Here is a 42,349-nt window from a genome sequence, read left to right on the forward strand (position 1 = left end):
ATCGGGATATTTTAGTTGCAAATATTGCAGCAAATGTGCGGCAAATGTTCCCCGCCCAGCGCCCATTTCTACGATCGCAAAAGTATCAGGTTTACCGAGAATTTGCCACATTTCCACAAATTGCTCGCCCAAAACTTCGGCAAAATCAGCACTCCAATGAGGTGAGGTGATAAAATCGCCTTGTTTGCCGATGTTTGGTCGATCGCCATTATAGTAACCATACTGCGGGTGATATAATGCTAAATCCATGTATTCCGCAAAGGTTATGCGCTGCTGCGGAGTGGCTGCAATTCTTTCGCTGATTAAAGCGCAGAGTTCTGGGTTACTGTCATTGATATTTGATTGCTGGACTGTCATAATTAAATTAAGGTTGATGTTATTTTATTTATGAAATAAAGATTTTTTTAACCGCAGAGGGCGCAGAGGACACAGAGGATGAGGGAAGAGAGAAATATTGATGTTCTGCAATTTTTTTTATCCTAGAGTAAGCTAGTTTGGACAACGTTATCGCTCTCACTTTTAAATATTGAACTATCAGACTTAACCCCTATTTTTAGCTGAAGTCCCAAAGCATCCAGCAACGCCACCAACAGATAAACTTCATCTCCTCCTGTTTTTGAGAGCAAATTTGTTAACTTTTCATAGTCCAACTTAGCTACATCTGAAAGATGAATTACACCCCCGCGAGCCTCAACCATATTGCTAAGTGCTAGTGACAAGAGTTCAGCTTCTACATTTTTTTCTTCCAAAATCGCCTCCATATAAGCCGCCGCCGCTTCAGGTTTTTTGAGGAATTCAATCAAGTCGTCTTGGTAACTTACACTTTTAAGCATTGTCTCGACTCCTGTAATCTATCCAATATTCAATAGCTTTACGAATATCTCGATCTTGAGTGCTTTTATCTCCACCGCAGAGTATGAGAACAATCGTTTGCTCTATTTCTCCAAAGTAGATGCGGTAGCCGGGGCCCCAGTCAATTTTTAATTCAAAAATACCCGTTCCAACTGAGCGACAGTCTCCCAAATTGCCGAGCTTAATTCTGTCTAGTCTCCCGCGAATCTTGGCTTCAGCTTTGAGATCTCGAATAGATTTTAACCATTCTGTAAAAGGAATTTTGCCGTCGGGTGTGACGTAACGCTGAATTTCTTTTGGTTGAGCTTCCATAATTTATAATAGCCGATCGCCATCTGCAACAAAGTAGCGATCGCACTCATCAGCAAATAGCCAAAAAATACGATCGCCCTTTTTGTTCTATCGATCGACCGAACCCATGATAATATCGATACTACCCAGGATAGCCACCAAGTCCGCAATCTTTACACCGCGCACGATGTGGGGCAAAATCTGCAAATTATTGAAATCAGCAGCCCGAATCTTCCAGCGCCAAGGAAACACGCTGTCATCGCCGATAATATAGATTCCCAACTCACCCTTACCGCTTTCAACCCGCACGTAATGTTCGCCCTTGGGAATTTTGAAAGTTGGCGCTACTTTTTTGCCAATAAACTGATAGTCGAAACTATTCCACTCAGATTTTGGCCCGCTTTCTAAGCGCTTGGCTTCCAAGTTTTCGTAAGGGCCGCCGGGGAGTCCTTTCAAGGCTTGATAGAGGATTTTAACTGACTCGCGCATCTCCCGAATTCGGACTAAGTACCGGGCCAAACAATCGCCAGCAGCTTCGGTGCAAACATCCCACTCGAAGTCGTCATAACATTCGTAATGGTCAACTTTCCGCAAATCCCAATTGACGCCGGAACCGCGCAACATCGGGCCCGATAGTCCCCAGTTAATCGCTTCGGCGCGGGAAATTGTACCCAAACCTTCAATCCGGCGGCGGAAGATAGGGTTGTTGGTGATTAAACGTTCGTATTCGTCAATTTTTGGCAGGAAGTAATCGCAGAAATCTTCGCATTTGTCTACCCAGCCGTAGGGTAAATCTGCTGCTACTCCGCCGATGCGGAAGTAGTTGTTGTTTACCATGCGGTAGCCGGTGGCTGCTTCCCACAAATCGAGAATTGGTTCGCGATCGCGCATAGTATAGAAAAATGGAGTTTGCGCGCCCACGTCCGCCAAAAACGGCCCTACCCACATCAAGTGGTTCGCAATTCGGTTCAACTCCAGCATGATTACCCGAATGTAACTCGCCCGTTTGGGGACAGCAATATTGGCTAACTTTTCCGGTGCATTGACTGTCACCGCTTCGTTAAACATCCCCGCAGCGTAGTCCCAGCGGCTGACGTAGGGCACGTACATCACGTTGGTGCGGTTTTCGGCAATTTTTTCCATGCCGCGGTGCAGATAGCCTAAAACAGGCTCGCAGTCTACTACATCTTCGCCGTCCAGGGTGACAATTAACCGCAGTACCCCGTGCATGGATGGGTGGTGCGGGCCCATGTTGAGCACCATTGGTTCGGTTCTTGTCTCAATTCTTGACATAATTGATAATTAATGATTGGTAATTAGTCAGTCTATTGTTGATTTTTGTTTCGCTTGTATAGATTATGAAGGATATCGAGCCGTCTGAGAAGGAGACTCCTGAATCAGATGTGAGTATTGAGGCTTATCACGTTTCTGTTTTGGCCACCGAGTTAATTGCGGGTTTAGCGGTGCGTCCGGGTGGGCGCTATTTGGATGCGACGCTTGGGGGCGGCGGACACACGAGTTTGATTTTAGCGGCGGCGGCTGATGTGAGTGTGGTGGCGATCGATCGCGATGAACAAGCTATCCGTTTTTGCAAAGCCCGATTTGCTAACGATCCCGTTGAGTTTTGGCACGGCAATTTTGCTGAATATCAGTCTCCTGATGCCGAATTTGATGGTATTATAGCAGACTTGGGCGTTAGCTCGGCTCAGTTCGATACACCGGAACGAGGCTTTAGTTTTCGCCACCCTGCTCAACTAGATATGCGTATGAACCAGCAGCAATCTTTGACCGCAGAAGAGATTATCAATCACTGGGAAGAAGTTAAACTGGCAGATATTATTTACAAGTACGGCGAGGAACGACTGTCGCGGCGCATCGCGAGGCGGATTGTCGCACAACGTCCTTTTGAAACTACTACAGAACTCGCAGGGGCGATCGCTAGCAGCTTCCCACCCAAGCAGCGTAACGGTAGAATCCATCCCGCCACCCGCACTTTCCAAGCTTTGAGGATAGCCGTCAACTCCGAACTCGCTTCTTTAGACACTTTTCTCAAGGAAGCGCCAAATTGGTTGAAACCCGGTGGGAGAATCGGAATTATTACTTTTCACAGCCTCGAAGACAGACCGGTTAAGCACCAATTGAGAGCAACAGACTGTTTGCAGGTACTGACAAAAAAGCCGATCGTGCCACAATCGGAAGAAGTAGCTAGAAATCCCCGCTCTCGTTCTGCTAAGCTCAGACTGGCAGAAAAATTAACTTGATTCGGCAGCAAGGAAAGTCAAGCACGAGCTCCAAACCAAGGCGAAGTCTGGTAAGACCGAGCCCGGATGCAAGTTCCGAACTTCCTTGTGGTATCACTAAACATGGCACTGACCTATAAAACCCGAAGCCCTCACGCAGATTCGGCTCCGCTGAATCAGAAGAGGGTATTTGACAAGCTAGTTTTAGACCTGATTAATTCGCCTAGGAGTAGGGAATAACATGAGTCGGGGAGATGGAAGCAAACTGAAACTAATGGTAGTCGATGACGAACCCGACAACTTGGATTTGCTGTACCGGACGTTTCGACGCGATTTTCAGGTTTACAAAGCAGATAGCGCTCTCAGCGCCCTGGAAGTTCTAGACGCACAGGGCGAGATGGCGGTGATTATATCTGACCAGCGGATGCCTGAAATGAATGGCACCGAGTTTTTGGGGAAAACAGTCGATCGCTTTCCTGATACGATTCGGATTCTGCTGACTGGATACACAGATGTTGAAGATTTGGTTGAGGCTATTAACGCTGGTCAAGTTTTCAAGTACATCACCAAACCGTGGAATCCTGAAGAACTGAAATCAGTTATCAATCAAGCGTCAGAAACTTACAAATACTACAAGCAGCGCAGCGTTTCACTGCGCCGCGCTTTACGCAAAGAATCTCTGTTTAATGAGGTGATGAGCGTGATTCGCGGGTCGCTAGATTACTCTAGTATGGTACAAACTATTGTTCAAACCGTAGGTCAAACTTTTGAGGCCAACTATTGTATGCTGCGGCCAGTAGATGGCGATCGACTATTACCGAGTACCTTTCCCTACCAAGCCCAAACCACCGAACCCAGCAGCTTTTCTTTTGATGAAAATTTGCTGGTTCAGGCCGTAGCTAGCCGCCAAACTCAAGTCAACGCCAACAGTGGGGGTGACGGTAACTCGGTTGAGATTGCTGTACCTCTGACTTATCAGCAAGATTTGCTGGGGATACTGGCTCTGTGTCAGCAAGGCGGGACTAATCCTTGGTCGGCAGAAGATATAGAGTTAATAGAAGGTGTGGCGGCTCAAGCGGCTCTCGCCCTCTCCCAAGCTAAGCTCTACCAGCGCACTCTGGATTTAGCCCAGCAGATGCAAAATGAGTTGGAAGTGGCTCGCCAAATCCAAACAAACTTGTTGCGCCAAAGTTGGCCGGATTTTGAAACTGTCAGGGTGCAAGCTTGTTGTTATCCTGCACGCGCAGTGGGTGGCGACTTTTTTGAAGTCTATGTCCACTCGCAAGGGGATATTTGGATAGCGGTGGGTGATGTTTCGGGTAAGGGCGTTCCGGCTGCTCTATTTATGGCTAGCGCGATTTCGGTGATGCGGCGAGAACTTTCTCAAGAAGTTTCTCCTGAACCCGATCGAGTTATGCAGAATATGAATAGCACTATGTCTGACGACCTGATCGGCAACAACCATTTTATTACAATGGTTGTAGCTCGTTACACTCCGTCAACGGGACACTTGGCTTTTGCTAATGCCGGTCACATTTACCCGATTGTTTGGTCGAATTCTGACGTGAAAGCTCAGACTGCTAGCGGTTTAACGCCAGCAGAGCCGAATTTCCTGAAAGCTCGCGGCATTCCCTTGGGGATACTGCCAGTTTGGAAAGGTAAAGCCGGTGCTATCGACTTAAAGTCAGGAGATGTTTTTCTGCTGACGAGTGACGGGATTACTGAAGCTAGCGTGACCACTGCGGCGATCGCAGGGGGCGAACCAACCCGTTCTATGCTACAACAAGAAGGGCTTTGGCAACTCTTGATTGAGGAGCCTGGTTCCATCAACTTGGACAATTTGTTGGCCTACATCCGAGCTGACAATCCCGTTCAGGAAGATGACCAAACCATACTCTCTCTGGAGGTTCTCTGAATCTGTCAGCAACTCCCGACTTTTAGTCGGGGCTTCGGGTCTCAAAAACCCAAAGCCTCAGTTGACAGCTTACAGATTACCAGATGGGACTGGGCGATCCTCTTCGTTGGCGTAGCTCCCGTAGGGCGGGCTTCGCTAACGGCAAAAGTTACAGAACTAGCGCCTCAAAGCCTAACTCTTAACTGATGCTTTTTGATCGATGCTTTCAAAAAAAGTCTATTGGATCGATCGCCCAGTATGTGAGTATCCTTCACGTAGCGGCAAATATTAACGCCAAATAAATTCGGCGCGTCGTATTTCATCCCTGGTCTGAAGACACAGGATTTCTAAACTTACAGGATTTTTTTATGAATACTGAGCTTCACGTACCAAGCGACTTGCGGTTTTTGACAATTGTTGAAAACTGGCTGCTGAGCAGTTTGGAAGTTGAGCTAGGAGAGCACGTTGATTGGCCGCGTCAATCGAATCGTTTGCGCTTGGTGTTAGCAGAAGCCTATTCCAACGTGATCCGCCATGCTCACAAAGATCAACCCAATCTCCCGGTATTAATTCGCTTGAATTTAAAAAATCGAGATATTGGTTTAGAAATTTGGGATTACGGTAAAGGTTACGAAATGGATACTTACAGTCCTCCGAGACCGGAAGCTAAACAGGAAAGTGGCTATGGCTGGCTGATTATGAGCAGACTTATGGATCGCGTGGACTACAGTTTGCAACTAGACGGTCGCAACTGTCTGAAGTTGGAAGCTAGTTTGCCAGAAAAATCTTCTTAATTAGTCATTAGTCATTAGTCATTAGTGATTAATGATTAGTGATTAGTGATTAGTGATTAGTGATTGACAATGTTTTTTGATTCTACTGGTTGTCTGTCGCACCGTGCGGTGACAGCAACTTTTTAGTGCAATCTCGTCCCTCTCTAAGAGACTGTAAAATTGTTAGGGTACAGTCCCAGGTGCAGAAATACCGAAGAAACCGGGTTTTTATACCGTTGGCGACGCTTCAGCACAGATTTGGGTGCAAAAACCCGGTTTATGCCTGAATTGGCCACAAATACCAAAGAAACCGGGTTTTTATAATTTGATTGCGGTAGCATTCTTACCAATTACCAATTACCAATTACCAATCACCAATTGCCAATCTGTCCCTCACTCCTTTGAACATTCCTATATTAAGGATCAAATTTCTTAGGCCGCAGACTGAGCAATTCTTGGGGAGACGCTAATAGTTTGACGGTGACAGCAAGGATTTCTTGCTGATGATTAAGTAGGAACACCCATCCGACATTAATCCCAAATGCGGCAGTTTGCACTCGGCCGCTGACCTGAATTTCAACTGTGTCATCTTCTAAAATTTTGCTTACACTTTGCTGGGGTTCGAGCTGCATTCCTCGCGCTTCTGTTTTTAGATAAGTGGCGATCGAGCTTTTACCGATAATTGGCTCTTCAAACGGCGCGTGCAGAACTCCGTCCTCAGCAAACAAATTAGTGGTCGCTGCAAAATCGCCCGCGTTGAAAGTTTCAAAATATCGCTGTACCGCAGGCTTTGTGAGGCCGGCCATATTTATAGAGCGAGTTAAAATAGGTCGAGTTGTGGCGGTCATAAAAGAAGTGATTGCAAATGAATGAATATACTCTAATCATTCTCTTTTGCCCAGCAAATCCCTCAAAAGATATAAGTAGGGTGAGGATTAATTATATTACAAAAGGAATAAGCCGCGATACCGATCGCAGCTAAAAGAGCGATCGACCGAAATTAATATTATTTTAAAAAAAGTATACAATTGTAGACCCGCGCTCCAAACCCTTATACAGTCAGTAATTGCCAATTATAAAATCTTCAACGCGAAAATCAAAAATAGTAAAAACCCAGACACCAGAAGGCATCTGGGTTTCTGCACCAGTCTGTTTTACTGAAGCCAACCAGAATATTCTATTTGCGCATCAGGTTGAGCAATTCTTTAGGAGATGCCAACAAGTCGATCGCCACAAAGAAAATTTGACCTTGAGGATCAAGCATAAACCGCCATGCGATGTTCATACCCACATTCGCGCCGAACCAAGGAGTTTCGACTTTGCCGGTAACTTTGACTTGGCGGTAGCCATCTTCTGCGGGCTCCGATACACCTTCTTGCGGCATCATTTTCAGTCCGATACACTCTTCCCGCATATAGTTGAGGATGGCTTCGCGACCGACGATCGGCTTTTGGAAAGGCGGTTGTAGGGCACCTTCTTCAGCAAATAAACCGACGGCTGGGGTGAAGTCGAAGGCGTTCATGTAGTCGATGTAGCTGAGCACTGTCAGCTCGCTGATACCCTCAATCTTGGTTTTCACCCGCTCTGCGGCCGCGGTGGGAGTGCTGCGAGGAGCCGATCGTTTGCCGTACTCTTGGCTGAAAGCAGGGTCATAGCCCATGTTAACTACGGTGTTGCGAAGTACGGTAATTTGCTGACCCGGGTCGAGTTTCTTGATGGTTTCAAGAACTTTGGTGGCTTCGGGAGACATTTGATAGCCTGCGGGGATCGGAGCGACAAGGCCCTGTTTCATCAACTGTCCCAACTCGTACCAGAAACCGAGTTTGGTGTTGACGCGCAAGGATGTGTAAATCCGGCCGATGGTGGTGTCGGCGTTGCTGGCGAGGTCAAACATGGTTTTGCTTTGAGCATCCGGCGACATCTGCTTGATTTCGCTGAGCACGCCTTCGACAAGCGCCATGCTGGCTACTCCCGGAGCTGCTGCGGTGATGGAAATGCCCATTTCGGTGTAGGCATACCAGAGTAGTGCGAGTTGGTCTTCAACGCTGAGTTTGTAGAACGAGTCCGTGGTAGCCGGAACAGCGCTAGCAATCTCGGTGTTGGAGAAAATAGATTGAGCGGATTGAATACTAACTGCCATGTGTCTGCTGTGGGATTCGCTGTGGGTTTTACTTGCGTATTTGAGATGTGCGAATCTAACTCTCCCTTAATTAAAATTATGTAACGTTTTTGACAAATTAGAGTTCAAATTTATAAATATAAAGATTTTGAAAGTATTATCAATGTTTGGACAAAATCAGTCTAAATATTAATAGACTTATTACGCATTTTGTGATATGGTTCCTTACTTATGAAAATATCAATTAATAGCGATCTCATTAAGCAAAAAGCCCTAGAGTTGGGATTTCACAAAGTCGGGATCGCCTCAGCACAGGAAGAAACGCAGGTAGATGCACAAAGATTGCAGGCTTGGTTGGACAAGGGTTATCAGGCAGACATGGCATGGATGGCAAACCCGAAACGGTTGGATATTCGATCGCTCATGCCAGATGTAGAGTCAGTGATATGTGTAGCCATCAACTACTACACGCCTCACCAACGCCCCGATAATCCCCCGTTTGAGGTGGGGGACGATGCAGCGATCGAGTATGCTAAGATCTCTCGCTACGGTTGGGGGCGGGATTACCACAAAATTCTGCACAAAAAATTGAAGGTTTTGGCAAATTGGGTGCGATCGCAAGCTGAGGGAATTGAAGCGCGGTATTATGCTGACACCGGGCCGATTCAGGATAAAATGTGGGCGCAGCGTGCAGGGATTGGCTGGATTGCTAAAAATGGTAATGTAATTTCGCGGGAATACGGTTCTTGGGTGTTTTTGGGCGAAATCTTGACTAATCTGGAGTTAGCGCCCGATGCGCCACACACTGAACATTGCGGTACTTGTACTCGCTGCATCGAGGCGTGTCCGACGGGAGCTATTACTGAGCCTTTTGTCGTGAATGCCGATCGGTGCATAGCTTATCATACGATCGAGAATCGAGCCAAAAAATTGCCCGACGAAATTGCATCTAATTTACAAGGTTGGGTAGCAGGTTGCGACATTTGTCAGGATGTTTGTCCCTGGAATCAGCGATTTGCTAAACCAACAGATGTTGCAGAATTTGAGCCTTATCCTGAAAACATAGCACCGACACTTGCAGAATTAGCAAAAATTTCCGATGAGGAGTGGAACCGCAGATTTACAGCTTCGGCGCTGCGGCGAATTAAACCCGAAATGCTGCGGCGGAATGCCAAAGCCAGTCAAATTAATAGTCATTAGTCAGCAGTCAGTAGTCATTAGTCAGTAGTCATTAGTCATTAGTAAGTAGTTCCACTCTTTTTTCCTTCTTCCTGACATCCGTTACATCCGCGGAGCGAATCCGTTGCCGAACTTCCTTCTTCTAAAATCCATGTCTGCAAACGAACCCACAGAATACGATGCAATTTTGGGCGGTAAAAATCCACCTCCAATTAATGCTGCTTTATTGGGCGGCATAGCAGGAATCAAGCAGCGCTTAGCAAGCCCGCTAGCTGAAGCAAGGCTAGCAGCACTTTCAGAGGCTCTCAACTACGGAGAAGCAGGTTTAGAAGCAGCAATTACAGTTTTTGACGATGCTGACGAGCGGGTGCGAGCTACCGCAGCTGCGATATTTGGTCAGGAATCACAAATCATTTTGCTCAAAAAAGGTGCAGCAATCTGGAATAAATGGAGAGTGCAAAATCTACTTTGGTTGGGCGGTTTCGTAGACTTGAGTTGGGCAAATTTAAGCGGAGCAAATTTGAGCCGCGCTAACCTGAGAGAGTCAAATTTAGCAGGAGCAAATTTTGAAGGCAGCAATTTGCAAACAGCCAAAATTTTTCAGAGTAACTTGGAAGTAACTAATCTGAGAAATGCCGATTTGAGCGGCGCTAACCTGAGCCGCTCGAATCTCAGCGGGGCTGATTTGCAGGGAGCTAATCTCAGTCAAGCAAACCTTCGTTCAGTTAATTTTCGGGAAGTTAATTTATCTCAAAGCATCCTGAAAAAAGCTAAACTCGGTAGAGCTGATTTGACTGGTGCTAATTTGAGTGGTGCTGACTTGAGCGGGGCTGATTTGAGTCTGGCTGAGCTGGGCGGGGCAAATTTGACAGGAGCAAATCTGGCGGGGATTAAATTAATTCGCTCTAACTTGAATGGCTGGAATTTTAAAGGATTTGTTTTTGCAGGAGCTAATTTGCGGTGGAGTAAATTTGCAGGGGCTTGTTTTATGAGAGCTAATTTGCGCGGTGCTAATCTAGAGAGAACTGATTTGACAAATGCTGATTTTTATCAAGCTGATTTTACTGGAGCTAACCTGTGCGATGCGGATTTTAATAAAGCTACTTTGGCTGGTGCTAATCTCAGCGGTGCTGTTGTGAAAAGAGCAACTTTCCTGAAAGCAAATCTCAGCGGGGCTAATTTCAGCAATGCTAATCTGAGCGGTGCTAATTTGAAAAAAGCTAATATTGATGGGGCAAATTTTACTGATGCTAATCTTTCGCGATGTGCCTGGACATGATATAGCCTTTCTCAGAAAGATCAGGTACGCGAACGGCATAGGGCATAGGGCATAGGGCATAGGGCATGAGGCTCTCCTCACTTTTTTGAGAACCGCTATAGTTAGTCTTGTTTGATTTCAATTATGGATTGAATATGGATAAACTGCAACGCTGTTTTGTATGCAAGAATATTTTTCAACAGTCGCATTCTTTTTATCGCGGTTTGTGTTTGGATTGTGGCGAAGTTAATTATGCAAAACGGAACGAAACGGCTAATTTGCACGGGCTGTTTGCTTTGGTGACGGGAGCGAGGGTAAAAATTGGGTATGCTGTAACTTTGAGGTTGCTGAGGGCTGGTGCTTCGGTAATTGTTACTACTCGTTTTGCTCGCGATGCTGCTAAAAGGTATGCTGCTGAAACTGATTTTGGCGATTGGGGCGATCGCCTGCACGTTTACGAGTTAGATTTGCGATATATTGCCAAGGTTGAGCGTTTTGCAGAACACCTCACTTGTTGCTATCCCCGACTCGATATTATCGTCAACAATGCTGCTCAAACTGTTCGCCGCCCTCCGGCATTTTACCAGCATTTGAGGGATTTGGAAGCTCTGCCTTTCGAGGTTTTGCCTGCGGAAATTCAGCCGCTGTTAGCGCGATCGCACTTTTTGGCTCATAATCTTGGTGGGGATATGTCAAAAAAGTCGATCGCACCGGGAGATTCCGACAACCAAACTGCAAGTGCTTTAGCCTTGACTTTAGAGCAAGAGAACTTGATATCAGAGGAAGATAACTCTAGTTGGTTTCCGCTGGGGATGTACGATAGCGACGGACAGCAAGTGGATTTGCGTCCTTTCAACAGTTGGCTGATGAAGGACGATGAGGTGAGCATTTTGGAATTATTAGAAGTTCATGTAATTAATGCGATTGCTCCTTTTGCTATCAACAGCAGACTCAAAAGGCTCATGAATATTTTTCCTGAAAACAGCAAGTATATTGTCAATGTTTCCTCAAAAGAAGGGCTGTTTAACGGCGACAAATCTTGGCGTCACCCGCATACTAACATGGCCAAAGCATCACTTAACATGATGACTCGCACCTGCGCCAAAGAGTACGCAAAATACAAAATTTTTATGAATGCGGTCGATCCGGGATGGGTAAGTTTTCTACACCCTTATCCTCAAATTTTAACGATGCAAGCACGTGGCGTTCAACCTCCTTTTGATGCGATAGATGCGGCGGCGCGCATTTGTGACCCTATTTATGCAGGAATAAATGATAAACGCTATGTTTATGGCAAGTTATTTAAAGATTATACTGATTCGCCCTGGTGATAAGGAGAAGGAAGAAGGAAGAAGGAAGAAGGCAAAAGGAAGAAAGCAAAAGGGTTATTTATCGGTAAGGTGCGTCAGTTGGCAGAATTTTGATAGACATGAAATATCTCTTGCTGACGCACCATTTTTTTGCGGTGCGTCAGTTTTGAGGTTATTGGTTGGAAACAATAATTATCCAAACTGACACACCCTACTTGATGGTTATTTATCTGTAGAGTGCGTTATTTTTGAAATTATCAAATAGTTGCATTTAAAATGTATAATAAAATGGGGCAGTGTAGCTTAGTGGTAGAGCGATCGCCTCTACAAGGCGAGAGACAACCGTTTGATTCGGTTCGCTGCCACCAGCAACGTAGTTTAAGTGGTAGAATTCCCTGGAGTATACCGGGAGATGCGGGTGCGATTCCCGCCGTTGCTATCTTTTTTGCATTAACAATCAAGAGGTAATGGGTAATATAGAATAGATTCGCCGTTCCTTATTTGCTATTGTCCAATGACCAAAGTAATTATTTTTGATTTTGACGGCACTTTAGCAGATACAATCGACATTCTTCTGAGCATCACCAACCGTTTGTCAGAAGAATTCGGCTTTAAGTCTGCGACAAAAGAGGAAGTCGCTCAACTGAGTAATTTAACTTCTTGGCAAATCCTTAGGTATTCTGGCATTTCTATCTTCAAAGTCCCGCTGCTGATTAGAAAGTTGAAGGCAGAGTTGCGCAGTGAAATTCCCCACATTCAATTATTTCCGGGAATTAAAGAAGTTTTGCTGGAGTTAAAAAGCCTTGGGTTTCAACTGGGTATTATCACCTCTAATTCCAGAGAAAATGTCTTAGCATTGCTGGAAATTAACGGTTTGCAAGACAGTTTCACCTTTATTTACTCTGGTTCAACTTTTGGAAAAAATAAAGTTATTGATAGATGGCTAAAAAGAGAGCATATAAATCCTGAAGAAGTCATTTATGTGGGAGATGAAATCCGAGATATAGATGCTGCTAAAAAAACTGGAATTAAGATAATTGCTGTAGGTTGGGGTTTTAATTCTCAGGAGGCTTTGGCTGTACACAATCCCGATTTTTTGATTGAACGCCCCCAGGAATTGATCGAGATTATGAGTAATCTGAGGCAAGTGTAAATTTATGTAACAGAATATTGCCAAAGTTAAAGTAGTAAATACTTTATGTCCGGGCAGGTTGAAAAAATGGATTGAGGCTGATATAAAGATAAAGGAAAAGACTTGATCGATCGCTCAAATTAAGAGGAACAGCATTATGTCAGCCTTTGAAACTTTCTTGACGTTCGGCTTCGCTTCAGTTTTCGCGGTAGCGACTTTAGCAACTTGGTTGCGTTTCACCAATCCGCCTTCTGTTAAACGCAATTAGATCATCAGACTCGGCGGTTTCAATCGCGACTATACAAACGAAATCCGCCTCCGCGGATTGAAGAAAAAAAGTCGGCGGTTGAAACCGCGACTATACAAACGAAATCCGCCTCCGCGGATTGAAGAAAAGATAAATTTGTTAGTCTCCTTCGCCCCGTTTCAGTGCGGCTAAAACTGCTTGCTGGCTAACTGCTTGGTAGATTTTGCTAAAATGCTGCTTGAGTGCGTCTGATGCGGGGGAGGATTTGTTGGCTGTTCCTTTTCCGTCCGTTGCGAGGGGAATTGGGCCTAAAATATCTAAGACTGTTTCGCTGCTGGGCGGCGGCACAATTACTACTAAAGATGATTCTAGCTGCTGGTTGTATTCCCAAAAGCGATCGACCTTTGGCAATTTAGCATTCGCAGTGGGGGAATTTTCGCCGGAGTTGAGTTGGGAATTTTCGTCTCCTGGCGTACCTCGTCTTTGGCGGAGTGCGGTCAAAATTTGCTCTTTGGTTCTCCCCCGCAGTTGAAAGAGTACAAAAGGATCTTCTGTGAAGCGATCGCCCAACAAGTAGTATACTGCACTGATGTGCTTGCAAGGATTTTTGGGGTCAGGACAGCTACAGCGCGCGTGAATATCAGATAAACTTAATGGAAATAGCGTTTTTCCAGCCGCAGCAAATACATCCTCAATATTGTGCGGCATTTCTCCTGCTAATAATTTAGCCGAAAACACCGCTCTTTGCGACATATTTTCAATCACATAATCCCAATCTTCATCGGTTAATGTATCAAGTCCTAAAGAAACTTGATAGGGTTTGGGATCAGTGCCTTGAACTACGGCAATTACTTCTTGGTTGGGAAACTTAATGCTGAGAACTTTACCTTCCCGCGCATATTGCCACCCGCGTTCTAAACGCTTTTTGAAACGGTAGGTATTGATTAAATCGAGCCACTGTTGTGTCCACCATTCTCTGTCAATCATAAGGCGAAGGAAGAAGGAAGAAGGAAGAAGGAAGAAGGAAGAGGGAAGAAGGAAGAGGGAAGAGGGAAGAAGGTATATATTAGATTATGTCCGATAAATCAACTCTAATTATTGTAGGGGAGGGTTCACCAATATATATGATACAAACGATCGATCTAGTAAACCCGCCCCGCCCCCGCGACAAACCAATAAATATTATTCTTCTTCTGTTTCTATAATAGCATCGCGATCGAGAATCAGTAAATTGCGAAGTTGGTCAGTATCAAGTTCGGTGAGCCAGTTTTCGCCAGCGCTGACTACTTGTTCGGCGAGAGCTTTCTTACTTTCGATCATATCGTGTATTTTCTCCTCTAGCGTACCCGTGCAGACAAATTTGTGGACTTGCACGTTGCGAGTTTGGCCGATGCGAAATACGCGGTCAGTTGCCTGATTTTCTACTGCGGGATTCCACCATCTGTCATAGTGGAAAACGTGGGTTGCTCTGGTTAAGTTCAAGCCAGTACCGCCCGCTTTTAACGATAATATCATAATCGGTGGGCCTTGGGGATCGTGCTGGAAGCGATCGATCATTTCTTCCCGCTGCTGCTGCTTAATTCCGCCGTACAAAAACAAAACTTCTCGCCCTAAATGCTTTTCTAAATGCGGTTTCAGGAGTTTTCCCCACTCGGCAAATTGAGTAAAAATCAAAGCCCGATCGCCCTCAGCGACAACCTCTTCCAACATTTCCACCAACCGCTGCAATTTCCCCGATTCTTGGCTGTTAACGCTCAATTCTTTCGGCTTAGCTGCTGCGTTCACAAGAGCGGGATGGTTGCAAAGTTGCTTGAGTTTTACCAGCAAAGCCAGAATCATTCCCCGGCGCTGAATGCCTTCGGCTGATTCCAAATTAGCGATCGACTCTTCGACTACTTTCTGATATAATGCGGCCTGTCCAGCCGCCAGACTGCAAAATACAGTCATCTCCTGTTTTTCCGGCAAATCTTGGATGATTTCCTTGTCGGTTTTCAGGCGGCGGAGGATGAAAGGCCGCACGAGCGATCGCAAAGTATGCAATGATTCTCTATCTCCATATTTCTCAATCGGAATAGCAAATCGGCGCTGAAAGAAATTGCGAGGCCCCAAATAGCCCGGATTCAGAAACTCCAAAATTGACCATAACTCTTGCAGTCTATTTTCCACCGGAGTTCCAGTCAGCGCGATTCTAAAAGATGCCTCGATTTGCCGCACCGCCTGCGACTGCTTAGCCTCGGAATTCTTAATATTTTGCGCTTCATCTAAAACCAATCCTTGCCATTTAGTGCTTTGAATTTCCTTAGCATCGCGGAACACCAGCGCGTAACTGGTAACTATTAAATCCTTGCCCTTAATTGCGGCCGCAAATGCTTTACCTTTAGCCCGTTTGTCTCCGTGGTGAACTAACACTTTCAGCGTCGGTCCAAATTTCTTGACTTCGCGCTCCCAATTGCCTAATACTGATGTGGGACAAACCAATAATGTCGGTGCTTCTAGGGCATTTTGTTCTTGTAAGTGCAGGAGAAAAGTAATTAGCTGAACCGTTTTACCGAGCCCCATATCGTCCGCGAGACAAGCACCTAAACCCCAGCGTTCTAAGAATGCTAACCAGCCAGCCCCTAGCGCTTGATAAGGCCGCAATTCTCCCCGGAAAGTAGCTGGAGTTGCGATCGCACTTACGGCCTGATTATCGCTTAAAGTATTCAACAATTCCTGAAGTTGACCAGTTGCTTCAAAATTCACCACAGGCAACTTTTCAATAGTCTGAGAATCGCCCGAAGCCAAACGCAAAGCATCCTCCAAAGAAAGAGTCATTTGGGAATTGCGACTAGCAAAAAAAGTTTTAGCAGCCTTCACATCGGTTGCGCGCAACTCCACCCACTCGCCGTTAATTTCCACCAAAGGCGAATTAAGTTCTACCAGCCGATCGAATTCTGCCTTAGAAATGCGCTGTCCGCCGATCGTCAATTCCCACTTAAAACTTAGCAGACTTTGCAAACCCAGCCCGCCCTTCGCCGGATTTGCTTTCGGAGTTTCCGCCTGAATACTCAAACCCAAACGACTCGCCCAACCATCAGCCTTTGTCAAACTAGGCGGCAAAACAACGCCCAACCCGCTATCAGCAAACCGCCAAGCCACAGACTTAATAAACTCGTAAGCTTGCAGCGGATTTAATTGACAAAATTGCGGTCGTTGTGCTTGCAAACTCGGTTCAATTAATGGATAAAGTTTCGATGCTAAACCCAACCCTCCCAGCAAAGTTTCTTGTGGCAATTCAATTGTCCGCCCCGCATAAGCCAAACGTTCAACAGAATTGTTCCAAACAGTTGTCGCATCTACCAAAAAATCCGTTTCATCTACTGCTTGCAAACAATAATTTAAACTCCAATTAACTTTACCCGGAGAAGGCGGGATTAGTTGAAAACAAGTGCGAAACTGACTTTGTTCAGAAAGTTGGTTTTGCAGCGGTGAAGTCCAAGCACTAAGCTTGTTTGCCAACTTTTCTAAAGCTGCTGATTCTGCTTGCACGAGTCCAGATTCTTGTTGCAAAGCTTGCAGCCATTCGCGGGTTGGAGAAAGTGTTTTGATGTCTAAAGTTGAGCCAGCAGCAGATCGCACTTCACCATCTACTATACTACTCAAAAACCCCAAAACCAACTCCTGCGCCCCCACCGGCAAATCCACCGCCAAAGCCCATACCTCCCTCGCCACCGAACTTTCTTTTCTTACACCTCTTCCATCCGCTAAATCCGCTACAAAATCCGCTGCCAATCTTCCATCCGCTAAATCCGCTACAAAATCCGCTGCCAATCTTACATCCGTTACATCCGCTACAAAATCCGCTGCCGAACCTTCTTCCTTCTGATACATTCGACAAGCCGTCGGCATTTGCTTAGAAAAAGTAGCGAGACGGAGAATATCTGTCGAACTGTCTAACAAAGGTTGCCACTTAGCAATAGCCGAACCATCAGATTGCGCCTCCAATGCCGGCAAAAACTTGCACCTCGCCAACAAATCCAAACTCCACCTAGCAAGATGCGACCAAAAACGCAAATCCGAGCCAACAAAAGAATCTGCTTCTGTGCTATTAAGCGGCAGAGATTGCAAAAAAATAAAAGCGGCTTGAGGGTTGAGCAAATAACCCTCAACTTGCCAGGGATAAAGATAAATTTCATCGATTTGGGCTGGTTCCTCTAATGCTGCGGCCGAGTGCTGCGGCATAATAGTTGCGTTGGATTCCGAGATTTTTGTCGGCAGTGCGATCGCCCGAACTTGCCTCATAACCGATAAATTTTCCGTGGGAAGGGCTGCCGCCGCAGTTTTGGACGAACTCCGAGTTTTCTTAGTTTTCTGCTTGATTTCTGCGGTTTCGGGTAATTGCCAGTGGAGTTTCCCCGACTGTTGCAAAGAATTTAGAAAAGTATTCAACTCCGCCTCAGTCATTGCCAAAGGATGCTGCGGACTTATCTCAGATTCAACAATATCGATCGCCCCAACCTTCCGCCAAGTTTCCCCCCAAATAAACAAGCCGCTTTTTTCGTTATTTAGTAGCCAACTGCCGTGTAAAATAGCCATTTTTAAATCCTAATATTTTTATTTAATTGCGAGACTTGCTGCCTCAGTTTTGTCTAACTTGTGAATAATAGAACTATGGCAATGCAAAAATACGAAATATCTGAAATATCTGCGTTAATCTGTGTTTATCTGCCCGACATCTGCGGTTGACCCGATCGCTCCAAAGTCCCAATCGAAAACTCATAGTACCATCTAGAGCAGGCGTTTGGCGGGCGATCGCCCGGACGAACAAACCCCAGAATCCCCAAGATTCAGAGTATAAATGCTTATACATCCAGCGCCACGACTCGATCGCCCGCACCAAAAAATCTCTCTCTTTTGGCATTGGACTCTCAAACATCCTGTGGTAGTGTTACGATCCCGACAGAGAAAGAATGTGGTAGATAAGGAAGCAGTCCTACATGGTAGAGATAGACAAGTCAATATCCTTCGATGGAAGGGATATTAGACTGAAGATTGGTTTACTAGCGCCTCAAGCAGGCGGTGCAGTTTTGATTCAGTCGGGTGACACGGCAGTTTTAGTGACGGCGACTCGATCGCAGGGGAGAGAAGGAATTGATTTCCTGCCCCTGTTGGTGGATTACGAAGAGAGACTGTACGCAGGCGGTAAAATTCCCGGTGGATTTTTGCGCCGGGAAGGGCGTCCCCCAGAAAAAGTGACCTTGACTGGGCGTTTGATCGATCGCCCGTTGCGCCCGCTATTCCCAAGCTGGTTGCGAGATGACATCCAAGTCGTAGCAACAACGCTGTCGATGGACGAACAAGTACCCCCAGACGTTTTGGCGGTAACAGGCGCTTCCGTAGCGATTCTGCTGGCGAAAATGCCGTTTTACGGGCCAATGGCTGCCGTGCGAGTCGGTTTGGTAGGGGACGATTTCATCATCAACCCAACCTACAGCGAAATCAAAGAAGGCGAGTTGGATCTCGTGGTAGCCGGTTCTCCTGACGGAGTAATCATGGTGGAAGCCAGCGCCAACCAATTGCCGGAACAGGATATCATCGAGGCGATCGACTTCGGCTACGAAGCAGCCTGTGACTTGATTCAAGCCCAGCGCGAAATCATGGCAGAATTGGGCATCGATTTCGTGGTAGAGGAACGCCCACCGCAAGATTTCGCCCTCGAAAACTTCATTCGCGATCGCGCCCAAGAACCAATCCGCATCATTTTGTCAAGATTTGAAAAAGACAAAGCAATACGGAATGCCGCTTTGGATGAAGTGAAAGCCAATGAAGTCGAAGCTGCGATCGCCCAACTCGCCGAAGACGATCCGATCAAAGTAGCCGCCAGCGCCAACGGCAAAGTAATAGGCAACGTTTTCAAAGACGTTACCAAAAAAATGATGCGGAAGCAAATCATCGAAGATGGCGTCCGTGTAGACGGCCGCAAGCTAGACGAGGTGCGCTCCGTTTCTTGTCGCGTAGGCGTGCTGCCGTCGCGAGTACACGGCTGTGCGTTGTTCAATCGCGGGTTAACCCAAGTCTTGTCCGCAGCTACCCTGGGAACCCCAGGCGACGCCCAAGATTTAGGAGACGATTTGCACCCGCAGCAAGACAAACGCTACTTGCATCACTACAATTTCCCGCCATTTTCCGTGGGAGAAACTAAGCCGATGCGATCGCCCGGACGCCGAGAAATCGGTCACGGAGCCCTCGCAGAACGCGCTTTGCTGCCCGTTTTGCCATCCAAAGAAGATTTCCCCTACGTGATTCGCGTAGTTTCAGAAATCCTTTCTTCCGACGGTTCAACCTCAATGGGTTCAGTTTGCGCCTCAACCCTAGCATTAATGGATGCAGGCGTTCCCATTTCCCAACCCGTCAGCGGCGCGGCAATGGGCTTAATTAAAGAAGGCGATGAAGTCCGAATTTTGACTGACATTCAGGCAATTGAAGACTTCTTAGGCGACATGGACTTCAAAGTAGCCGGTACCGACACCGGAATTACTGCTTTGCAAATGGACATGAAAATCAAAGGTTTACCCTTAGATGTGATAGCCACAGCCATCCGTCAAGCCAAACCCGCGAGACTGCACATTTTAGAAAGAATGCTGTCAACTATCGACACTCCCCGCAAGGAAATGTCGCAGTTTGCACCGCGTTTGTTAACCCTGAAAATCGATCCAGAATTCATCGGTTTGGTAATTGGGCCAGGTGGCAAAACTATCAAAGCCATCACCGAAGAAACTGGTGTCAAGATTGACATCGAAGACGACGGAACCGTGACAATTGCTGGTAACGACAGCGAAAAAGCTCAGCGGGCTTACAATATTGTCCAAGGCATGACGCGCAAGTTGAATGCTGGAGATGTGTATGTCGGCCGCGTAACTCGGATTATTCCGATCGGCGCTTTTGTCGAAATTCTGCCAGGAAAAGAAGGAATGATTCACATTTCCCAGTTAGCGGACTACCGCGTTGGGAAAGTGGAAGATGAGTTAGCTGTCAGCGATGAAGTGATTGTCAAAGTGCGAGAAATTGACAATAAAGGTCGAATTAACTTGACCCGTTTGAACATTCATCCTGATGAAGCGGTAGCCGCCCGCGAAGCGCTGAATAAGTAGTTTAGGGTTGGTAATTGGTAATTGCTTGTATGGTAATTGCTAATTGCTGATTTATCGGTGGTAATTAGTAATTGCTAGCAGGTAATTGCTAATTGCTAATTAAGATTCAATCCGGTTGTTGCGGGTTGATTTGGGAGTAGAGTGCGCGACAGCGACAGATCAATTGCGATCGGCTGTGGGAGTTAAGACAGTCGCGCACTTTACCCTTCGATCCTTAGAATTTAGGTGCTAAGATTGGCACAGATAAGCTGTTTTGTATTTAGATTTAACTTTGCGGGCGCTGCTGGAAGCAACACCCCACAAAAATTTTAAGAAAGAGAATTTTGAAAATTTGGTAATTTGTAGGGTGTGCACTGCGCACCGGTTGACTTTGATACCCATCGAAATGCGTACTGGTTGACTTTTTCAATGCTTTTTGACGCACCCTACAAGATGAGCCGGTGCGCATTGAGCACCCTACAAACTACAGGAGCACTGATGCGCCAGTTGGTCTAAAATATGATTGTCGGGCGATCGCTTTTACTCTTCAGTCCGCGCACCATCCGGACATCGTTTGTGTAGACGCGGTTTCAACCGCAGAGTCCCTGAATTTAAATAACAGCAATACAATCAATCTCTACCAATACATCCTTCGGCAAGCGAGCAACTTCCACACAAGCCCGCGCCGGTGCAGTTTCCGCATCAAAATATTTTGCATAAACCGCATTCACGGCGGCAAAATCATTCATATCTTTGAGGAAAACCGTAGTTTTTACCACATCCAACCAAGTAGCGCCGGCTTCTGTGAGAATCGCTTCCAGATTGGCCATAACTTGTTCGGTTTGTTTTGCCACGTCGTCGGTGTAGACGATATCGTTTAGTCGAATGTCGATCGCAATTTGACCAGCTACAAACAGCATAGTGCCCGTAGCGGCGATCGCTTGATTGTAAGGGCCAACCGGTGCCGGTGCTTTGTCAGTACGAATAATTTTGCGCGTCATAGATGTCACTGTGTGGGATAATTTTTCCGAGGATTCGGGCTGGTAGAGTTCTCCATCAGAGGTTTCTGGTTGGTAGATTTCTCCATCGGGCATTATAGCACCAGTTAAGTCTGCATTTTCAATATTCCAGCCATAAATTATTGCGTCAGTTAAGTCGGCCCTTTTCAAGTTGGCTCTACTTAAATCTGCTCTACTTAAATTTGCTCCTTGCAGATTAACCATTTCTAGATTCGAGCCTTGCAAACAAGCTTTTTGAAGGTGAGCTCCTGTCAAATCTGCCACACTTAAATCTACATCTATTAACTTAACTCCTGACAGATAGCAATTTTTCAAATTGACATATCTGAGTTTACAACCGTTGAGCTTTGCCTCGAAGAGTTTTACACCACTTAGAATTGTTGCAGTTAAATCTGCTCGCTCCAGGTTAGCTCCAGTAAGATTAGCGTTAGTCAAGTTAGCTCTATTTAAGTCTGCTTGAGTCAGGTTGGCTTGAGTCAGATTAGCGTTAGTCAAGTCAGCTTTATTTAAGTTTGCCTGAAACAAAGAGGCTTCACTTAGATTAGTAACGTTTGGTTGGTATTTATTATTAGTCAAGTCAACCCTTAGATTTGCACCACTCAGATTTGCCTTGTCAAGATTAGCATTAGTCAAATTGGAGCTACTCAGATTTGCTTTACTCAAGTTTGCACTTGTCAGTGATGCCCCACGCAGATTAGCACCGTTAAGAGTCGCATTTGTTAGGTTTGTGCAACTCAAATCAGCATCACTCAATTGAGCGCAACTCAAATTAGCATCCTTTAGGTCTATTGCACTCAGATCGGCACCTGTAAGGTTTACCCCACTTAACTGTGCTTTCGGAAATTTACGTTCGCCTTCAGCGTAGATTTCTAAAAGTTCTTCAGCCGTCATTCATAACCTCCCCGTGGTCACGTCCCAAAAATCACTATACCATCCGCGCGAATCCGCGTGCACCTGCCATTTTGCGCGCAGATAATTATGGGATTCCACACTCTCCGGTGCAAGAAACCGGGTTTCTACGATAATTTAAGCATCGTAGCTAAAATTTACGCAGAAACCCGGTTTCTGAACCCCCGCGCACATCCAAGAAACCGGGTTTCTACGATAATTTAAGCATCCTCACCGAGATTTACGCAGAAACCCGGTTTCTTTGTCGCAGTGAAAGAACCTCAGCCAGCAATAAACTTCATAGCAACACCATTCATGCAGTAACGTTTCCCAGTAGGTGCAGGGCCATCATCAAATACGTGCCCCAAATGCCCGCCGCAGCGACGACAATGCACCTCAATTCTAGTCCCAAACAGCGAATTATCGATCGATGTGCCGATCGCCCCTTTAATCGGTTCATAAAAACTTGGCCAACCAGTACCGCTATCAAATTTGGTTTGCGACGAAAAAACGGGCAAATCACACGCAGCACACGCATAAATCCCCTTCCCATATTGCTTATCCAGAATGCTAGTGTGAGAGCGTTCAGTGCCATGTTTTCGCAACACATCAAACTGTGCCGGAGTCAAAAGTTTGCGCCACTCTTCCTCAGTTTTAGTAACTTCAAAAACACCCTTAGAAGCAGCCATAACATCTGAATCCCCAGGCAAACAGGACGATAACCATGCCATGCTTACTGTTGCTAGACCCGCTTGTAAAAAGAATCGTTTTTTCATGATAGATATTCCACTTGTTGCTAATTAACTAACTTAAGACTTACCCACGAGTAGCTAGAAACCGGGTTTTTTACGAAAATCCTTCGCCGTAGTCCACAGATTAGGTAAAAACCCGGTTTCTTTGATCAGAGTGCATAAGTCCTATAACCAAAAGTCATCCCAATCGAAAATCGAAAATCAGAAATCTAAAATTGTATTACAGCCCTCCAAACCACTCATAACCTTGATCCTCCCAATAACCTTTTTTAGGCAACAAGTCACCAACCAAAGTAATTCGAGTCACCCACTTACTCTGTTTGTAACCCAGCTTAATTGGAGATGCGAGGCGTAAAGGCGCACCATTCTCAACACTCAGAGGATTACCATTCTTCTGATAAACCATCAAAGTCTGCGGGTGCAACGCCGAAGGCATATCCCAACTCTCGTAATAGCCATCAGCAGACTTAAAATAAACATAGCGAGCATTTGTCTTTGGTTGAGCAAGGGCCACCAAATCCCGCAGCCGCACCCCGCCCCACTGCACAATAGCAGCCCAACCCTCTACACAAACATGGCGAATTGTCATTACACTCAAAGGCATAATCTGAAGTTGTTCCAGACTGAGATTGAGAGGACGATTTACCTCACCATCAATTATCAGACGAAAAGCTTTTGGATCGATGTTTGGAGTAGCATCAAAGGTATTGATAATTAAGGCATTTGGCTCGATCGCACTTACAGGAAATTCCGGCACAGGTTTTTGAGGATTCAACAACAAAGCTTGAACACTTTGGTTGAGAGGTTCAAAAGTCTTACCAATCGCAGCATCAAACGGAATCAACCCACAACCACCTAAAACTAAACCGATACTAGAAAGTCCAGATAATTGGAGAAATTGGCGGCGCTGCCACAAACGAGGAGAGTCTGGAAACATGAGAAAACCTCTACTTAAAAATTGACTGAATCAAGCGCCAACCTCCTACCTTGAGGCCGAGCAAAGAGTGAATTATTGCAAAGATGATGACGGTAGGAACCGATATAAAGTGAACGACTCTCAGCGCCTGCCAACTGCCGAATAAATCAACAATCCAGTGGAATTGAGCAGGTTTATACATTCCCATTCCGCTAACTAAAGCTAGTAGCAAAACCGGAATAATTGCTGTGTAAGCTAGGCGGTGCCACGAATAATTTTTGCGCTTCTGGTTCTGAGAATTCTGCAAAGCTTTCAGGTCATTATAGCCCAGAAAACGATGCTGCCAGCGGCGGGTGATGAAAATATAGACACCGTACCAAAATAGATTGAGTGCGAACAACCACATGGCGGCGAAATGCCAATGTCTGCCGCCAGCCAGCCAACCGCCTAGCAAAAATATGGGTGGGAACTCCCATCCTCCCCGCCCGCCAAAAACCGGATTCGAGTTGTAAATTTGCAATCCACTGCCAATCATCATCAGGAGACTAATGATATTTAACCAGTGAAATAACTTCGCCAAAGTAGCCTGAGTCGGTAAAGGTTTAGACCGAGATTTTTTAGCAGGAGCAGATGAATCCATAGTGCTTCATTCAGTTGACAGTTGACAGTTGACAGTTGACAGTTGACAGTTGACAGATGAGGGCGACCTCTATCTAGAAGGAAGAGGATTGGAGTAATGAATAGTCTTGTTTTAATTTCTCGCCTTTAAGGGAGAGGCTTTAAACCAATTCTTTCTGGCAATGGTGACAACAACAGGACTTATGCAAAACCTCTATAACTCAATAACTGGTTCCCAGGCTCCAGCCTGGTAACGAGTAGTGGCTCTTGAAGAACCCTGGTGCGTCGGTGCGTCGCTGTGAGATTGTCGATTTTTATGCAAGGGATTTTCTTTCTTCGACGCACCCTACGGCTACTATTGCATGACTTTTGAGAATGGGTATAAGTTCAGAATAAAAGACTGGGTTCTTAGTAGTCTCTAACTTAATACGAAGCTGACTCTATTTTGGATTTAAAATTTTTCCTCTTTGCCTAAAACATCCAATTTTCGGTCATCTCCGTATATAAACTAAATAAGCAAGGAAATTAGTTTATGAACGATCGCAGGCTGGGACGACGGCAATTACTTTGGTATTTGGGGCTAGGAGCTAGTGGAACTGCCCTCAGTTGCGGCTTTAAGAAAGATATTATCCCAACTTCTAACTCAGACAATATCCCCATACCCGCTCCTGCTACAAGTCCTAATTTACCGACAGTCGAGAACGTTGCGGCCTCAGCAACCGGAAAGTCTTTACCAGAATTTCAAGGTATCAGCCAGTGGCTAAATTCTGCGCCGCTGAAAATAGCCGATCTTAAAGGCAAAGTGGTGTTGGTGCAATTTTGGACATTTGGCTGCATTAACTGTCAGCGCACTCTGCCCTACATAGTCCGCTGGAACCAGCAATATGCCGATCGCGGATTGAAGATTGTGGGCATACACACCCCTGAATTTCCCTTTGAGCGAGATGTAAACAATGTCAAAAAAGCTTTGAAGGAACACCAAATTACCTATCCAGTGCCTCTGGATAACCAATTTAAAACTTGGGCGGCTTACCAGAATGAATACTGGCCTCATTTATTTTTAGCCGATCGCCAAGGCATTCAGCGCTACGATCATATTGGCGAAGGAGCCTATGACGAAACCGAACAAATGATTCGCAAGTTATTAGGGTAGTCAGATGGCAATTTCACTCACTTCGGCTGGTGTGGCTTTACTAGCAGGATTTTTAACAATTCTCTCGCCCTGCGTCTTACCAATCCTACCCATATTATTAGGACGCAGCCTGCAATCTCATCGCTATGGGCCCATTGCTTTGGTATCAGGATTGATCGCTGGTTTTGCGGCAATTGGGAGCTTGTTGGGAGTGACATCTGGCTGGTTTGTCAGCTTTGCTAGCATCCTCCGAACAGGAGCACTTACCTTTCTTTTGATTGCTGGGATAAGTGCCATTTTTCCGCAGAGTTACCAACTGCTGTTTAAATATTTGCACTTTGAAAATTGGCTGAAAGCTCCCGCACGAGTAGGGTTGGTTGGCGAATTTTGGCTGGGAACCCAACTCGGCTTACTTTGGACACCTTGTGCGGGGTCTGTTCTCGCGAGTATTCTGGTTTTAGCTGTTGTCAATCCTCAGCCTGTAACTGCGTTTGTTTTACTGATTTTGTACGGTTTGGGTGCTGGGTTGCCGCTACTGGCGATCGCCTATGGAGGACGCTATTTCAGCCAGCACTTATTACGTTTGCGCCCCCACAGTGCAGCTTTGCAAAGAATCGGTGGCGTAATTGTTGTCGGAAGTGCGATCGCAATTCTTTTGGGTTTGGATGTCAAGATACAGCTTTGGTTAGCTCCGTTTTTTCCAACTCTGCCACTGTGAAGGGGACTGTGAATGCCACTGTGAAGGGCAGTGTTAAGTGCAGTGTTAAGTGCAGTGTTAAGTGCAGTGTTAAGTGCGATCGGTAGAAACTAAGCCGATCGACATTTAAATTGTATGTAAAAAAACAATCAAATTATTGTGGGGCGAGCTAGAAGCCCACCCCAAACAAGCAATTTAAATTCGGTGATGTCTTTTATGGAGACTATTTTTTCATAGCATCAGGACTCTTCATAGCATCAGGACTCTTCATAGCATCAGAACCTTTCATAGCATCGGGACTCCTCATCCCAACGGGAGCCTTCATCCCATCGGGACTCCTCATCCCAACGGGAGCCTTCATCCCATCGGGGGAAGGGTTAGGAGCAGCCTGATTTGTGCTGCTAGGAGTCTCAGAGCAGGCATACAGACTAGCCGTTAGAGTCAGACCAACAATCAAATAAAGCACTTTCCGGTTCATATTTTTCTTCCAAATTTGAGGAATTTTGATTTAAGCAGTCAGCAGGTAAAGCTAGCCGTGGTTCCTTTTATAGTACGGATTACTTCTTTGATTGGATTGCGAATATCCTAAATTTGTTGCGATCCAGGTTAAGATATCCAGCTTGCATACATCCAATCAGCTCTGCGGGTCGTATTTAAGAAGATGGGGCCAGATTTTTTTTGAGAAACGCGCTTGCTGCAATAACCAGAATCAACTTAAAATTATCAGTTTAGGTCTGTTTTACGAGAAACCTATGGATTTGAACTCTGCCGAAACAAGCGCGGACGACCCTGAAAAACAGACTGACGCTGAGTTATTTCGGTTGATGAGTGTTGGTGAACCCTCTGCCTTGGGCATTCTCTACAACCGCTATGGTAGCTTAGTCTACAGATTGGCGCTGAGAATTCTCACCAATCCTCAAGAGGCAGAAGACTTAACCCAAGAGATTTTTCTCAATCTCTGGAATAGGGGTACATACAATCCGAATCGCGGCTCAATGAGCAGCTTTTTGACAACGATGACTCGATCGCGGGCAATTGATAAACTTCGTTCCCGCAGCACTAACTTAAAATTTATCCAGCGATGGAGTCAGATGATGACTACAGAAACTCCCCCTCTCACACCTTTCGAGTCAGCTTCTTTAGGCGATCGATCGCACTGTGTTCGCGATGCCTTAGCTGAACTTCCAGAAAAACAGCGACAGGTGTTGGATATGGCTTACTACGACGGTCTGAGTCAATCAGAAATCGCAGCTAAACTTAGTATACCGCTGGGAACAATTAAAACTTGGTCTCGGCAAGGTTTATTGAACTTAAGAAAAAACTTACAAAATTTAATTGGCTAGTTGCACCTATGACAGAGCCTTTATTTCCTAAACACTCAGAAGAATTGATGGCAGGTTATGTACTTGGCAACCTCAGCTCTGAAGAAGCTGAGGAATTAAGGCGATTGCTGAAAGAAAATCCCGAACTAGCTACAGAGGTTGCTAGCCTGCAAGAAGTTCTAGAAGTTATGCCCTACGCCCTACCTGATATCGCACCGCCACCACATCTCTATTCTGCCATTTTAGAAGCTGCCTCGGTGGCTAGCGTTGCAGAACCAAATCCTTATGTTTCTGGATTTCCTAACTCATTACCCCAGAAAAAACGGCAGCATTCACCTCTACCTTGGAGTCGTTTTATTGCTAGCATCGCGGCAGTATTAGCGTTAGTTGTTGGTTTGGATAACTACCGAATCAGGCAACAAATAACCACGCTTGAGGCTCAGGTAATGCGGCAAAAAGATGTGATTGCAATGTTGCAACAGCCTAATACTCGTCTAGTTTCCCTCAAAGGCATGGCTGACGCATCTGCCGCCTCTGGAAGTATTGTAATCACACCGGGTGAACCCAAAGCTGTTTTAATCTTAAGGAACCTTCCGGTTTTACCAAAGGGTCAGTTTTATCAATTATGGTCGGTTAATAATAATGAAAAAATCGCTTGGGAGCAGTTTAATACTAATGAAAGAGGAACAGTTTTTGTCAAACTTTCTCTGCCTGCTAATGCGGAAGTAACACCGTTAGTTGTCACGGTTGAAGCATCGCCATTACTGAAAAATCCTGCGGGGCCTATGGTAATGACAGGGACTTTATAAACTAATTGAATGTCTATTCGCTAACACTAAGCGATCGAGATATTGCCAATTATTTTATTTGGTTTGCCTCGCAAACAGATGTGAAAATAAATGCTTAGATGAATAATTTTTACAAGTATAGAAGGAAGATGGCCAACCTCCGCCAAACGCTCCAACCCCCTGCATCAACGTTAGTAAATTTACCGACTCCAATAACCCCGCCGCATTTTGACTCAATGAGGGCGATCGCCAGATGATACAAGTCCTGTGAGGAGTTTAATCCCCACAGGAGTCACAGCCTTTCAAACATTACCTAACCTAGACAACAACCGGAGCACCAACAACCTCACCTTTCAACATCCGAGCAGCAGCATCCATCAATTGCTCCTCCAAATAAGGCTTAGTGAAATAGCCCTTCGCGCCCAAACCGTAAGCCATTTGGCGGTGTCTGTCAGCACCACGAGAAGTTAGCATCGCGATCGGCAATTCGCACAAAACCGTATCCTTCTGCATCCGAGAAAGTAGCTCCAAACCATCCATTCTCGGCATCTCAATATCGCAAAACACGATATCGCAAGGCAAACCAGATTTCATCTTTTCCCAAGCCTCCTTACCGTCGCGAGCTTCCTCAACCCGGTAGCCCGCCTTCTCAAAAGTAATCGACAAGAGCGATCGCACCGTAATCGAATCATCCACAATTAGTACAGTCGGCTCAGTCTTCTCAACCTCCGCCTCAGCAGCAGCCCGATCGCTCTCATCCCAAAGCGTACCACCAGCTTCCTTCTGTAGCCTGCCAGTAGCCAAATCGATCAGCTCCAGAACATCCGCAATCGCCACGATTTTGCCATCTCCGAGCACCGTAGCACCCGCAATCCCGATCGGCTTCGGCACAGGCCCCTCCAACTGCTTAATCACGATTTCCTGTTCCGTCGAAACCTGATCCACCTGCACCGCCAAGAAATTGCCCGCAGACCGCAGCACAATCACCGAAATCATGTCATCGTCAGTATTAAACCCATAAACACTGCCCCGGCCCAAATGACGGTTGTAACCCAACAAATCCCGCAGCGGTCGGAACGGCAACATCGAACCCCGCCACTCAATGCAAGGCAAACCGTCCGCCCCAGTCGTCACCTGATCGCGAGGTACATCAATCATGTCCTCCACCCCGTCCATCGGGAAAGCAATCCGAGCTCGATCGCTAATGCAAGTCAGAGCCTTAGAAATACTCAACACCAGAGGTAAACGGATGGTGAATACTGTTCCTTTGCCGAGCGTCGAATCAATCCCCACAGTCCCCCGAATCTCGTGCAAGGAAGTCTCTACTACGTTCATACCGACCCCCCTGCCCGCATACTCCGTCGCCTGTTCCTGAGTGCTAAAACCGGGCATAAACAGCAAATTGTAAACTTCCGATCGAGACATCCTCTGAGCCTGAGCCGCCGTCAGCAAACCCTGCTTAATCGCCTTCGCCTTCACCTTTTGCGGGTCAATTCCCGCCCCATCATCAGAAACCGAAACCACCGTTTGATTCCCTTGGTGGAAAGCCCGAATCGTAATCTTACCAACTGCCGGCTTCCCGGCTGCTAGACGCACATCAGGCGCTTCAATGCCGTGAGTAATCGCATTGTTCACCAAATGAGTCATCGGGTCATAAAGCTGATCCACAATCATCTTGTCGATCAAAATATCCTTACCCTCAACCTGCAACTGAGCCTGTTTCCCGCACTTAATCCCAATTTCCCGCACCGCGCGGAACAGCCTGTCCGTCGTCTCCGCAAACGGCTTCATCCGAGCGCGAGTCAAACCTTCTTGCAGTTGAGTCGTGACTTGCCGCAGTTGGCGAGTCACCTGATCTGCTTCATCCACCAAAAACTCAATATCGGCCGCCGACTCCCGCACCCGCACGATCAGCTCAATAATCTCCTGAGCCAAACTGTGGAAAGGAGTAAACCTGTCCATTTCCTCTGGTCTCCAGGCACTTTCCCGGCTGTGGGATGACTCTTCATTGCGCCAGGCCGATCGATGTCCCTGCCGATTTGCCAACAAAGCAATCTCCAACAGACTCCGCTCATAGAAATCCTGAGTCCGTTGACTGACATCACTCAGCAGCGTCACTTGATGCAGCAAATTGTCCAAAAACTGCCGCATCCGTTCCTGATCTTGTTCCAAACTGTTGCGGTTAACTACCAATTCCCCCATCAGGTTGCTGAGGTTGTCCAGTTGCTTGACCGGCACGCGCATCGTTTGATCGCCGAACCCACCAGCGCGGGCATTCCGCCTGGGTCTATTGTTGATTGCCGACTGCCCCATATTAGTTTCGCCCTGTGAGCGGCCGCTATCTTTTGGATCTTCCAGCAGTTTTTCTAGGTCGCCAAAGTCGTCGTCGCTCTGGGAAGCGGCAGCGGCTTGAGCTTTGCGGGCAGTTGTCGTCGGTGCTGGAATTTCTGGCATAGTTGCACTCTCGCTCAGCAGATCTTCGAGATCGGAGAAAACTTCTGTTGTCAGCGGATTCTGATTTTTTCTTCCAGAGGCTGCTATTGTCGCCCCAGCACCGCCTGCGATTAACAACGCTTCTAAATCGTCAAAATTACTTTCGGCATCGTCACCGCCTGATTCAAGGTCGCCAAAAAAGTCCGCCAGCGACTCATCTTCCAATTCCGAAGCATCGGCTCCGCTTGATGCTTCGTCATCGTCATCAAAGCCCGTCAGTCGCGAAGTCACCAGAGGCCCAGCATCGATCGAATCCAACAAGTCATCAAAACCCTCAAACTCTGCGGTGTTGAGAGTCGCCCCGGTTTCGAGATCTGCTAACAAATCTGCATCGCCCTCAAACATATCATCGAGAGATGCTGCCGACAGCGCCTCTAAATCTCCGGCCGAAAAATCTGTTTCCAGCGCGCCAAACAAATCATCTTCATCCTGGGACTCGACTGCGGCATCTGTTTCTCGATCGAACAAATCCGCACCTTCGGAGTCGAACAAACCATCAGGAAGTTCTGCATCCACCAGCGGTGGAGGCGCTTCGCCAAACATATTTTCCAATAAATCGAAAGTGTTCAGATCAGACTCGAAGCTGGAAATTTCCGCATCAGGACGATCGGACAATACCCCAACTTCAACCGCTGCCAAATCTGCCAAGCCCGCCTCAGAAAGAGTCGCCTCCGATCCTGAGAACAAACTCGCCAAATCGCCCTCATCGGCTGCCACACGACTTGGCAACTCGGCATCCTCAGGTAAATTCAACCAATTCCCATCGACTTCTCCAGAAGTTTCTTGGTCATACTCAATACCCGTAGTAGGTACAGAACCGAACAATTCAGCCAAATCCGCTGCTTCTCGGGAAGTAGTGGCGGCCTGACGATTCTCGACAGTTTCCTCATCGACCGCATTCGAGTCCGAAGTAATCTCCCCAAACAGGGCATCTAAATCGGTATCTTCTGGTTCAAGATCGATCGATTGTGCAGACTCATCTTCCATACCAAAAGTATCTTCTAACCAATCTTCATCCGCAGAAATATCCAAATCAGAATCAGAATTTGAGGTCATATTAAAAACACCGCCACTTTCTTCATTTAGTGTCCCGCGATCCGCCAAAGATCGATCGCCCCCGCTCTCCCCAGTTTCCTCTTCAGGAGAAAAGAAATCAGAAGTAATGCTCAACAGCTCGCTGAAATCCGAATCCGAATCCACCTCAGAGAGGAACTCGAAATCGTCTATTTCTGCTGTAGCTGGTTTTTCTGCATCTCCCCAATCATCCCCACCACCTGCTGCGTCTGAAAATTCCGTATCGAAAGCGTCAGGGTTGAGGGCAGATTCTTCGGAGATTGCGGGCGCATCTGCTGCTTCGGATAAATCCAAATCGCCAAACAAATTATCTAAATTTTGCGACACAACATCGGAATTTTGGGCAGCTACTTCGTCCAAAAATGTACCGAGAGCGTCTTCATCGGCTTGCTTCTTAGCAATGCTGACGCTACTTTCTTTCCGATCTAAATTCTGCCTATTACCTGTTTCAAACTGTTTGCGGGTTGACGGTTGCCTCAAACCCACCTTTTCCCGATCGACTGCCGCCACTGAACTATCAGCTTCGCTTCCAAGCACATCATCCCCAAACAAATCCGTGAAATCTTCTAAAGGATGTGCTGCACTTGTTTCTGAATTTTCTACACTGTCTTCGTCAAACAACAAATCAGTAAAATCGCCTGAATTGTCATCGTTATCTAGCTCAAATATGCTCCCGGGCGATATTCCAGTAACTGACTGTGTATAGTTGAGGTCTTCTTCTTCTTCCCAAGCGCCGTCAAGGTCTGGGGATTCACCATCAAACAAATCTGCTAAAGTATTGAGTTCAGCAGCACCTACTTCCGGGCCAGTGCGGGTCGAGATTTTCAAAGAACCCATTTCTGCATCTGACTCTCCGAACCCAGGGGAACTGTATAACTGTGCCGATCGTCCTCCCCTGTAGTCGTCTCCCTCGTCGCCATCTAGTTGCTCGAACAGCTCGTCCATGCTCAGCCCAGAAATAGTCGGCAGCATTTGTTCGTCTGGCTGGGAATCGCCCAACAGATCCAGATCCCAAGCTGCATCTTCAACGGAAATCGCCTTTGTGCCGGGCCCACTCGGTTGAGCAAATGCCAGTAAGTCTTCAAAGTCTGTTTCGGGAACTATAACGGCTGGCAATAGTGACAGAAGTTTGGCGCTGGGTGCGATCGATCTAGATTGACCTGAAAGTACCTGTTCTTGCCCTTGTTTGATATCTTTGATAACCGTTGGAGCTAAGATCCGGTAGCTGTTTTCTGGGTTGGCGATCGCCTTTTCTACGCATTCAATCAATTCTATCCAGTCGGGCAGTTCAAATTCCTCTCCCGCCATTTTCAAGTTCCGACAAATATTCCTAAGTTGTCGCCTGGTGTCAGAGTTCTCAGGTTGTTTGAACTCTTGCAGCATTTCCCGCATCCTCGCCGGCACATCTGAGTCAAATACGAGGTGCAGCGCGCTTTCTTCTGTTGTGAGATCGGATGGGTAAGCTGAGCCAGAGTCAGCAAAACTCATCGATGAGTTAAACGCCCCGACTCCCATTCCGGCCATAGCTTGTGGTGCTACTGGCAGCGGGCTGCTCTCATCTGTATCGCTAACGCAGTGTCCGACAAGTCCCCCCAAGTGCCGGTTGAGTTCTTCAAATACGGGTTCTAATTCCCGAACCATCTGTTCTCCCAATTCCTCTGTCAGCCCAAAAGGCCCCGACAGTTGCTCTAACAGCCCTTGCAATGTGTCAAAAATTCGCAGGAACAGGGACTCTAGTTGTTGATCTACTTTAACGCTGCACTCTTTTAAAACTTTAAAACTATCTTCTAGTCGGTGGGATGTTTGCTGAATGCTGGTCAGCCCCAGCATTGCGGCTCCTCCTTTGACAGAGTGAGCAGCCCTAAATACTTCGTTGACCAGTTCTGGGTCTTCGATCGTGGTTTGCAGATTCAGCAAGCCTTGTTCGATCGTATTGAGATGGTCTTTTGCCTCCTCAATAAAATAGCCCATAATCCTCTGTTGTTGTTCCGGCAGCATATTTTTATTCCTGATTTTAATCGTTATTGTATTGGGTCTATTTTAGTATTCTTAGAGAATATAGCGGTTCTCAAGGGTGGTGAGGTATGCCCTATGCCCTATGCCCTATGCCCTATGCCCTATCCCCTATCCCGTTCGCGTACCTGATCTTTCTGAGAAAGGGCTATATCTCTGTAAATCTCTCCCCTTGCCAACAGAATAATCTGACTGCGAGATATTGCAAATGTCCTAGCTATTTCTGCTTTCGATATCCCCTCACCTAAAAGATAGCGAATCTGCTGCACCTGTTCGGCTTTTAGCTTGCGGCTAGGGCATATCTTGCCAGGAACGAAAGGAAAGCGGTTTTTTTCTATAGAATCGCGGGAGTTATCGGCGGGAGTTCCTTCCCACAAATGATCGGGATTGACACAACCGCGATCGTCGCAACTGTGACAAGCAAAATAACCCGGTTTGATCGATCTTCCCAGTTTATCTTCAAGTACAAGTCTGTGCGGATAGAAGCTTTGATTTTTACCGTTAATTTTGATAGTTTTCACGGAGTAACCATCACTTCTTTTAGCCAAGATACAAATCATGCAACCATTCGGCTGTATTTGGACCCGAATGCCAGGAATTACTTCTATGCCTAGCGGTAGTTTTTGAGGTTGAGGTGCAGATGTGCTTCCTACATCTTTAATCCGTCCTTTGCTAAACCTATCTTGAGAATTTTCCAGTCTAGAACCTTCCCATAAATGATTAGGATTAATGCAGTTACGAACATCACAACTATGGCAACAAAAGTATTCTGGTCTAATCGGACGACCCAAACTATTTTCCAATACTAAACGGTGAACTGTAAGCGTTTTCCATTCACCGTCAACCTTAAGTCTTTTGTTGGCATAGCCCCTGCTATTTTTTGAAAGAGTAGAGATAATACAGCCCGTCGGCTGAATCTCACCAAATATGCCAGAAATTACCTCTACTATGTTATCGTTCATCTGTACAACTCCTAGTTTATTTAGGTGCTGGATTGGCATCCCCGCAGCGGTTTCAAGACTGCGAGGTTACTTTTTGTCTTTCATCGTTTCCACAAAAACGTGCTTGTCAATCAGCAAGTAAAAAAAGCATTAAACAATCAATTATTGTCTTTCTGCTGTTTCTACTCGGAACCTTTCTACCGATGTCAAAAGGTCGCGAGCAACACCTACCAAATTTTGCAAAGCACCCGAAACTCGCTGCGCTTCTTGGGACGTTTCCTGAGCAGTTAATTCCACTGCTTGCATCACACTGGCGACCGAGCGAGCTGTTTCATTCTGTTCTACAGTGTCGGCAGTAATCGATCGCACCAGCACGTCAATTCGATTAGTAACTTGAATGATATCTTCAAGCGATCGCTTCGCCTGTTCTGCCAATCTCGTCCCCTCAATCACCTGCTGCGTCCCTTCTTCCATCGCCGTCATTACCGCGCCAGTTTCACTTTGAATTTGCATCACGATCTGCTCAATTTCTTTCAAAGACTTAGCCGATCGATCTGCCAACTGTCGCACCTCATCCGCCACGATCGCAAAACCCCTTCCCGATTCCCCAGCTCTTGCTGCCTCAATACTAGCGTTAAGAGCCAACAAGTTCGTCCGAGAGGCGATCGCCGCAATCAAACCCACAATCTTAGAAATTTCTTGAGAAGCTTCCGCCAACCGCTTGACTTTTCTCGTGGTTTCTGCTACCGTTTCTCGAATTTCTAAAATCCCGGCCACCGTTCGCTCCACAGCCTCGCCCCCTTTCAGAGCCGTTGCCGCCGCGCCCCGCGCCACTTCTTCCGCCTCTCTAGCACTCTCTGCGACCCGTTGAATCGCATCAGTGAGGACTTGCACCGAATTCAGCGTGGCCGCCAGTTCCTCAGCCTGCCGCAGCGCGTCAGAAGACAAATCGCCCGCAAACTTGGCACTATCCGTAGCACCTTTGCTAACCTCGCGAGCCGCCTGCTTCACCTGGTGGACAATTTCGCGCAGGTTTTGAATTGTCAAGTTAAACGAGTCAGCAACAGCGCCCAAAACGTCTGCCGTGACTTCCGCCGTCACCGTCAAGTCACCACGAGCCGCTCCTTCCACGTCATCTAGCAAGCGAATCACTTGGCGCTGCAAGTCTTCCTTTGCCTGTTCCTGCTCATCAGACTTGCGCCTGGTATCGCTAATCGTAGTTTGGATCACCTTCGCCATGTGGTTGAATTTAGCAGCCATTTTGCCAAATTCATCCTCCGAGTAAATCGTAGCCCGAGCATCCAAAGTTCCTTGAGATACAGCATCGAACTGAGCTTGCAAATTTTCCGAGGACTTGCGCACCTGCTTGGCGATCAACTGACCGATGCCCCAAGAAGTCAAAAAGCTCGTAACACCTGCTGCTGCCGTCATTACCCAGCCTGTTTGGCGCAGGTAAACGATCGCCTCCGGCTTGTCTTGCTTCAGAGCTTGATAGGAAGCAATGTTAGTTACGAAAGCCACAGCTACCAGAGAAACCAGTCCGGCCCCGATCGCCGTGTACAACTGTTTAGTAAACAGAGGGGCATTTTCCAAGAAAGCCAGTCCCCCCTGTTCCACAGTCACCGAAGTATCGATCGCTTCAGTGTCTGTCGAAACAAAATTCGATACCGACGCATCAGCAGGGCCGGAAATGCTAAAGATCTCATCGTCTCGAATTGCCGAGCCGTCGCTGTTGTCAAAGTCCAAGCCACTGCCGCTCGTACCCATCATCCCGCTGGTCGAGTTGCCGAAATTGGTGTTACCTCTAGTCAGGATCGAACTGCTGGAATCTTCTGAGATGTCAAAGTCCGGCAAATTGCCCAAATCGTCAAAATCGTCAAATTCGTCTAAAAAGCCACTGTGTTCTTCAGCATTCCCAGTTTTTGACCAGTCACTGCCGTTATTGTTGGCAGCCCCGAAAGCTGTCGCTTGCTCGTTTTCGTCAAGAGAGAAAGAATCGCTGAAAGCGTCGTCATCAAAAGCATCTAACTCGAAGCTGTCTATCGAGCCAAATGCCGGTGGTTCCGAGTCGCCGTAACCGTTACTATTGGAGTTTGATCGATCGGCAGAATTAAATTGTCCCCGGCTCGACCTTTGACTTTGAGAATTCGGGACAGCACCTCCCATCAACAGCGTTTCGTCTTCCGCCAGCGAATAGTTTGACGAGTAATCCGACCCCGCATCCGGCTGCTTGTTTGGCGATCGAGAAGACCCAAAACCCGATGACATCGGCTGAGCAAAAGGGTCTGCCTCTTGTGCATCGGGTGCTTTTTGACTGTGATTTTGCCCGGTCAGGGGTGGGGATTGATAGTCGTAGTCGTCATCATTCAGGTCGAGTTCGTCTGGCAAATCGAGTGGCGCAAAAGGTTCGCCAAAATTCTCAGACGGGCCGGTGGGAGAGTCTAGTTGTTCCGAGTCAAAGGAATTCCCGCTTTCGGAACTAGCAAAACTTTGACCGTTGAGCATCTGAGTTGGAGCTTCTGAAAACAAATCTCCTGAATAAGGCGCCGTGGAACCAGAAACTTTGCTATCAGACAAGTCACCAGCCTCAAACCCTGGGTCATCTAAGCCAAAAGGATCTCCCAAGTCCGAGCCGAATTCGTCCATGTCTAGCGGCTCAGACGCATCAGCATAAGCTGCCATCGCGCCGCTGTCTCCAGCAAAGGGGTTAGTTAAATCTTCGACAGAGCTCGCAGCACTGCTGTCTTCTGGTTCCCACTCCAACCCGCTCATGCCCAAGTCTGCCAATTCCTCGTTTTCCATGTCCTGTGGCGATTGACTCCCATAGGACATGGATGAGGAATTCCCTTGGAAAAGTCCCAAATCCTCGTCTTCTGGCCCTTCCTCCATAGACAAGTCTGGGTAGAATTCCAATTCAGTTTCAGCAGACAAAGCCTCGAAACTTTCGGTGTGCAGTTCTCCCGATAAAAATTGGTCTGTGTGGCTAATGCCGCTCTGAGCGTGTTCGACCAAAGTCGGGTCGTCACTCAGGCTCATCACTACCATGTACTGTTCCCGTGCCACCTCATACTGTTGCAGTCCGTAGCAGTAGATGTGCCCGCACAGCAGCCGAGCGCTGGGGTCTTCGGGGAAATCTTCTACTAATTGATAAACTAGGGATGCGGCTTCTGAATAGTTGCCATCCATGTAGGCTGCTTCTGCCTGTTGGTAGTCCTGCTGAAAGTTGGTACTTGTTGCCATTTGCCGCCCTCTTTTGATTTTAGATTTTAGATTTTAGATTTGAGATTTTTATCTTGCTTGAATGTTTAGATGCGTGCCTCAAGTCCTTTGACTGTTGATAGTTAGACCCCAATCGCAAATCGCAAATCGCAAATCTAAAATCGATTTCACGCTGCCCACCGCGCTGAGCGCAGAATTTTCACTTGATCTAGCAGTCGGAGCACTTTGTCAGCTTGTGCACCTAACATCCATTCTCCCCTCAGAAATGGAATCATGCCGTCTGGTGCATTGTTCTGAGAGTGTAGTTGGTCTACGTCGAGCCAGTCCATCCCTACAATTCGATCGACTGCGAGTCCCAAAATCGTATCTTGGTCTTCTACAGCTACGATCGGGATTTCGGTTCTATCTGTGTTAAGAGGTGTTTGGTCTCCCAAAAATTGGCCCAAATCTGCCACCCAAATCACTCGTCCCCTCATATTTAGAGTACCTAAAAGCAAAGAGGAAACGTTGGGGATGGGCGTCATTCGGTCTGGGGAGGGGGATAGCACCTCTTTAATCCCTGTGGCCGGTAGTGCGAACTCGTTCCCCGAAGGAACGTAGAACCGCAGGTGCAGCTCACCTTCGGGAGTTTCCAGTTCTTGGAATTCTGGAGCATGATCTACCCCTTGTCCTGGTAATATAAAGTCTGGGCTGCCACTAATCATAATTTTTCTCTCTGGAAAACCCACACTGTACCCGTGCTCAAGTCGGTGTTGGGAGGGAAATGGGAGCTGAATCTATGAAACATAACTATAACCGATACTTTTTGTGAATGTGTTGACAGTATTTATGACTAATTCGTTGCACCTATCCTGCTTGAGTTGAGATCTTAAAACTTGTATAGGTGCAGGTAGCAATTTTTTCTACGTCAGTCCCTATTTTGTTGCCACTATTAACTATCTGATACTTTTAATCCCTCCATCTGGGAAATTTTAGAGATCCTAAATGCTAAGCACAACACGAGTGAGCTTGGGCATTAGCGATCGAGATTATATCCCACCAACCCTTCAATAAAATCCCGGTGGCGACCTGGCAATTCCTAGGAATTTCATACCCAGAGTCAGGCCAATTAAAATTTTGGTATCCACCCAATTTTTAGTATAAATTTTCCCATGACCACAATGTTTTAGAGGTAGATTTTTCTTGATTTCCAACCAACTTTGAACCGTCAAGGTAACACAAGTTTTGTAATGTTTGGACTGAGCGAGGATCGCTATCCCAATTCATCATTGCTCTCGCCGTTTTACTCCTTAAATTATAGCTGGTTTTTACTACTATTTGATATGTCTCAAATGTGGTAAAAGATATAAAATCGCAAGTTGGGGCAAGAGCGGAAGCAATTTGTTTGTAACATTTCAAACGTAAATACTGAATCCGGGTTTTGAATGCTACCAGTGTTTGAGCGATGCGCAATTCAGGAATTAAACCTGATGTTTTTAGCACCATTTTCAAGCCTAGCTTTTCTCGACTATTGCCGATTTTGGTAAAACCTTGATGTTCGTTTAGGTACGTAATTGAAATGTGGTAAACTTTGCGAACAGCGCTCACCCACTTTTTCCAGATTGCCGCTAATTTATGGCACCGATAAATTTGGTAACTAAGTGTCTTGGCATACTTGTTGTTGGTAATTTCTGAGTTTCGCGCCCAGGCTGTAACTAAAGATGTGGATGATGGCGAGGATATCTTGAACGATTTCTCATTATGGGCTAAAATTGCGCGAGTTAAGAACCAATATCTCAGTTTTTGCTGGTGAGTTAGGAGATGAAATAAGATTGAATCCAAACGTACACTAACCAGTTTTGTGAGCAATGACAACCAATCTGACCTCCTTTGATAAAACGGATTCCAGTTTGGTTTGTAGGTCTTTTCTTTTGAATTTGAGTCCTGAGCCGATGTCGGTTTAGCCATAAAGCCAGTGTTTGCTTTACCAGGGAAATTTAACAGAGGATGTCTTGTATGTCTAGTCTGTTTGAGATTTGAGTTTCAAGGAGTCGTTTTTCTGGGCATTGGTTTTGGCGATCGGCTGCAAGTGAAGAACAAGTATATTATATTTGCACTTCGATCGACTTCGGCCCGATACCAGTCGAGAAATTGAACAGAGTTTTACAGACGCCGGACGGCCAGCGCGCGAATTTATACATTCTAGTTTATGGTGCGATCGCCCGCAGAGAGAATGTTTTCTCTCTCTGAATGCCGGGACTGCCCTGGCTTACTCCGGTACAAAAAAGCTCTGCTCGTGCCATCAGTACGGAATTTATTGGCTTATAATTCATCTTCTAGCGATCGACTGAATAATTTTTCCGAGAGATTGGCCGGAGGATAGCCCGGGCCTACATATTTTTCTACCAGCATTAATAACTCGCTTTCGCCAAAAGGTTTGGTAAAGTAGTCAGTCGCCCCCGCCATGCGGGCTTGAACGCGATCGATAAATCCGTCGATCCCTGTCAACATGACGATCGGCGTGTGCCGGAAAGCGCTAGAATTTCGCAGCATCGCGCAAATTTCGTAGCCGTCAAGTTCGGGCATGGCGATGTCACACAAAATTAAATCGGGCTTGAGTTTAAAAACCAAACTCAGGGCTTCCAGGGGACTGCTGATGCCAGTCGCTTCGTAACCGTGTTCGTTTAAAATTGACTCGACTGTTTTGCGAATCACATTGTCGTCGTCAATACAGACAACTCTCTTGACCTTGGTTTCTGGAGACGACCATTCTTTTTTGTTGTTGGCCGGGACAACAGAGGGCTCGTAAAATACTTGCACCAATCCCTGCTGCACGAAAGGGTAAATTGCCTTAGCGACAGTCAACACGTCTCGGTTAAGGTAGCGCGCCATTTGGCGGATCGAAGTATGGCCGTCGGCCCAGCGTCTGAGAGTATTAAAGGTATTGGCAGGCAACGCGACTCTTAGCTCAGCGGGGTCTGAAATTATCGGGCATTGGTTCGGCGACTGAATGTGAGGGTGAAACTGCTTCCACTGCTGCACCTGTTGGACAATTTTCGCCAGCAGCGAGCTAATTTCTAAGCTGGTGAGTTGAGGAGCCAATGCTGACCCCATTTCAAAAGTGAAGGAACCCTGATGGAGGCTGAGCAAGTCAAACAGGGTTTCGTGGATCATGCTGTGGATGATGTTGCGCCCTTGAGCTGGGGTCAGGATGTGGTTTTCTAGCAGGGCCCACAGGTAGCCGTATTCTGGGGCATTGGTAGATGCCATATAAGGAACTTGGATTTTGTCGAGGGCGGTGTCTGCTTTGTAGCGGCGCAGGTAGTCGCGCAAGCGTAACAAACTGCCCGCACTCTGGGTAGCGTAAATAATCTGACCATTGAAGCAGAAGACATACCAGGATTGTCCTGCAAGGGTGCGCTGGGTAGCTTGATTGCCGATGCCGAAGGCTTCTACGAACAGTTCTCCGGTGCGCTGACCTAACTCAATTAATTGCAGGATGCTGCGGATGTCAATTTCACTCAAATTTCCCTGCATGCAGCTAAAGTATCCTCCTTAAAACCGTTGGCGTCTGAAATCGGAAAGACTGTGTGTTCGCCCTCCTATTGACTTTGGTTTCTGTCAATAATTTACGGGCCCGATGCCACTGGCACAATTAGGAATTGACGAAAGGGCGATTTTCTCTTTTTGACCAGAAAGAATTGGTTTAAAGCCAGAACCCCGATCGCACAAATAGTCAAAGCAGCATTTTCATCACGTCCATTTAATGATTGACCGGATGGACAACGCCATTTTCTAGTAGACCAATCTAATTCTTTCAGAATGTGGCCACAGTTTAAACAAGTCTTACTAGATGGATACCACCGATCGCAAAAGACGATCGGCCGATCTTTTTTTTTGCCAACCCATTCGAGAATTTGCCAAAATTCTCCCAATGTCAAGTCAGAGATTTTACGTCCCCAGAGACGTTGCGTTCCTTTGAAATTTAACGTCTCAAAACACTGCAAATCTCTATTTTTGAGTTAGGTCGAGGGAGGCTATTAAGCCCCGCCCCTCCCAATTAGATCCGAACGTGCGACTTTCATCGCATTCGG

36 protein-coding genes and 2 tRNA genes (1 of these 38 running past the window's edge) are annotated in these 42,349 nt (G+C 46.6%); 17 read left to right on the forward strand and 21 right to left on the reverse strand.

The genetic code is table 11. The annotated features are described in order from the left end of the window. The 4 genes from QUB66_RS13755 to QUB66_RS13770 all read right to left on the reverse strand — a co-directional run. Positions 1–357, reverse strand: the beginning of a protein-coding gene (locus QUB66_RS13755; protein ID WP_332968253.1) for a class I SAM-dependent methyltransferase. Its footprint begins 858 nt before the window's first position; the window shows 357 of its 1,215 coding nt (coding positions 1–357); the start codon lies at positions 355–357; the stop codon falls past the left edge of the window. A gap of 122 nt (positions 358–479) precedes the next feature. Next, on the reverse strand, positions 480–833 hold the full coding sequence (locus QUB66_RS13760) for a helix-turn-helix domain-containing transcriptional regulator (RefSeq protein ID WP_332968254.1): 354 nt from the start codon (positions 831–833) through the stop codon (positions 480–482). Then, positions 826–1,164, reverse strand: coding sequence for a type II toxin-antitoxin system RelE/ParE family toxin (locus QUB66_RS13765; protein WP_332968255.1), 339 nt, complete (start codon positions 1,162–1,164; stop codon positions 826–828). Before QUB66_RS13765 ends, QUB66_RS13760 begins: the two co-directional genes overlap by 8 nt. A gap of 87 nt (positions 1,165–1,251) precedes the next feature. Continuing rightward, on the reverse strand, positions 1,252–2,436 hold the full coding sequence (locus QUB66_RS13770; protein ID WP_265233871.1) for an NAD(P)H-quinone oxidoreductase subunit H: 1,185 nt from the start codon (positions 2,434–2,436) through the stop codon (positions 1,252–1,254). Positions 2,437–2,501: 65 nt separating this feature from the next. Between QUB66_RS13770 and rsmH the strand changes: the two genes are divergently transcribed. From rsmH to QUB66_RS13785, 3 genes are all read left to right on the forward strand, one after another. After that, on the forward strand, positions 2,502–3,404 hold the full coding sequence (gene rsmH, locus QUB66_RS13775; RefSeq protein WP_332968257.1) for a 16S rRNA (cytosine(1402)-N(4))-methyltransferase RsmH: 903 nt from the start codon (positions 2,502–2,504) through the stop codon (positions 3,402–3,404). A gap of 220 nt (positions 3,405–3,624) precedes the next feature. Continuing rightward, complete coding sequence (locus QUB66_RS13780; RefSeq protein WP_265233873.1) at positions 3,625–5,298, forward strand: SpoIIE family protein phosphatase; 1,674 nt, start codon at positions 3,625–3,627, stop codon at positions 5,296–5,298. 347 nt (positions 5,299–5,645) lie between these two features. Then, complete coding sequence (locus QUB66_RS13785; protein ID WP_332968259.1) at positions 5,646–6,071, forward strand: ATP-binding protein; 426 nt, start codon at positions 5,646–5,648, stop codon at positions 6,069–6,071. 395 nt (positions 6,072–6,466) lie between these two features. Here QUB66_RS13785 and QUB66_RS13790 read toward each other — a convergent pair whose 3' ends face one another. Together QUB66_RS13790 and QUB66_RS13795 are read right to left on the reverse strand one after the other, a co-directional pair. Then, the gene (locus QUB66_RS13790; RefSeq protein WP_332968262.1) at positions 6,467–6,898 is read right to left on the reverse strand and encodes a nuclear transport factor 2 family protein; all 432 of its coding nucleotides are present in this window, start codon (positions 6,896–6,898) and stop codon (positions 6,467–6,469) included. A gap of 329 nt (positions 6,899–7,227) precedes the next feature. After that, positions 7,228–8,190 (reverse strand): orange carotenoid protein N-terminal domain-containing protein, encoded by a 963-nt coding sequence (locus tag QUB66_RS13795; protein WP_332968264.1) that lies wholly within the window; start codon positions 8,188–8,190, stop codon positions 7,228–7,230. A gap of 210 nt (positions 8,191–8,400) precedes the next feature. On the opposite strand from QUB66_RS13795, the gene queG reads away from it, so the two are divergent. The 7 genes from queG (at position 8,401) to QUB66_RS13830 (ending at position 13,069) form a co-directional block, all read left to right on the forward strand. Beyond that, positions 8,401–9,369, forward strand: coding sequence for a tRNA epoxyqueuosine(34) reductase QueG (gene queG / locus QUB66_RS13800; RefSeq protein WP_332968266.1), 969 nt, complete (start codon positions 8,401–8,403; stop codon positions 9,367–9,369). A 130-nt stretch (positions 9,370–9,499) separates the two neighbouring features. Further along, positions 9,500–10,627, forward strand: a complete 1,128-nt coding sequence (locus tag QUB66_RS13805) for a pentapeptide repeat-containing protein (RefSeq protein ID WP_332968267.1) — start codon at positions 9,500–9,502, stop codon at positions 10,625–10,627. A gap of 134 nt (positions 10,628–10,761) precedes the next feature. Beyond that, on the forward strand, positions 10,762–11,937 hold the full coding sequence (locus tag QUB66_RS13810; protein WP_332968270.1) for an SDR family NAD(P)-dependent oxidoreductase: 1,176 nt from the start codon (positions 10,762–10,764) through the stop codon (positions 11,935–11,937). Then, on the forward strand, positions 11,897–12,121 hold the full coding sequence (locus tag QUB66_RS13815) for a hypothetical protein (RefSeq protein ID WP_265233880.1): 225 nt from the start codon (positions 11,897–11,899) through the stop codon (positions 12,119–12,121). Before QUB66_RS13810 ends, QUB66_RS13815 begins: the two co-directional genes overlap by 41 nt. A gap of 87 nt (positions 12,122–12,208) precedes the next feature. After that, positions 12,209–12,284: transfer RNA gene (locus QUB66_RS13820), tRNA-Val, on the forward strand. Continuing rightward, positions 12,284–12,355 (forward strand) — tRNA-OTHER (locus QUB66_RS13825). Before QUB66_RS13820 ends, QUB66_RS13825 begins: the two co-directional genes overlap by 1 nt. Before the next feature lie 75 nt (positions 12,356–12,430). After that, a complete protein-coding gene (locus QUB66_RS13830) occupies positions 12,431–13,069 on the forward strand; it encodes an HAD-IA family hydrolase (protein ID WP_265233881.1) in 639 nt (212 codons plus the stop codon). 385 nt (positions 13,070–13,454) lie between these two features. Here QUB66_RS13830 and QUB66_RS13835 read toward each other — a convergent pair whose 3' ends face one another. Next, on the reverse strand, positions 13,455–14,282 hold the full coding sequence (locus QUB66_RS13835; RefSeq protein ID WP_265233882.1) for an SWIM zinc finger family protein: 828 nt from the start codon (positions 14,280–14,282) through the stop codon (positions 13,455–13,457). On the opposite strand from QUB66_RS13835, the gene QUB66_RS13840 reads away from it, so the two are divergent. Further along, positions 14,256–14,390, forward strand: coding sequence for a hypothetical protein (locus QUB66_RS13840; RefSeq protein ID WP_265233883.1), 135 nt, complete (start codon positions 14,256–14,258; stop codon positions 14,388–14,390). The genes QUB66_RS13835 and QUB66_RS13840 overlap by 27 nt on opposite strands. 87 nt (positions 14,391–14,477) lie before the next feature. On the opposite strand, the gene QUB66_RS13845 is transcribed toward QUB66_RS13840, so the two are convergent. Together QUB66_RS13845 and QUB66_RS13850 are read right to left on the reverse strand one after the other, a co-directional pair. After that, the gene (locus tag QUB66_RS13845; protein ID WP_332968273.1) at positions 14,478–17,870 is read right to left on the reverse strand and encodes a DEAD/DEAH box helicase; all 3,393 of its coding nucleotides are present in this window, start codon (positions 17,868–17,870) and stop codon (positions 14,478–14,480) included. Positions 17,871–17,943: 73 nt separating this feature from the next. Next, a complete protein-coding gene (locus QUB66_RS13850) occupies positions 17,944–18,195 on the reverse strand; it encodes a hypothetical protein (protein ID WP_332968274.1) in 252 nt (83 codons plus the stop codon). 76 nt (positions 18,196–18,271) lie between these two features. Here QUB66_RS13850 and QUB66_RS13855 point away from each other — a divergent pair, with 76 nt between their 5' ends. Continuing rightward, positions 18,272–20,425 carry a polyribonucleotide nucleotidyltransferase gene (locus tag QUB66_RS13855; protein ID WP_332968275.1) on the forward strand — a complete coding sequence of 718 codons (2,154 nt, stop codon included), beginning with the start codon at positions 18,272–18,274 and terminating at the stop codon, positions 20,423–20,425. 590 nt (positions 20,426–21,015) lie between these two features. Here QUB66_RS13855 and QUB66_RS13860 read toward each other — a convergent pair. The 4 genes from QUB66_RS13860 to QUB66_RS13875 all read right to left on the reverse strand — a co-directional run bounded on the left by QUB66_RS13860 (position 21,016) and on the right by QUB66_RS13875 (position 24,619). Next, positions 21,016–22,314, reverse strand: coding sequence for a Rid family detoxifying hydrolase (locus QUB66_RS13860; RefSeq protein WP_332968276.1), 1,299 nt, complete (start codon positions 22,312–22,314; stop codon positions 21,016–21,018). Between the two features lie 278 nt (positions 22,315–22,592). Beyond that, positions 22,593–23,042: a peptide-methionine (R)-S-oxide reductase MsrB gene (msrB, locus tag QUB66_RS13865; RefSeq protein WP_332968278.1), complete on the reverse strand. Its 450-nt coding sequence runs from the start codon at positions 23,040–23,042 to the stop codon at positions 22,593–22,595. A 241-nt stretch (positions 23,043–23,283) separates the two neighbouring features. Further along, complete coding sequence (locus QUB66_RS13870; RefSeq protein ID WP_332968279.1) at positions 23,284–24,000, reverse strand: molybdopterin-dependent oxidoreductase; 717 nt, start codon at positions 23,998–24,000, stop codon at positions 23,284–23,286. A gap of 10 nt (positions 24,001–24,010) precedes the next feature. After that, positions 24,011–24,619, reverse strand: a complete 609-nt coding sequence (locus QUB66_RS13875; protein ID WP_332968280.1) for a cytochrome b/b6 domain-containing protein — start codon at positions 24,617–24,619, stop codon at positions 24,011–24,013. A 510-nt stretch (positions 24,620–25,129) separates the two neighbouring features. Between QUB66_RS13875 and QUB66_RS13880 the strand changes: the two genes are divergently transcribed. Both QUB66_RS13880 and QUB66_RS13885 read left to right on the forward strand, forming a co-directional pair. Further along, complete coding sequence (locus QUB66_RS13880; protein ID WP_332968282.1) at positions 25,130–25,750, forward strand: thioredoxin family protein; 621 nt, start codon at positions 25,130–25,132, stop codon at positions 25,748–25,750. Between the two features lie 4 nt (positions 25,751–25,754). Continuing rightward, entirely contained in the window at positions 25,755–26,447 is a 693-nt protein-coding gene (locus tag QUB66_RS13885) for a cytochrome c biogenesis CcdA family protein (RefSeq protein WP_332968284.1), read from the forward strand. 202 nt (positions 26,448–26,649) lie between these two features. Here QUB66_RS13885 and QUB66_RS13890 read toward each other — a convergent pair whose 3' ends face one another. Further along, positions 26,650–26,904, reverse strand: coding sequence for a hypothetical protein (locus QUB66_RS13890; RefSeq protein ID WP_332968286.1), 255 nt, complete (start codon positions 26,902–26,904; stop codon positions 26,650–26,652). Between the two features lie 274 nt (positions 26,905–27,178). Between QUB66_RS13890 and QUB66_RS13895 the strand changes: the two genes are divergently transcribed. From QUB66_RS13895 to QUB66_RS13905, 3 genes are all read left to right on the forward strand, one after another. Beyond that, positions 27,179–27,769 carry a sigma-70 family RNA polymerase sigma factor gene (locus QUB66_RS13895; RefSeq protein WP_332968287.1) on the forward strand — a complete coding sequence of 197 codons (591 nt, stop codon included), beginning with the start codon at positions 27,179–27,181 and terminating at the stop codon, positions 27,767–27,769. Between the two features lie 8 nt (positions 27,770–27,777). Next, positions 27,778–28,557 (forward strand): anti-sigma factor, encoded by a 780-nt coding sequence (locus tag QUB66_RS13900; RefSeq protein WP_332968288.1) that lies wholly within the window; start codon positions 27,778–27,780, stop codon positions 28,555–28,557. Positions 28,558–28,655: 98 nt separating this feature from the next. Then, positions 28,656–28,793: a hypothetical protein gene (locus tag QUB66_RS13905; protein ID WP_332968289.1), complete on the forward strand. Its 138-nt coding sequence runs from the start codon at positions 28,656–28,658 to the stop codon at positions 28,791–28,793. A gap of 61 nt (positions 28,794–28,854) precedes the next feature. Here QUB66_RS13905 and QUB66_RS13910 read toward each other — a convergent pair whose 3' ends face one another. From QUB66_RS13910 to QUB66_RS13940, 7 genes are all read right to left on the reverse strand, one after another. After that, positions 28,855–34,101 carry a hybrid sensor histidine kinase/response regulator gene (locus QUB66_RS13910; RefSeq protein ID WP_332968290.1) on the reverse strand — a complete coding sequence of 1,749 codons (5,247 nt, stop codon included), beginning with the start codon at positions 34,099–34,101 and terminating at the stop codon, positions 28,855–28,857. Between the two features lie 119 nt (positions 34,102–34,220). Continuing rightward, entirely contained in the window at positions 34,221–35,078 is an 858-nt protein-coding gene (locus tag QUB66_RS13915; protein WP_332968291.1) for an HNH endonuclease, read from the reverse strand. A gap of 141 nt (positions 35,079–35,219) precedes the next feature. Further along, complete coding sequence (locus tag QUB66_RS13920) at positions 35,220–38,297, reverse strand: methyl-accepting chemotaxis protein (protein ID WP_265234728.1); 3,078 nt, start codon at positions 38,295–38,297, stop codon at positions 35,220–35,222. Positions 38,298–38,443: 146 nt separating this feature from the next. Continuing rightward, positions 38,444–38,977, reverse strand: coding sequence for a chemotaxis protein CheW (locus QUB66_RS13925; protein ID WP_265234739.1), 534 nt, complete (start codon positions 38,975–38,977; stop codon positions 38,444–38,446). A 433-nt stretch (positions 38,978–39,410) separates the two neighbouring features. Beyond that, on the reverse strand, positions 39,411–40,223 hold the full coding sequence (locus QUB66_RS13930; protein WP_332968293.1) for a hypothetical protein: 813 nt from the start codon (positions 40,221–40,223) through the stop codon (positions 39,411–39,413). Positions 40,224–40,577: 354 nt separating this feature from the next. After that, the gene (locus QUB66_RS13935) at positions 40,578–41,792 is read right to left on the reverse strand and encodes a response regulator (RefSeq protein WP_265234726.1); all 1,215 of its coding nucleotides are present in this window, start codon (positions 41,790–41,792) and stop codon (positions 40,578–40,580) included. A 92-nt stretch (positions 41,793–41,884) separates the two neighbouring features. Next, on the reverse strand, positions 41,885–42,262 hold the full coding sequence (locus QUB66_RS13940) for a transposase (protein WP_332968294.1): 378 nt from the start codon (positions 42,260–42,262) through the stop codon (positions 41,885–41,887). Positions 42,263–42,349: the final 87 nt, after the last annotated feature.

It is taken from the genome of Microcoleus sp. A2-C3, assembly GCF_036706065.1.
In the GTDB taxonomy this organism is placed as follows: domain Bacteria; phylum Cyanobacteriota; class Cyanobacteriia; order Cyanobacteriales; family Microcoleaceae; genus Microcoleus.

Bases quoted from the DNA above. Each gene is read 5' to 3' on its own strand.
- QUB66_RS13760 (WP_332968254.1), bottom strand. From the start codon at position 833: ATGCTTAAAAGTGTAAGTTACCAAGACGACTTGATTGAATTCCTCAAA.
- QUB66_RS13890 (WP_332968286.1), bottom strand. From the start codon at position 26,904: ATGAACCGGAAAGTGCTTTATTTGATTGTTGGTCTGACTCTAACGGCT.
- QUB66_RS13900 (WP_332968288.1), top strand. From the start codon at position 27,778: ATGACAGAGCCTTTATTTCCTAAACACTCAGAAGAATTGATGGCAGGT.
- QUB66_RS13835 (WP_265233882.1), bottom strand. From the start codon at position 14,282: ATGATTGACAGAGAATGGTGGACACAACAGTGGCTCGATTTAATCAAT.
- queG (WP_332968266.1), top strand. From the start codon at position 8,401: ATGAAAATATCAATTAATAGCGATCTCATTAAGCAAAAAGCCCTAGAG.
- QUB66_RS13920 (WP_265234728.1), bottom strand. From the start codon at position 38,297: ATGGCAACAAGTACCAACTTTCAGCAGGACTACCAACAGGCAGAAGCA.
- QUB66_RS13850 (WP_332968274.1), bottom strand. From the start codon at position 18,195: ATGCCAAAAGAGAGAGATTTTTTGGTGCGGGCGATCGAGTCGTGGCGC.
- QUB66_RS13810 (WP_332968270.1), top strand. From the start codon at position 10,762: ATGGATAAACTGCAACGCTGTTTTGTATGCAAGAATATTTTTCAACAG.
- rsmH (WP_332968257.1), top strand. From the start codon at position 2,502: ATGAAGGATATCGAGCCGTCTGAGAAGGAGACTCCTGAATCAGATGTG.
- msrB (WP_332968278.1), bottom strand. From the start codon at position 23,042: ATGGCATGGTTATCGTCCTGTTTGCCTGGGGATTCAGATGTTATGGCT.
- QUB66_RS13905 (WP_332968289.1), top strand. From the start codon at position 28,656: ATGAATAATTTTTACAAGTATAGAAGGAAGATGGCCAACCTCCGCCAA.
- QUB66_RS13895 (WP_332968287.1), top strand. From the start codon at position 27,179: ATGGATTTGAACTCTGCCGAAACAAGCGCGGACGACCCTGAAAAACAG.
- QUB66_RS13780 (WP_265233873.1), top strand. From the start codon at position 3,625: ATGAGTCGGGGAGATGGAAGCAAACTGAAACTAATGGTAGTCGATGAC.
- QUB66_RS13935 (WP_265234726.1), bottom strand. From the start codon at position 41,792: ATGCAGGGAAATTTGAGTGAAATTGACATCCGCAGCATCCTGCAATTA.
- QUB66_RS13790 (WP_332968262.1), bottom strand. From the start codon at position 6,898: ATGACCGCCACAACTCGACCTATTTTAACTCGCTCTATAAATATGGCC.
- QUB66_RS13855 (WP_332968275.1), top strand. From the start codon at position 18,272: ATGGTAGAGATAGACAAGTCAATATCCTTCGATGGAAGGGATATTAGA.
- QUB66_RS13845 (WP_332968273.1), bottom strand. From the start codon at position 17,870: ATGGCTATTTTACACGGCAGTTGGCTACTAAATAACGAAAAAAGCGGC.
- QUB66_RS13785 (WP_332968259.1), top strand. From the start codon at position 5,646: ATGAATACTGAGCTTCACGTACCAAGCGACTTGCGGTTTTTGACAATT.
- QUB66_RS13860 (WP_332968276.1), bottom strand. From the start codon at position 22,314: ATGACGGCTGAAGAACTTTTAGAAATCTACGCTGAAGGCGAACGTAAA.
- QUB66_RS13915 (WP_332968291.1), bottom strand. From the start codon at position 35,078: ATGAACGATAACATAGTAGAGGTAATTTCTGGCATATTTGGTGAGATT.
- QUB66_RS13765 (WP_332968255.1), bottom strand. From the start codon at position 1,164: ATGGAAGCTCAACCAAAAGAAATTCAGCGTTACGTCACACCCGACGGC.
- QUB66_RS13885 (WP_332968284.1), top strand. From the start codon at position 25,755: ATGGCAATTTCACTCACTTCGGCTGGTGTGGCTTTACTAGCAGGATTT.
- QUB66_RS13875 (WP_332968280.1), bottom strand. From the start codon at position 24,619: ATGGATTCATCTGCTCCTGCTAAAAAATCTCGGTCTAAACCTTTACCG.
- QUB66_RS13880 (WP_332968282.1), top strand. From the start codon at position 25,130: ATGAACGATCGCAGGCTGGGACGACGGCAATTACTTTGGTATTTGGGG.
- QUB66_RS13805 (WP_332968267.1), top strand. From the start codon at position 9,500: ATGTCTGCAAACGAACCCACAGAATACGATGCAATTTTGGGCGGTAAA.
- QUB66_RS13815 (WP_265233880.1), top strand. From the start codon at position 11,897: ATGGCAAGTTATTTAAAGATTATACTGATTCGCCCTGGTGATAAGGAG.
- QUB66_RS13830 (WP_265233881.1), top strand. From the start codon at position 12,431: ATGACCAAAGTAATTATTTTTGATTTTGACGGCACTTTAGCAGATACA.
- QUB66_RS13910 (WP_332968290.1), bottom strand. From the start codon at position 34,101: ATGCTGCCGGAACAACAACAGAGGATTATGGGCTATTTTATTGAGGAG.
- QUB66_RS13770 (WP_265233871.1), bottom strand. From the start codon at position 2,436: ATGTCAAGAATTGAGACAAGAACCGAACCAATGGTGCTCAACATGGGC.
- QUB66_RS13930 (WP_332968293.1), bottom strand. From the start codon at position 40,223: ATGGCTAAACCGACATCGGCTCAGGACTCAAATTCAAAAGAAAAGACC.
- QUB66_RS13870 (WP_332968279.1), bottom strand. From the start codon at position 24,000: ATGTTTCCAGACTCTCCTCGTTTGTGGCAGCGCCGCCAATTTCTCCAA.
- QUB66_RS13795 (WP_332968264.1), bottom strand. From the start codon at position 8,190: ATGGCAGTTAGTATTCAATCCGCTCAATCTATTTTCTCCAACACCGAG.